This window comes from Peptoniphilus grossensis ph5 (genome assembly GCF_000311825.1).
Lineage (GTDB): Bacteria > Bacillota > Clostridia > Tissierellales > Peptoniphilaceae > Peptoniphilus_A > Peptoniphilus_A hominis.
This window is the reverse complement of the sequence record NZ_HE978566.1, coordinates 364054-421724: the sequence shown is the minus strand read 5'-3', so window position 1 is coordinate 421724 and position 57671 is coordinate 364054. Positions and strand designations below refer to the sequence as shown.

Genomic DNA, 57671 nt, shown 5'->3' with positions numbered 1-57671 from the left:
CTAACTGGATCTCTTTCTGAAAATCCTAAACTTATGTAGGCTCCAGATTTTTTAGATGCCTCTATTAGTTTTTGAAATTCTTCATCACCTGGAACTAGGGATGCATTTTAATAGCGCAGCCAGTCTTTTCGTCCACCTTCACTTCTCTTCCCCATGCTAAATTCAAAATTCATGCCAATGGGATATCCTGGAATGAAAAGTTCAGGAAAGACAATTAAGTCTGGACTTTTCTTGCTTGCTTCATCTATATATTTTAGAGCCTTGTCCAAAGATGCCTTTTTATCAAACATCACTGGCTCAGCTTGCACCAAGGCGACCCTACAAATTTTTTCAATATCTTTCATAACCTTCTCCAATTTTTAATTTACCTATAATTTTATAATTTTAAAGCTTTTTTTCAAATAAAATTAGATTTACTCCCTCAAGTCCATTAAAAATGCAAGAGAGACAATCAATTTCATCAAAAGCTAGACTTTTGTATAAGGAGCGTGCAGGTTTATTTCTTTCATTTGTATCCATTCGTAAATACTTACAACCATTTTCTCTAGCGTAGTTTTCATAAAAATCTACAAATCTCTTTCCGTAACCCATGCCACTTTTATCAGGATCAATTACAAGGGTATGAAGGACCATGACTTCTGAATCTTTGGCAGCAAATTTCCATTTTGCCTTTGCGTAGACATCAACTTGCTCTTTATTAATTATTCCAGCACCCACAAAAGCTCCATCATCTTCTATAACAAACATATCTTTTCTTTTAAGAGCTGCCTCAGCTGTTTCTCGCCTCGGATAAATTCCTCGCTCCCAGCCAGTAGTAACTTCGCCTTCTTCTTCTTTTAATAATATTTTATTGTATATGCTTTCAATTGCGTCTAGGTCCCTTGCCTCTGCTTTTCTTATTATCATATAATTCACCTAATTTTAAATTAATTTTTCAGTTCCTTTAAGAATTTTTTATATCTTAAATTAATTATATATTAATTGCAGCAAAAAATCTCCTTAGTTTCTTATAAATCTAAAAATTATTTTAGTGATTTAAAATTAAAAAATTTTTAAGTGTGAAATATTGACTCTAAGTTTTTTTTGACAAGTTTTAATAATTCTTCTGTCAATTTATAAATTTCCTCGCCTAAAATTAAGCCGTGAGGATATTTAAAACTGTCATTCCAAATATAATTAAAGGTTTTACTATCAATCTGTGAGATTTTACCTATTTGAATTGCATAAATTTCTACGTCTTCCTTCACTAATTTTTTCACAATTTCTTTTGTTGCTCCAGGAAAAGTGGAAGCACCATCAGTTATTTCAAAAATTATCTTATATTCTTTTTTAGATTTTATTCTTCTTTTTTGCTCAGGGCTTATACTTTTATAGATTTCTCTAAGACAGGCTCCGTCATCTGTTGTCCCATCACTTGCATCAACTTTGACAATGGAAGAAATTATTTTACTTTTTTCTAAATCATTGGTATCGTCAAAATCCTTAATTTTATAATGACTTTTCCCAAAGAACCAAGACTCTGTTAAAACTTCAATTTTTTGGTTAGTCTTTCCCGCTTCAATTTGCAAGTACCTATTAAAATCTTGGATAGATAAAAGACTAACTGCCAGAGTTTTTCTCATGGCTTCTATTTTTTCTTTATTCATAGATCCAGAATTGTCTATTAGGAATGAAATTTCAATTTTTTCTGGCAACAGTTTATTTTGAGATTCTAAAAAATATTTGTCAAAAATCTTAAGTTTTTTGTAATTTCCCTTTTGCTCTGCTTCCACAAATTCTGGAAAATTATATATTAAATCCTTGACATTTAACTTACCCTTAGGCTGTCTATTTCTCTTTACATTTATTTCTTTTTTTGCTGAACCAATTAACTTTTTCCAAAACTTACGCATCTCTTCTCTCTGTGTTTTTGTTTTGTTTAGATAAAAATTATATAGATCAATTTCATCTTCACTTATTCCATAGGACTTTAAATCAGATTCATCAAATTCATCAAGTGAAGATATATTTTTAGGTTCTTGATTTATAAGTTCTTTTAAACTTTCTTCTACATCTTCCCTACTAGACTCAAGTTTACTTCCTTGAGATTCATCTCGATTTTCTTCAAAGAACTTTTCTCCATCATTTTCGCCATCGCTAGACCTAGTTGTCATGGAATCAATTTCTTCTAACCAAAATTTTTTAAAACTTGGATATATAAAAGCTTTTATTAGAGGATCTCTTTCTACTATTCCTTGATCCTCATTTATTTCTTTTATAAGTTCCTTTTTTAAAAATTCATAAATTGATTTAGATAAGACACTTGAATCAAATTTTTCTAATATTTTAGATTTGAAATTTTCATCGTCCTTGTAGAGACTATAGAATAAAAAACTTTTGGAAAATCCATGATGGTTTAGGTCGGAAAATAATTCTTCCTTATCTTTTGTCTCTTTCATATAATTTAAGATTTTTCCCTTTTCTTCTTCATCTCTATACTGAGGACAAGATTCAAGAACTCTTAAAAACCTTGTATATTTATCAATTTCAAATAAAAAATCTAAAATTTCTTTTTTTACATACTCTCTCAAGTATTTTTTCTCGATTTTATTGTCTTCTTCTAAAAGTTCATTAACTTTTTTATAAATATAAAAAGTCATTTGGTCTATTTCATTTTTCCAAGCTTTTTCTCTTTCTAAATATAGAATCGCATTTTTCTTCCAATCTGGATAAAGGGCTAATTCATAATAGATATGCCACATCACTTCACTATTATCTAGATCTTCTTCAATAAAGACTGATAAGGGTAGATAAAGTACTCCTTCCTTAGGCTTAAAAGAGAATTTTTCTAGTTTTTCTAATCCAATGTACCTAAGTCCTGGTTCTCTTGTAAAGGTAGAGAGAGATTGCTTTTGTTTTTCTATAAAACTTTTGAGATTTTCTTGGGATTCTTTTTTTAATTTTCCTTCATCTAAGGATTCCTTATTAATTCCAAACATTTATCTCCCTCCCTTTAGAATAATTCTAGATTATATAATTTTTTTATTGAATCCAAGTGGTCTATTTTAATATTTAAAAAATTACCATAAATATCAAGACACAAATAGGATGATGAATCTTTAGCTATTACATTTACAATAAAAAGGTCAGGTTTCGTTAGATCCTCATTTAACTCCCATTCTCCCATTTTTTCTTCAAGGACATATACAAGTCCGTCTTCACTTAAGAAGATACTAGTTCCATTCTTGCTTTTTATTTCAAAAAGCTTTCCCGCAATTTTTTCACTCTTTAATTTTATAATTTTATTTTTTTTGAAATTAAAGAGAGCAAAGTTTCCATCATTTCCTAAACAAGCACAATATTCTTTTTGAAGATTGAAATTTTCTAAAATCCATAATTTATTAAGAGGACCCTCAAAGATTTTTATCTTTTCCTTCACGCTAATATGATCTGTTTTGTATTCTCCTTCTAAGAGGAAGCCCTCTCTAGTTCCTATTAAAAATTTGTAGTCTCCTATTTCCACTAAAGAAGATATTTCACCCTCTTCTATGGAAATTTCATTCGCAATAATAATATTAAAGTCAGAATAGTCTTTATTAAATTCCAGAACTGCAAGACCACTTCCCAATTTCTGTAATAAAAATTTGTTTTTTTCAATTTGTATTACATTTTCTAAGCCTTTAAAAGATTTTTTTAATTTATATATCTTTAAGCTATTATTATTCTCAAAAACACTGTCAATATCTTCATAGCTTAAGATATAAATTCCCCCACTTATGGAAAAAGCTAAAATTTTATTATCATTAATTTTTTTCATATAAATAATAAGGTCTTCAAAATTTTTAACAGCTTGACTTAATTCTATTCTTTCAACGCCTTCATCAAGTATCCTAGCAAAATGAAGTTTTTGGTTTATATAGGAAAATAAAAATATGTCTTCATCAATTTTTAAAAAAGATTTTAAATAAGATTCAGAATTAAAAGAACCTTCTAGCTTTATGGGAGTGATTTCAATCTTACTTTTATAAATATTGTCACTATAAGACCTATAATAGGACAGTAATTCTTTCTCCATTTTCTCTTGCTTTTTTTCGAGCTCGAATAATTCGTCTTCGAAATCGTCACTTACTTTCTTGCCTTTTAGTAAACTATTATTTAATTCTTCTCTTAACTTTATTAAATTTTCCTCAAATTCTTTTGTATTAATAGAGAACTTCATTTTCCTTCTTTTCCTAAGTCTATTAAATAATCTAAGAGAAATTTAGAGTGTTCTAACTTATTTAATCTTTTATTTAAATCTTCATACTCTTCAATAGAAATATTATCTTTATCCTTGATATCTTTAATAAAATCTTTAAAATAAGCTGGTGATTTTTCCCTTTTTGGTTGAGGACCAAATAAAATCCTGATTAAGTCAAGGTATGATAAAGACTCAGTTTCCCCTCTTGTATATTCATAAGACCTAGTTCTTATCTCATCATATTCTAAAGTTAATTTTCCAAGATTTTGGTTTTTAATTGTCCATCCTTCAGATTCTTTAAAGAAACCAAATCGCACAGCTTGAGATAGGATATAGGCTTGATCTTGTGGACTTGTTATGGAACTAATGAATCCATCCCATAAGGCCAGACTCAAGTCTTTTTCTTCTCCAAGATTCCAATTATCTAAAACTCTTAAAATATTTCTAAGTGATAAAACTGATTCTTTAAGTTCAGGAATATCTTCTGATGAGTTTTCGCCTTCTTGGGATATTAGTTTTCCCATAAATACTTCTTGTATCACTCTTGAAAGTTGTGAGAGTCTAAATATTTCTTCTAAGGTCCTTCTAGGAGTTGGGAGATGGAGGTTTCCATTGTTATCTGCAAGTCTCACAAGTAATATTCTAAATAATTCATTTTTCTTATTATCACTTTGATTTTTTAAGGAACCAATAGTATTCTGATTTACATAATTATATTCTATTGTTTGGAAACGAGATTTAAAAGCTGGATTTAGTTCATTTGTTCCTTCATAACTTACAGATTCAGTTGATAGGTTTCCTGTTCCTATGAGACCAAATCCTTTTTTTATTTTCACTGGACCAATACCTGTAACATAGGCCTTAGATCCAATTTTACTTTGAAGGATGTCATTAAGACCAATTAAGTTTTGCATGGCAATAGTGTTAAGTTCATCTATAATAACAGGTCTCCCTTTTTTAACTGCCAACAAAATTTCTCTTTCAATCTTCTTAACTACAGTTCCGTAAGTTGTGTTTCTAGCTATAAAAATATCAGAAATACTATCCCAAAGTTTAGACTTAATAAGATCTTGTTTTTCAGAATCTAGATTTTCTAAATCTCTACCATGAGCTTTAGTCCAGCTAAAGTATTGGTCAACAACTTCATCAATTAGTTCCAAATTACTTTCACTTGAAGAAGCTTTCTCAAGAGAAAGTGTCTTTTCAACAAACATATCTTCATAAGTTAAGTTGTAGTATCCAGAAATAAAGTATGGATAGATTGCCTCTACTTCTTCACGATTACCTTCTCTTAAAAGATTTTTATAGTGCTTAAGTTTATCTTTTCTTAGTTCTTTAAATTTTTCGATAGCCTCTTCTTCATTAGCATTAGTATTTTTTAAAAACCAATTTTCTAAATCTTCTTCTAATTCTTTTTGAATAATATTGCCTAGTGTAAATTCAATAGCTGCTTCTCTTGCTATTTGAGTCTTACCACTACCTAGATGACCAATTATATATACAGGGGTGCCTTGCTTTAAAGAACTTATAATTTTTTTCTTTGCGTCAAGCACATACTTAACCTCTACAAGACCCTTGTTGTAACCAGTCTCAATATCTTCCATTAGTTGTCTATGATAATAAAACTCCCAGGCATCAGGTGATGAGTTTATAATCTCTTTTAATTTTCTCTCATATTCTTTTATTTTATTTATCCTGTATCTAGTGGCTGGTGTGCTTCCGAAAAAATTACTATTATATAATTCCTTACTCTTATTTCTCTCCAATTCCAAGAAAAACTTTTCATATTCAATTAAGTTTTCAAGTTCTTCTATTATTTTCCTTTGTTTATTTCTCTCTTCTTTTAAAAAATCTTGGTATTTCTTTATTAAATTATTTTCCTGTCTAATAATATCTGATTTTTCTTCATATTTTCTAAAGTTTTTTAAAAATTCTCCTGATTCTACTTTAGAAAATTCTTCTTCAGTCCCATCTTCCCTTAAGATATCTTCGTATAATCTTTGTATTTCTTCTAAAGTAGGTATAGCTTGCTTATCCAAGTTGTTATTCTTCATGAGAATCCTCCCTAATATTCAAGTTAAAAAAAGGGCGATTTTTAAACCGCCCCAAATTTTTAACTTTTTATGATCTATTATTAATAATTAGATTATATTAAATTCTTTTAACATTTCTTCAATTTCTGTGCCCTCTATGTGCTTAGCAAGCTTAATTTTTTGTAGTGGGCTAAGTGGAAGTTCAGGTTTTTTGCCATCTAATAGAGAATTCATTCCATTTAGAAGATATCTTATGTCATATCTTGAAGCATAAACTTCTGGCACAGCTTTTTCTACGCCACATAGTACATAAACTGCTTCCATAGCTGTTCTTCCAGAATATTCTGTTGTAAATACTGTATCTCTTCCTGGATCGTCAAGAGTTTCTGCAAATTGTCCTAAGAAGGCAAAGTTTACTCCACCCTTTGGAACAACTAGTGGTCTATCGCCAAATTTTCTAGGCATAAATTGAGCCGTAATGTAAGGCATCATAACTGGTACAGCTGTACAAGTTTCTGCAAGTGCATCAATTTCATTTACAGGAACTCCAATATGATATAACCATTCTTTTGTAATTTCTTTTCCTGTACAATCTCTCATTTTCTTTTTGATGTAGTCGCCTTCAACATCTGTGAATAAACCGTAAAGCCATACAGCTATATCATTTTTAGGTTGTTCTGGATATTGTCCTTGTCTATTTATTGTCCAAGATATTAACCAGCTTGAATCAAGGCAAGTTACTAGACCGCCAGTAACTGTTTTTCCAGTATAAGGACTTCTCTTTGTAATTTTTTCAATGTATTTTGGAACAGAATCATCATGGCAAGTTATTGTACATGATTCCCAATTACTCTTTTCTACATCAGAGCAAAATACTTCAGGATTACCAAAGTCATCTGATTTTTTAGCAATGTTTTTCCACATTTCCCAGCAACCAGTTTGTTCATCTGAAAGTTCTGCTGGAGTATTGTCATCACCATAACTAGAATTTTCTGTCATAGAACCATTTGTGATGAATAATAAATCATTTTCTGTTAAGTCAATAGACTTATCATTGCCATCTTTATCCTCAGCTATTATTTTTGTAGCAACCTTTCTGTTTTCAGATATATCAAAATCTACATCTGTTACTTTAATATTGTATTGGAAATTACATCCATGGTCTTCAAGATACTTAACCATTGGCTTAACAAGTGAATTGTATTGGTCGAATCTTGTATATCTTGCTGCTGATAGGTCAGTAAATCCATCTACATGGTGGATGAAACGATTTAAATATAGTTTCATTTCTAAGGCAGAGTGCCAATTTTCAAAGGCAAACATTGTTCGCCAATAAGTCCAGAAGTCTGAGTTTAAAAGTCCTTCAGAAAAAACTTCTTCTATTGTTTTATTATCTAATTCTTCATCTTTTGTTACGCAAAGATCGGCAATTTCTTTAACCTGGTCTTGAGTTAAATTAAAATTACCATCATCATATTTTTCACCTTGCTTGTGAGTAATACGGCAGTTGCTAAAGTTTGGATCATCATAATTTGTGTAATAATAAGAATCCAACACACTCATTTCTGGATCTTCAATACTTGGAATTGAGCTCCAAATATCCCATAGACATTCAAAGTGAGCTCCTGTTTCTCTACCACCACGGGCAACATATCCTCTAGTTTCCATGCATTTACCATCTAAAGAACCTCCGGCTATATCTAATTGTTCTAAGAAAGTAATTTTTTTACCTTCCATGTGAGCATCTCTAATTAAAAAACATGCTGCAGTAAGTGAAGCAACTCCTGTTCCAATTAAATAAGCAGATTTTTCTTCAATTCCTTCAGGCTTTCTTGTCTTAACTAATCTTTGAAAATCCCCATTAGTTAATTTAAGTCTCTTATCACGAGTTTTAAGTTCCATAATATCCTCCTTTAATAGTTCTTTATCTTTCCTTCTATGTTCATTAAAACATTATTAAGATAAAGCATCATCTACCAAAAGAGCTTACTTGGGTAACTTTTACTCAATGTCAAAATTTTGGGTAAAATTATCTAATTTTTCACTTCTCTTTAAAGATAATAAAATATTGCCATCCATTAGTTCTCCAAGTCTACGGGTTATGGCTTTTGGATCATTTTTCATTCCTGTTGCAACCCATTTAATAAGGGCGGAACTTAAAGCACATTGATAAAAATAAGCAATAAGTTTCATATCAATGTCTTTGGCTTTAGTAATTTGTCCAAGCCTTTTTACATAATTTCTCATAATTTCACCGGAAATAGAAAAAATATATTTTTCAAGGTCAATTCTATAATCAGACTCATAAATGTGCTTTACCATTTTCTTATTATCTAAAATAAATTTAGCCGCTAAAATAAAACTTTCCTCCCAGGATAAAGTCTCGTTAAACTCTTCAATTACTATATCCAGTTCCTCATCAAAGATTTCTTTTACCAACTCTGTCAAATTATCATAGTGATAATAAAAAGTTTTTCTCTCAATGTTACATGCCTTAGCTAATTCTGTAACAGTAATATTATGTAACTTCTTTTTATTTAAAAGCTTAATAAATTCTTTTCGTATCAAATCTTTAGTATAATTTTTCGCCATATAAGACTCCTTCCTGAAATATAGTTCTTTGTTATATATTTTCCCAATTTATGGAATATTAAAATAGAGAAAGAGAGAAATAAATTTATAAATTTTACACTTTTATATTTAAAATAAAATTTCCACTAAAATAATAACTAATAAAATTCAAACTTATAGTTTTTTCTATTAAAGTATACTATAATCTCTCTTATAAGGAGAAGCTTATGAAGGAAAGAAGAAAACTTAAATTTATTTTATATGCATTTTCACTTTTGCTTATTATAGGCACTGTGGGATATATGCTTTTATTAGATGTAGACTTTGTTGATGCTTTTTATATGACTGTCATAACTATATCCACCGTTGGTTTTGGAGAAGTTGGCACAACAAGTAATGGGTCTGAAATATTTTCAATATGTATGATTTTTTTAGGTGTAGGTATAGTTGGATATGCCTTTACAACAATTGTAGCTATGTTTGTTGAAGGCAAAGTTTCTGATTTATGGAAGGGAAACAAAATGGAAAGAAAAATTTCAGCTTTAAGTGATCACTATATAATATGTGGCTCTGGAGAATTGGCAGAAGTAATTATAAATAAATTTATAGATGAAAATTTAAATTTTGTTGTCATAACTGACAATCGTGAAGACCTTGATGACTATAGTCATCATAATATTTTAGTTGTTGAAGGTCATTCCACTGAAGAAAATGTATTAAAACACGCTGGAGTTGAAAAAGCTAAAGGTCTTATTGCAGCTCTTGATACAGAAGTTGATAACATTGTAACTGTTCTTACAGCAAGAAATCTAAATGAAAAAATTTATATTATAGCAAATGCCATCACTAAATCAGGAAGTGAAAAACTATTAAAAGTTGGTGCAAATAAAACTTTGTCTGCTGTAGAAATATCAGGCAATAGGATGGCATCACTGATGATAAAGCCAAATATAATTTCTTTTTTAGATGTGGTTACAAGAATGGGCGATGTGGAATTAGACTTAGAAGAAGTAATTGTCAAAAAGGGTTCTTACCTAGAAAATAAAACACTAATTGAGGCAGAAATTCCTAGGAAAACTGGTCTTACTGTCCTTGCAATTAAAAAGATTGATGATGGAAAACTCCTTTTTAATCCCCCAGTAGATTACACCTTTAAAATTGGAGATGTACTAATTATTCTTGGACGAGAGGAACAAGTAGACAAGCTAAGAAACTTAGGAGATGAAATGAAATAAAGTAAACTTTTTTGATTGCTTAAAATATAAATATTTTTTTCAATATTTAGGGGGGAAGATTTTTTGAATAGTGAAAGTAATTTGAAAGGTTTGTTTTTTGCATCCTTTGGTGCTATTAGTTGGGGTATTTCAGGTGTCTGCGGACAATATCTTTTTATGAATTATGATATTGATTCATCTTGGGTAACGGCAATTAGAATGGTCTTATCAGGAATTTTACTATTAATTTTAGGGGCCTTTAAAGAAAAGGATAAGGTCTTAAAAATTTGGACTGTCCCAAAGGACCTAGCCTGGCTCTTTGCCTTTGCTATTTTAGGACTTTTATTGTGCCAGTACGCCTTTATCAGCGCCATAAAATATTCAGATTCTGCAACGGCAACAGTCTTGCAAAGTCTTAATGTTGTCATAATGATTGTATTTATGTCCATAGTTACAAAAACTAAGATGAGATTTTCTCAAATTTTGGCAGTCTTCTTGGCTGTCTTTGGAACCTACTTAATTTCCACTGGAGGAAATCCAGAAAATATGAATATTTCAAAAGCTGGACTTATTTATGGCTTGCTCTCAGCAGTTGGTGTTATAACCTATACACTTTTTTCCAGGCCAATTATAGCTTCTTGGGGGAATATTATCGTAACTGGTTGGGGCATGCTTCTAGGAGGTCTCCTCATATCTATCTTGACCAAGGCTTGGATCTTACCCAAGAATCTTGACTTCATAGCTTGGCTAATGATTGCCATAATAATTGTTATTGGAACAGCTCTCGGCTTTTCAGTTTTTCTTGAAGGCGTAAAACATATTGGGCCAGTTAAGGCAACCCTAATAGGTTGCTTGGAACCAGCTTCTGCTACCCTACTTGCTTCTATATTTTTGGGAATGAGATTTTCTTTAGTAGAATTAGCAGGCTTTTTCTGCATTATCTTAACAGTTTTCCTTTCAGTAAAGGACAAGCCTAGAGAAAATAAAGCCTAATCGTAAAAATAATTACTCAAATAATAATTATAATTAATTTTAAACTATGCTTTCTAAGTTTCGGCATACAAAAGGCACCTACTTCTGTAAGTGCCTTTTTGTTTCTCCTATTTTTTTAATGTTTATACTCTTTATTAACTTGTTCTCACAAGTTATTGCATCAAAACTATTAACCCTTCCCAATTATAGACTTCATTATTTCAAACATTCTTGGTGAATAAATATTTTCTTGTGCTAGGCTCTTCCAATCAAGGATGTCTTCTGCGTCAGTCACTCCCTCTGGAAGAATCAAGCTGCCGTCCTTCAAACTAATAGAAGGTGAAAATTCTATTACATCGTCTCTGTACCTTATGGTGATCTTTCCATTTGGAGCGATATCACTAATGTTTTGACAGACAAAAGTTGTTCCTGCACAAGCATTAAAATCTAACAATTCATTTGGCACTTCTTTTAACTTTCCATCTTGAGAAATTTCCAATTCCTTTAAAGAAACAGATGCATTCCTGTACTTAGGAATGATTAGATAGCACTCCTCTCCATTTAGATAAGGCATGTCGCCACCCTCGCTTTGTTTCATGGAAACAAGCATATTAGGGTCATCAAAATTTAAAAATATAGTTGTCCATGCACTTAGTTTTTCAAGAGTAGCAGATAAACTTTCTTCATCAAAGGCAGCGCCAAGGTGGATTATAAAAGCCTTGTGGTTTTTGTCCTTGGGGTCTATGCCAAGCTTTCTCGCCATTTTCAAATACTCAGCAGAAATTGGATCCCTATTAAATCTGTCTGCCTTAAGCTCTAAAGTTACTGGGCAAGGGACCATGTTTACAATTGGATACTGACTAAAGAGGAAGTGAGCTTTACCAACTTCGTCTATATAAATTTTATTTTCATTACTTTCGAAATTGTCCCACACTTCCTTGAAAATCAAACCAGTAGAGTTGTTTTGATTATAGATAAAGGTATAGTCAAGGACGTCATTGTTGTAGTTCATAGTAGTCCAATCTTGCTCTTCTCTCAAGCTATCTTCAATAATGCCCAAAATCTCATCCTTTTCCACGCCAAAATTTTTCATCAGTTCATAGTCGTCGATAAATTTTCCATCAGGTAGAGAAAAGTTATAGGCAAAATAGCCTGGAGGATCATCATACAAAGTATCGTAAATCTCAATCATTAGGCTTAATACATGGTCGTCTTGGTAAACTGAAAATGAAGAATATATTCCAGTTTCGTCCTCCTCCATCTTTCCCTTGCCAGACTGGTAAATTTTTCTTAAATTATCTGCAATTTCGTCAATCTCTTGGTTGGCCTTCTTTGCATCCCTAGAGTCCAAAAGTATCCTTGGCAAATGAAGACCAAATTCATCCCTCTTTGCAGATCCTTTGCTCTTTTCATCAATGAAGTCATTCCAGATTTCCCTGTCCTCAACATAGGAAGACATGGAACCAATAATTGCCCCCTTAACGGGCTTTAAATCCTCTTTACCCTTAGAAGAAGTCTTCTTAGAATCTTCTCTCACTTCATTTTTCTTATTATCAGCCTTAGCCTCACTTGCCTTACTTGTATTTTCCCTTGGTCCCTCTGCCGAAGTCTCCCCCTTCTGACACCCAGCAAGGAGGGCAAGAGCCACTATCATAATAATAAAAATTTTAAAATTTCTTTTCATAATATCCCTCACATAAATAATAAGTATCCTTTAATTTAATTATAATAAAGCAGAAAAGTTTCTGCGTTTTATAGACCAGCTCCATGACTTTATGTAAATAAAATAGTCTATATAATCTTAACCCTTTGGAAGTCCAATTTTAAATTCGTCGTGCAAAAGTCTTGTAGTCATGGCAGCTATTTCAGCTCTGGATACCTTTTGCATTGGACTAAAGTTCATATTGACATCGCCAACTGCAACTCCAGACCTGTATAAAAGCAAGATTTCTTCTACATAAGGTGTGCTTTCCTTGACATCAGAAATGTCTGTGAGAGGCACATCGGGATTTATGAAGCCCTTCTTATAAAAGTTGTCGCAGCGACCAAGCATGCCAGCAACCTCGCACCTCTTAGCTGCCCTATTCCAGTCCTCAGCCTTTTCAAGACTAATTTTTCCAGAATCAACCTTGTCGTTAGTATAGATGCCATTTTCGTAGCAGTAGCGCACATAAGGCATGTACCAAGCCTCGCCCTTCACTTGCTTGAAATCAGAACTTGCCACCATTAGCTTGGAGTGGACCTTGGCAGAGATGCAAGCAAGCTCTGCCATAGTCACCTTGCCAAGGGGATCAAAGGTCGTCTTTGACTTGCCCTTCATTATCTTGTCGAAGTTTGCTATGTAGACATACCTTAGGTACCAGGACTCAGCCTTGAGGTCCTTGAAGCCAAGATAATCAATAAGCTCCTGATCAGTTATATCGCCAAGGATAAAGTCGCCTGGGTTTTCGTATGTGTCGTTAAACTCTGGATACTGGACATTGCCCACAAGTTCTGTGGCAAAGACCCCAGAAGATAGAATAAAAATCATCATTATCACAGCCAAAGTCCCGGCAAAAGTTTTTCTCATAAATTTCATATTACAACCTCCTTGAAATTAATTTTTAGTCAAAGTTTATTCTTGTAAAATAATTTTATATCAAGTCGACCTTTAGCACATCACCCTTTTGGGTGATTTTTATATAAATTTAAAAAATTTTTAGGAAATTAGGGATAAAAAAACACCTTCAAGTTAGATGTTAAAATTAATATTAAATTGTGGAAAATTTGATTTTAAATGCCACAATAGTTCTCTATTTAAAATTTTTTTATATATTTTATTTAAAAGAAGGTCTATTATCTTTTTATTTGCTATTCATAAAACAAAAGAGTAGCATATAAGTTAGGAAGACTAAAATTCTTGTGCTTGATCCTAATTTTGAATGATCCAAGGAGCTATCCATGAATAAAAATAAATTTTTTCATATAAACTATTATGGGCTCATTAAAATAGGAATTATGCTATTTTTAATTAGCCCCCTTAACTCTCTTTTAGCTATGTTTTTTCAGGGTCCTGCTTATCAGTGGCCTTTTCGAATTTTCTTTATTTTACTTTCAATAATAGGCTTAATAGGAGGATTTCTTCTCTTTTGGTACTTGCTTTTCTCCACTTTATTCTACTTTTTGAAAAAAGATAGAGAAAAAGCAAGAGCCCACTTAGTCCACTTTTTAGCCTTAGCCTTCTTGCCCCTTATCCCAATTTTATTAAGTCTAATTTTTGAATTGAGCCAAGCTGGATTAAATTCTCTCCCTAAAATAGGAGACCTTTTTTTATCCAGTTGGAGGAAAAGCCTACACAGAATTTTTGCCTTTTCTTTTGGGAGAGCTTAAAAAAATCCTCAGCAACCCATCCTATATTATTCCTTACGATTAATCTTTAAGATAATAATTTAAAATAAGCAGAGGATAAAACTTGTTGTTCCCTTTTAACTTAAAATTAAGTTTAAAAAATTTACTAAAATTTCCTAAGAAATTGCGAAAAAATAGCAGCTACAAATGTAGCTGTTATTTTAAATTAATTGCTTTTTCTTCTAATCCAAGGTATTACCCTATTTACTTCCTTTAAATATATTTCATATTCTTTTCCAAATTCATTTTTTAACCATTTTTCTTCTGTGTTTTTCATTAGTATTGTTAAGAAAATCCAGAAAATAAAGGGCAGTATTAATAAAATATAGTTTGCTGTAAGTAATAATATGCCTGTGAATATAAATATAAAGGCTGAATAAACAGGATTCCTTATGATACTATAGACCCCACTTGTAATCAACTTCTTCTCTTTAACACTCTTGTTAATTTTCTCCACTATAACTGCTTGGACCCATAAATATATGCCTAAAAGGATTGAGAGTATTCCCCCTATAAAAAAAATTATTTTCCCCTCTCCCAATTCTCCTCGATATAGGTATCCTTTGAGATGAAGGTATATCCCCCCTATTGTAAGTATTAAACAAGTTATGACATATATGGGTCCAACTCCAAAAGCAGGCATTTTAAATTCTTGTGATTTCATTCTCTATCACCTGTGATAAAATAATCGCAAAAATCTGCTCCCTTTGCTATGGTTCCTTTTCTGTGAAGGACTCCATGTTGAAGGCTAATCATCACTTCGTCAAGCTCACAAAATAGGGGCATCAGTTCAAAGACGCCAAGTTTCTTGGTGTAGGTACATATTGGACAACGAGTAATTCTATAATAGCAAGCACCCTCATAGGGTTCTCCCACAAAATCAACCTTAAAGGATGTTGGATAGAGCTTTTCTTTTTCTGGTGTGTACCACTTATAATACTTGAGAATATTTTTCTTATTGGCTTCTTTTCCCCTCTTAGTATTGAGATCAAACAAGGAAAAAAACCATTTGACAGAATAAAGAGAGCGGCGCATCATTTCCTGAATGATCTCTGGCGGAATCTTCTTCTCACTTGCTATATAGGGAGCGACAAAGGCAAGGGCGAACATTTCATTGTATGCCATGGGATTATCCTTGCCAATATCATCTGCTTCTTCTATTAATTCTCGATAAGTTATTTTGCTCCTTCTAATAATTTCTGAAGCATATGCTTTATCATACTTTTCTATAAGAACTTTTTTCATTTGCCCTTTAAATAATAAGAAATAAAAACTCTTATATTTCATCTTACATACCCCATCAATTTTCTAAAATTTTTTATACTAATTTTTATATAATTTTATTATTTTCTCCCAATTAGAAGAGTTGAGCCAGAAAGCCCTAGCAAGGTAGCTTCTTTGTGACTCATAAAAAGACCCTTTGTTGTATCAATTAATCGCACATCTTGGTAGCCATCTTTTTTAAGCTTTTTGATAAACTCATTCATATCTCCGTATCTTGACTTATTCATCAAATCGTGAATAACAAAAACTCCACCTTTTTTAAGTACACGAAATGTTTCCAATAAAAGTTTTTGTTTGTTTTGCCCCGTTATATTGTGATAAACATAGTTGCTTGTCACTGCATCAAAACTTTCATCTTCAAAAGGAAGATTCACTGCATTTCCTTCTTCAAATCTTACATTTTCTACTCCCTCTAATTTTGCATTATTTTTACAGAGTTCTTTAGAAAATTCACTTTTATATGAACCACTCCATATGTCACAGCCCACCATAGTCGCCTTTGGATTTTTCTTTGCACAAGCTATGGAAAGTGCGCCGCTACCACAGCCAACGTCAAGTCCTAAGCCTCCATCAGGAATTATTACATAAGATGCAGTCCTTTCTATAATTATTTTTGCAAGTTTTCTTTTTCCATTGTAATCAAAAGTCCTATGTAGTAATCCCATCCAGCTTGCAAAGAAAATAAGTATCAGACTTGCAAGGCCAAGGATAAGGGCACAAATAAGACGAGTTCTTCCACTAAATACAAAATCACTGACACCCAAGGCTATAAAAAGAATAAAAACCACAAGACTTGCAAATATTAAATTCCTTAACAAGCTTTCGGGAACCCAGTTTTTGTAGTCAGCTTTTGTTTTGTTATCATCAATTAAATTTATTTGTTTCATAAAATTTTCTCCTGTAAATAATAAATTTTATAAAAATTCTCTTTCTCTTCTAAAACAATAATTTTAATTTCTGTCTAAATAAGCTTATAAATTCACATTGTTATATTGTATCAATAAAGTTAAGTAGTAAATGAAATATATTAGGTTAAACCAGCCTCCGCGAATGATCATATGTAGTCCCTTTGGCAATCTCTCAGCAAGAGGAGTAAAAATTAAAAGAAATATTGGTGTAAATAAGGCTTGCCAGATTGGAAATACTATTAATCCAAATAAAATTATCAATGCTAGGGCTATGTTTGCTAAAGCCAAAATTCCAAAAACTATTTTTGCTTGAAATTTTAAAAATTTTAAAAATTCGTCAAAAGCTCCCTTGTTTTCGTGCCTTGATAAAAGACCTAGATAGGCACATTGAATGTGATAAGTGCCTCCTAGTATCATGCCAAAAATATTTATTAAAAATACAAACCAAGCGACATTTAAATACTTTTCTTGTGTTGCCAAAACAATATGATAAAATCCAATACAATATATAAAGGCACATATTGGACCTAAAAGACCACCAAGGTATAATCTTTTTATGCTGACATTTTTCATTATGCCAATAATATTATTTATAGTATCCTGTCCATCGTAATCATTAGAATCATAATATAAAATCATATCTCCTAAAAACATCAAGAATGAACCCAAGAGACCTATTAATATACTTTTGTATAAAGTCACAGTTAAACACCTTCTTTCTCTTAGATGAAATCAATTATAAGTTTGATTTACCATTAATTTTTGATAAATTATTTTGCTCTTTTCATTATTTCTATGGTGTAGTCATATTCGTATTTTCCAGCAAAAACTTTTCATAGGATGCTTAAATAAATTGAAATAAAAACTGTGATTTTCATATTTTATGCCTTGCCTTTTTTTATCTTATTTTTTTGCAATAACTACCATTTGTTTTTTTCTGTCTAAATGATATTGGCAGGAAAAACCTAATTCTCTAAGCATTTTTGTCAAGTCATTGGGTTTGTAAATTTCAAAATTTATCATCTTCAACAGTTTTTTTACATCTCTTCTTTCCTTAGAGGAGACTTCGTTGCAAATTAAAAACTGTCCCTCTTTTTTTAAGACGCGATAAATTTCTTTAAAACATTTTTCTATGTCATTCCAAAAGTAAATAGTTTCAAAAGCTGTGACAATATCTATGGATTCTTCTTCAAAAGGAAGGTTCTTTACATCTCCTACCAATATTTTACATTTTCCAGTATCTATGGCTTTTTTATTTATTTCACTTGCCATTTTTACACTTGTAATTGAGTGATCAAGCCCATAAACCTTATCAGCTTTAGTCAAAAAATATTCTATGTTCCGTCCACCACCGCAGCCCAAATCTAAAACAGTATAATCTTTATCAATATTTATGTAAGACCTTCCCCACTTGGCTAGTTTTTCATGGCCTTTATTCATGCTCTTTAACATAAATCTGCCGCCAAAGTTGTCTTTTGGATCTCTAAAATTTTCAAAAAAACTCTTAAACATTTACTCCTCCCGTTGATACTAATTATCAGCTGTATTATATCACCTTTCCTCTTTTTAAATTTAAGATTTTTACAAGAGAAGAATATATTTAAAAAATATAAGCTTTAAATTTCTTAACAATTTAGTTTGCAAAAAAAAATAATGACTTCTAAGATTTTTTAAAATCCCAAAAGCCATTAGCCTTTATTATGTTTATTTGACGTCAATGCAATAGGCTCTAAATTAATAGACTGCTCACTAAGTATGTAAAAACTAATTCTGTTTGCCTGTTCCTTGCTTTCATTGGAATAAGGAGATGCATCCTTAAAAATAACAGATAAACAAAATTAGGAGTTGTTATTTAATTATGAACATGCAAAACCCAACTACAACAAGTATGATTCCAATCATAAACTCTACTAAACCAACCTTTTTAGAATAGGTTTCTGATTTTCTTCCAGATTTATAATCCGATTCAAAGCCATTAATCAAATTATATTTTTCTTTAAAATAAATAAAATAACCAAATGTAGTAAAAGCGACTCCCACTACTAAAAGTATTATCATTAGTAAAATCATTAAACACCTCTATTAAAATTTCGTATGCAAACAAATATTTTTATAATTTCTCAAAGAGCAAATTGTAGTTTACTAACTTTTTAAATTCCCTTTTTTTCTCCACATATTTAAAATTTCGACTAATCTAAAAAATCTATACCAAGTTCCAATATTTGACTAATTCCAATCTTTATAATCTTTGCTTTGAGAAAGTTCTATTTCTAAATATTTTATTTTTGTATTCTCTTTTATTTCATTAAAGTAAATACGTACGTAGAAAAGTGATGTATCTTTGCCCCAATATTTCTCTGAAATTATATCCATATTTGTTTTGTTAATTATTGGTTTTAATTTTTCAATAATCTCATTTCTAATTTCATTAGTTAGTTTCTCTTCTGAGTTGATTTCTATAAAAAGACTTGGTCTAGAAAAATACATATCTATCTCAGAAACATTATAGTTCTCCAATACTTCTTGTCTAAATTCATCTAATTGATGAAATTTTACACGCTTTGGACTTGTAACAGAAAAGTAATCAAATGCAAAATACATGGCAATTATTGAAATAATCGTTATTATTAATTTTATTGCTTTTTTCATTTTATCATAAGGCCTCACATTCTTATTTCTACTGCTAAGTTAATTAAAAGTTATTCTCAATCTAACTCCAAATTTTTGCAATCAATAGAACCATACGATGTGCAAGTTAAAGTCCACTATCTATTGAAATTCGTCATACTTTAAGCGACTTTAAATATTCTTTTTCTTTCGGTGTAATACGCCTACTTTCACGTGCTTTCTGTATTGCCTTATTGTGTGTCCACCTACCTAAGCGCTGATCTTCCATGTATTTTATGGTCGCATCCCACTCTTTTGCCAAAGCAGTTGCAAAGAACCAGGCAATCATCATTCTAACATAATAGTCTTCGCTATTACCAGAAAGAGCTATCTCCAAATACTCAGGCTTAAAATCATCATCAAGAAAGTGAGACATCAAGGTCTCAATGCCAAATCGACAAGTATAGGTCTTTTCTGATGCGGACCATTCTTTAATTTTTTCCAAAAGTGCTTCTTTATTCTTCTTGAAAATCCTGGGAGACATAATATCGCAAACAGCCCAATTATCTACATAAGGCAGAAAATCATCAACTGCCACAATACAGGCATCATAGTCTTTAATTTCAGAGATTATGAGTCCGTGAAGCATATTTTCATCATAGTATTTATGTGGTAAATCCTTAAGAAATTTAGATGTTTCTGGCTCTTCAGCAACTTTTTTAGCAAGCTTTCTCAGGTCAGGAACTCTTACTCCTATAAAAAGGTCTCTCGGTATATTTGGTGTCAATTTCGCCTGAAAATCAGCGTATGAAATATCCTGCAATTCCAATAATTCTTCTTTGATATTCACTTCTTTCACTCTCCATAAAATTCTAATTTGACGCTATACCAACAATATTTATCATAAATACTACAGTCTCTGACCTAGCTTTCACCAGGCAATGCTTCCTATCCACTGACATTTCTTTAGATAAGCCTGACACGAGAGCTTTCTTTTAACATCAATTTGTAGATTTCATAACTCTTATAATTTCTTTAGTTTATTTAAAAGTTTTGCTATTTTAAATCTGTAAGCGAAGCTTATTCCCCTACTATTTTATTTCCCATACCATTGTCACTGTATCTGCTAAGTCTATGTCACCTGGTTCTATATCAATGTCATAGGATGGTTCCAAGACATATGATTTTCTCACTTCAAACCTATCAACTGGATATGTCCTTATATCTATTTCACCCCAAGAATAATCTATAGATTGCACTTCTCCCAAGCTAACTCCTGTACATCTTCACTTTCCTTAATAGCCCAATCAAAAATATCTGTAGTTTTTTCAACAACTATCTCCTTCATGAGCTCTTTATGGATCTAAACTATAAGCTTTGGATTTCCAAAAGTGAAGATTTAATATTCTATTTTTAATTGTTAAAAACAGCTTTTCTTAGAATTATATTAGTCTATAATTGGCACAGCTATTTTTTGATCGGCTCCTCTTTCTAAATGAATTGGACTTGTTTGGAAGAAAAGTTTTTTTGACTTATTATTCGTTGCATTAAAAGTGGTGTCAATATAATAAGTCTCATCACCTATGATTACATAGTTCCAACGATGTTTCATGACATTACTACTGATGCATCCTACCTTTAAACCTACTGCCTCTCCTAAAATTAGAAAAAGTTGAGAAAAAGCAACGCACGTTCCCTTGTGACTTATAGCAGCAGCAAGAGCAGACCTGGATCTATGCTCTTTATCATAGCTAATATTCTCGGTAATGAAGGTGTTAAGAAATTCAGCCTTTTCTAAATCTGTTAAGCCTTCATCTAGCTTCCCCTTTATCTTTTCTTCCAGCTCCATTAAATCTTTAAAATCTTCTTTTTCTGCAAAAAATTGGACCAATAAGTCACATTCATAATAGTCGCCTTCAGATCTTATATCCTCAACCCGAACAACTAAAAGATTATTTAAGGTTGAACTACCTGGGATTATAAACTCTTTATCTATTCCATGCCTTCCCTTAGTTTGTTCTAAAAAATTTTTTAATTCTTCATTAATTTTTATAGTTATCCTCTTATAAGCTTCCTTATCTTTAGCTTCATAGAAAACTTTTTTGACAATCGACCCCAGTTCTTCTTTACTTGTTAAAATCTTACATTTTACCATTGTACTTTCACTTTTTCTATACTAGTCTTCTTAGCTGGTATAAGATATAAACTTCTTTTAGAATCTTTAATGTAGGTAATTCTTACACCATTCCAAAATACTTAAATGCATCTTCTATTGTTTTTTTCTTAAATTCTATTTCTCTTTATTCATCGTCACCTATTTCAAAATCTAAGTGGACCCCTGGATTTAGTTTAGACAAGATGGCTATAGCCTCAGCCGTCTAATCTTGCCAATCGAATCACCCTGGCGGGCGCTTCTCTTGGAGATTCTTGGCATGATCAAGACCTAACATGATGAGCGAAAGCGAATCAATCTAGGTCTGATGCTACCATTTGCCCAAACCTTTGATTTGGCGCAAATGTCTGCTGACCTACCTCTATCGCTACTTCGATTCTCTGTGCGAATCTCGTACCAATAGGGTTAGGGCTTCAACGTGGTTTGAATGGTCGTTACTTATAAAACTAAAGAAATTTTCAAAAGCCGTGTATGTGGGAATATGTCCACTAATTGCTTAATTATAACTCTCTAGCAGATAGGCATTATAGCTATTAAAAATAGTTATTGCTTTATTCAAAAATCAACTTCTATTTTCATTCAAACTAATTTCATTTTTCTTAATTCTAAGGCTTAAATCCTTAATATTTTTTTCTATTTTAGATATAATTTTCCTAAAAAACTCATCATCTTGACCTGTTGGATCTTCTAAATTCCAGTCCTCTGTATATTGATTTTCTACAATCGGACAGACTACATCACATCCCATAGTAATGGATATATCAATATCTGACAGTTCAGAAATCAGCTTTGAATATTGAGTTTTCTCCATATCAATATTATATATATCTTTCATTAATCTGACAGCATCTTGATTTATTTGTTTTTTTATTTGTGTTCCAGCTGAATAGGAATCAAAGACATCTGAAGCATATTTTTTCCCTAAGGCTTCTGCAATTTGGCTCCTACAGCTATTATGCACACATATAAATGCAACTTTTGGCTTTCTCATTTTAATTTACACCATTCTCTTCTAATAATTCTTTCACTTCATCCTTGTTTAAAACTTTGCCATAGGATACAACTTTGCCCTTTACAACTAATGCCGGAGTAGACATAACTCCATAACTTGCGATTTGAGAAAAATCTGTAATGTGGTCTATATTTTCTTCAACATTAAGTTCAGCGAGGGCTTCCCTGGCTGATTTTTCTAAAGCAAGGCATTTCGAGCAGCCAGAACCTAGTATCTTTATGCCCTTCTCTTTCTTCTTTTCTTCTGCTTTTTCTATATTCTCTGGCGAGAAATTTACATCACAGCAACTTGTTTCTTTAACTTCCTTCTTATTAACAGGTTCACAATTGCCTCCACAAGTACAATCTTTATCTCTTTTTTCTTTCTTACCAAATAATCTCATTTTTTTCCTCCTTAATCCACACGATTGTTTTCACAAGAGCATATATTTTTTTACTTTCTACTTAATACTTTCATTTTAGTTGCCCATTAAATTAAAATAGGGCTAAAAATATTAAATAAATATCCTACAACAATTATCCCAAAAGTACAAATTCCTATGAATAGAAATAAAAGCTTAGGTTTAACTGCTTTTTTTAACATAATCAATGATGGTAGGCTTAGCGTTGTTACTGCCATCATAAAAGATAGGACAGTTCCAAGTTGAGCTCCTTTTGACAATAGAGCTTCTGCTATTGGTATACTTCCAAAAATATCAGCATACATTGGTACTCCGACAATAGTTGCCAAAACTACTCCAAATGGATTCTTGCTGCCTAAGATATTTTCTACCCAAGTTTGAGGAATCCAATTGTGTATCAATGACCCTATACCCACACCTACTAAAATATAAGGAAAAACTTTTTTGAAAGTGTCACTAACTTGAGTTTTCGAAAAATCAACTCTGTCTTTTAATGTTAAGCTTGGAGAGCTAATATCAACTTGACTTGCATTTTTTATAAAATCTTCTACATATCTTTCCATATGCATTTTTTCGATGAGGCTACCACCGATTACAGCAATAATTAGCCCGAAGATTACATATGCTAGAGCTATTTTGGCTCCAAAGATGCTCATAAGTAAAATAAGACTACCCAAATCAACCATTGGAGATGATATTAAAAATGAAAAACTCACTCCAATAGGCAAGCCGGCACTTGTAAAGCCCATGAATATAGGGATTGAAGAGCATGAACAAAAAGGTGTTACGGTGCCTAGTAAAGCAGATATAATGTTTGCCCCTAATCCATCAAAACGTCCCAGAATTTTTTTACTTCTTTCAGGTGGGAAATAGCTTTGTATATAAGAAATTATAAAAATTAACACGCAAAGTAAGATTGTAATCTTTATAACATCATAGATGAAAAATTGTAAGCTTCCTCCAAGTTTTGAAGTCATATCAAGGCCAAGATTTGTTAATACTTCTCCTATCAATTCATTGAGCCATTTCATACCGAGAATTTGATCTTGAATAAAACTCCACATCTCTAACCTCCCTAAACTTAAGATTCATAATTTTCTAAAAACCAGTGTTTTGTATTATTAGCAATATTTACTAAGAATAACATAACTGGTACTTCAGTAAGAACACCTACAGTGCAAGCTAATGCAACTGGTGAATCTATCCCAAATATTGCTATTGCAACAGCTACAGATAATTCAAAGAAATTTGAAGCTCCAATCATGCCTGCTGGCGCAGCTATTTCAAAGGGTAAAGCTACTTTTTTGCTTAAGGCATAGGCTATAGTAAAAATTAGGAATGTTTGAAGGGTAAGTGGAATAGCTATCAATAAAATATGAAATGGGTTTTCTAAAATTACATTTGCTTGTGAAGAAAATATAATTATTAGAGTCAATAGTAGTCCAACTGTTGTCATTCCATCAAATTTACTTAAAAATTGTTTTTCAAAATAATCCTTTCCTCTTTTATCAATTACTCTTTTCCTTGTGATGACACCTCCTAATAATGGAATAGCAACAAATAAAAACACACTAGCAAATAATGTGCTATATGGTACTACAACATTAGATATACCTAATAAAAACTTCACTATAGGAACAAAAGCAAGTAAAATGATTAAATCATTTGTGGCTACTTGAACCACAGTGTAAGCAGGGTCACCCTTTGTAAGAGTCGACCACACAAAAACCATAGCAGTGCATGGCGCAGCTCCCAACAAAACAGCCCCCGCTAAATAATCATTGGCCAAATCATTAGGAATGATATTTTTAAATATAATAAAGAAAAACAAATAAGCTATTCCAAACATAGTAAATGGTTTTATTAGCCAATTAACAGCCCATGTTACAAATAAGCCCTTTGGATTTTCTCTAACTCTTTTAATACTTTGAAAATCTACTTTCATCATCATTGGATAAATCATAATCCAAATTAATATTGCTATCGGCACAGATATACCTGCAATTTGCATTTTACCTAGAGCAGATGGGATTATAGGTATATATTTTCCTATAAGTACCCCTACAATCATGCAAAATAATACCCATAAAGTTAGGTATTTTTGAAATACATTAATCCCTTTATTCTTATTTTTTTCCATAGTTCTTCTACCCCTATTCTTATTTTTTCCATAGTTCTTCTAGCTCTTTCAGTATAGATACATTCAAATGTTTCTATGTGTGGTTCAGAAAAATTTACTTAGTCCTAGTGTGACAAATACATTCCTCTCCGCTATCAAATATTTCCTTTAAGTCGGATTGCATATCCTTCAGAATCTTCTTATTGGCAATGTAATATATGTTTTTTCCTTCTCTACGACTGATAACTAAATTAGCATCCTCTAATCTTTTCATATCATTAGACAGTGTTGGTTGTGTTATATCGAACTTCTCTAATATCTCACATGCACAAAATTCATTACAAGATAACATATCTATAATTTCTAATCGTTTTGGATCACTTAAAACCTTTAATTTTTTTGATATCTCTATATATTTATTCTTCATGTAAACCTCCTTGGTCTTTTCATATAAAATTATACAAATCATATAGAAAGTTGTCAATGTGTTTTTCCTTTACCTCTTAAAATAATTTTTATTGTTTCCTTTTCACCATCTCAACTTATTTATATCTATAAACATGTATTATCGCTGTGCATTATACCTAAATTTATTTTGTAAACTTTTTTCTCTACTCTTTCTAATATTATCATCATAAAGTAGCATTTAAAGCAAAAAATTAGGCTTTTAAGATTTATTCTAAAATCCTAAAAGCCATTGATTTCAAAAGTCTTATAACCCATCATCTTATTTTCTTGACATCAATACTACAGTCTCAGCCGTCGAATCATGCCATTCGAAGCACCCTTATTAGTCGCTTTTCTTGGAGATTCTTGGCATGATCAAGACCTAACATGATGAGCGAAATCGAATCAATGTAGGTCTGATGCAACCATTTGCCCAAATCTTTGATTTGGCACAAATGTCTGCTGACCTCCCTCTATCGCTACTTCGATTCTCTGTGCGAATCTCGTACCAATAGGGTTAGGGCTTCAACGTGGCTTGAGAGGATAGAATGAATGTCATTTGAGTGTGTCCGTTCTCGGGAACATATCCACTGCGTTTTTGGGGCTATCGGTAGACGGGAACATATCAATACACCTCATGGATTATTATTTTAGAATGGATTTTAAGTAATCTAATAAATCTGATTTAGTTAGAGGCTCTGCATGACTTAAAATACAATACTTACAGTCGAAACTTTCTATCAAATTTGTTAATGACATTAATTTTTCTTTATCCATATACCCATCATCGTAGAAATCCTCGCTTGTTGAATCTCCCAAGAACAATATTTTTTCCTCAGGAATATAGATAAGCACCGTATCTTCCGAATGGGGTGAAACCGTATGAAAAATCATTGCGGTTATTCCACCGAGATTAAGGGTAAGCTCTTTTTCAAATTGGATATCCGATAGAACGGCAATAATTCTTTTATTATCTACATATTCTCTAGCTAGGCACTCATCATCATTTATCAAAAATTTTATATATGCACTGTCAGATAGTTTGGCTCTTTCCTGTTTCAAAAACTCGTTGGTTTTATGGTGTGCAATGGACAATCCGTGAATTTTATGCATTCCAAAGGTATGGTCCCAGTGCCAATGAGTGATGACAGTAAAATCTGGCTTCTTTAGGTCCTCGATTTCTAGGGATTTATAAAATTCATCAACATGGTCTGCTGAATTTCCTGCATCAATGGCAAGTGCAATTTTATCTCCATTTAAGTATGCCAACATAGGCCTATCAGTTTCTGGTTGATGTGGATAATAAAAGACCCTGCTAGTTATCTTTTTCAGTTCCATTTGCCATCCCACCTTTCTGGTAATAAATCTTTCAGCAACACTTCTTCCATTTCAGGTAATACAATTTGGGTCTCTATATTTTGATTATCTATCTGTGCAATAAACTCTCTGCACCTTCCACATGGTGGAAGTATACTCCCATCTTCAAATACAGCGATAATCCTTTTGATTGCAGTTTCATTGTTCTTTACCATTTCAGCAATAGCTGACTGTTCAGCGCATAAGCCAATAGAACAGGGCAAGTCAATGCATATTCCTGTAAAGATGTTACCGCTATTTGTCTCCAACGCGCACGCAACATGCCCTGAAGTTCCAAAGTTCCGTAACTTTTTATGATTAATTATACTGAAAGCAATTTGATATAATTCTTGTTTATTCATTTTCTTCTCCAATATTATTTAGCTTAATAATACGTTATTCTTTTTTCAAAACACTAAGTTATTCAGTTCACCATCAAGAACTTTTATAGTTTCATTTCTTTCCTTATCCTCTTGATTGTCATATAAAAGTTGTTCAATAAACTCCCATATATCTTCTAGTTTACGTCTAATATGATAGAATAACAAAGCATCCGTATTGATTAAAAAATCTTTGTGTAATTTCAGGTATATGTTCATAAATACATCATAATATGGCTTATCAACAAAAAACATGAGATCAGCTTTTACTGGAGCCAATTTCAAGCCTTCCCAGTCAATTAGAACTAACTGCTCATCCCGTTGCATCAAGTTCCAATTATGAATATCTGTATGGCATAGGGCCATTTTAGGATTACTTCGTCTTAGAATCTCCGACAGTCCTTCAACTCTGTCAATAGATTGTTCAAGGGGTTTTATGTGTGCCCCAAGCATGCATTTTAAGTCCATGGGAAGACTGGCGCATTCTTTACGCAATACTTGTTTTAGCTGTTTCAGAAATGGCAAGCTAAAATCTTCCCTAATTAGTTGCACATATACCTACTATATCAATAAATTTTGAGTTATCATTGACTATATTAGTTGCTATTATCAGAATAGTCGTCGATAACTATATTTTCGTGCAAATATGCAAATAAGTAAAATGATAGTTATGTTATATCATAATAATTGAAAATAATAGAATGCATTTTTCAATGTAATAAGATTAAGCGTTCTCTTAAAGTTAGAGAACGCTTAATTATTTTTAATTTATTGAAATAATTTGTAACTATTGAAAACAGACAAAAATTGTTCATTGGATAATTTATCAAGATCAGTAACATTCGCATGCTTCAGCACCTGTCTTAATTGATTTTTAGTAAAAAGAACATGATATTCCCTGTTTACCCATTTATAAACGAAAAATCTATACTTTTTGTAGTCCTTCTTTAAAATAAATGGTTTATGCCTTTCAAGTACAATCAATACAGAATCTACATTAGGCTTAGGGTGAAAATATGCTCGTGGCACTTTTTTAAGAATTTTTATATCCATTTCCACCATTAACAGCAAACCTAAAGCTCGTTGGGTATTTTGCAACCTTTTAGCAAATCCCCTCTCTACAATAAGGTAGCTATATTTCGCTTGACTATCAAAAGCAATCTTTTTTACAATATCAGTACTAATATTGTAGGGAATATTACCAAATATTTTATAGTCTGTATTTTTAGGAAAGCTAAACTTCAAAATATCCTCATGAATAACTTTTATATTCTGAAAAGGTTCAACTGCTTTTTTCGTGGCATGACATAAACCTTCATCAATCTCTATAGCATTCACCCGTTGACTCATTTCCACAAGTTCCTTGGTAAAATGTCCTTTTCCTGACCCAATTTCTATTATTTTATCTTGTTTATTGATATTCGTATATTTTAATATTTCCTTTACATGCTTTTTAGATGTAATGAAATTTTGCGTATTTTTCGGGTTTTTCTGTTTCATTATAAACTTCTCCTTGCCGGTTATAATGAACTAATCTTAAGAGCTCATTATAACCAATTATTTTTGGTTTGGTTGATAATGAAATCTCTCAATAACAAATATAGAAAACATACCCATACCTTTACCTCCTTTAATTTTTTTCATTATAAATGAGATAAAGTAATATCTACTACTGCAATACATGTACACATATTTAACTCCTCCTTATGCAACTGATTATATCACTTTTAATTTCTCTATTCAATAAAGTTCTGTGCTAATCTACCTCACCCTATGGATTTTTAATCCCGAAACATCAAATGTCATCTGTCAAATGCCCTATTTAAAAGGGTCAAAAAACGGTATTTTTTAGCCTGTTTTTGACCCAATTTTCGTACTCAAACCACTACATGTTGTGGTTGACTCCTATTATTCCTTGTCCAAACCACAATACGTCATCAGAATTGCTGCTTCAACGTGAGCTGTGTTTGGGAAGAGATTTACTAAGGCTACTTTTTCCACCCTATATACTTCTTTTAAGGATTTTAAATCTCTTGCTTGGGTAGCTGGGTTACAGGAGATATAGACAAGCCTTTCTACTGGGTTTTCCTTTAAGAAGTTTACTAATTTTTCGTCAAGTCCCTTTCGCGGTGGGTCTACTATTATTTTATTTGGAGAAATTTTTTCTTCTTGCCAAAGTTTTTCTATGACTTCTTCTGCCGCTCCCTTTACAAATCTTGCATTGATACTATTATTTTCTGCATTTATTCTTGCGTCATCGACGGCACTATCTACTATTTCAATTCCTATTACTTGAGCTCCACTTTTGGCTACAGATAGTGATATTGAGCCAACTCCACAATATAAGTCATAAATTTTATCTTCTGACTTGGGCTCTAAGTACTCAATTGCTTTTTGATATAATTTTTCTGTCGCCAACCTATTTATTTGGAAAAAGGATTCTGGTGAAATTTTATAATTTATGTCCAATAATTTTTCTTCGATTGTATCCTCGCCATAAATTTTTTCAAATTCTCGTGAATAGTGAAACTTGTCCCCAGCATTGTAATTTAAATAAATTGATTTTACTCCTGCTTCAATTAAATCAGGAAGGACATCCCTTATTTCCACTTCTCCATCTCTTGTTACAAGGATTAAAAGGACTTCGCCCATATAATTTGTTCTAATGCCAATTCGCTTTAGGTCCTTTAGTTTTTTGTATCGCCACATTATTTGTAAGACTTCATTGGCCTTATCTCTTTGCATTAGGCAGTTTTTTATGGCAACTATATCCTTAGAATTTTTGCCATAAAGTCCAATTAATCCATCTCTCACTTGGAACTGCATATTATTTCTGTAATGAGTTTTTTCTGGCGAGTCAAGAACTTCCTCTACTTTTATGTCAAGGCCTGCAATTTTTTCTAAATTCTTATTTGTGTCATCTTCCTTCCACTTTAACTCCATGTCATCAGAATAATTTAGGAAGTCGCAACCTCCGCAATCTTTAAAATAAGGACAGGGGCTCTTCACTCTGTCCTTAGATTTTTTTATTATATTAATAATTTTTCCCTTGCAGAAATTTTTCTTTTTCTTGGTAATTAAAAATTCTACTTGGTCTCCAATAACTCCACCATCTAAAAATACTGGCAGTCCATCAACTTTTGCCATGCCAAACCCCTTGAAGTCAAAGTCAATTATTTCTCTTGTAAATTTATTTTCTTCCATGTCTCAACTCGATTTTTGTATCGTAAATATTAATGCTTCTATTTTTGTAGAGGTGTCCCACTGCTCTCTTGTAGGCTTTTTTGCTAAGTCCAGTCAAATCCTTTATGATTTCTGGATCGGACTTGTCGCCAATTTCAAGAACGCCACCATTGTCTTCAAGTAGTTCTAAAATTAAGTCAGCATCGGCATCTATTTGCTTATAGGCCTTTTCTCTTAAAGTCAAAGTTATAAATCCAGTTTGCAAAATTCTTTGGACTCTAGCTTCAACTTCGTCGCCAATTTTATAAATTCCCTTGATTTCTTCAGCAGGAATCATTCCATCATACTTGTTATCAATGGCAACAAAGGCACCAGGTCTCCCCATGCTATAAATTGTTCCCTTGACTATGTCATTGACCTTGTACTTGTCATTTACTAAAAGTTTGTCCTTTATATTCATGGTAAGGGCAAGCCTGTCGCTCTTGTCGTGGTAGAGGTACAAAAGATATTCTTCACCTACAGTAAGCCTTCCGTAACTTTCTTTGAAGGGTAAGAAAATATCCTTGCCAATGCCATTGTCCACAAAGTAACCAATCTTTGCCTTGTCAACAATCTTTAATTTTTTTAAGTCACCAACTTGTGCATAGGGTCTCTTTAAAGTTGCTTCAAATTCTTCGTGAATATTGTAGACAAAGGCTTCAACTTCGTCGCCAACCTTTAAATCCTCTCCCTCGCCCTTTGCAAGTAGGACCCTATTATTTTCTTCATCTGCCAAAAAAATCTTCTTGCCATTTTTTGATTCTACTCTTAATTTTTGTATTTTTCCTAATTCCATGCCTTCTCCTCTATTATTTCTTTTCCAATTTCCGTAGTCTTTTCGTATAAATCGTCTATTATCCCATAATCTATATTTTTCAAAACATCTATGCCGTAATAAATAAAGGCAGGATGTTTTAATAAATTCAAAAATATTTCGTAAGCCCTTCTAACTTCTTGAAGATTGTAGTACTTTGTAAGGAGCATGCCAAATTTTACACATTCTTCCACTTGTGAATCTCGCATAAGTAAAATTGAAAGGCCAACTAATTTTGACTCGTCAAATTCAATTTTTTGTAGCAAAAAAGTGAGAAAATTTCTCTCTGCCTCCACTGCCCTGTGGTCCTTAAAAAAATCTTCAAACTCATCTATGGCTTGGCTATCTCGCAAATAATAATCATCCACAGCCTTATTTATCTCTCTTGTCTTAATATGATTTAATTTTATTTCGCCCTTAGCAAGAGAAAGTTCATAGCTCCCATCAGATAAATGAAAATCTTTTAGATCCTTTAATTTTTCTAAATAAAAATTATTTTCCCAAAGAATTTTATAAATTGACTTTTTCTTTTTAAATCTCTTAAATATCTTCATGTCTCTATTTTATCACAAGAGCCTGGTTTTTTATATTAGCAAAAAAATAAGAGCCTAAGCTCTTATTAATCCTCGTCCTTATCTTTGTCATTGGATGTTCCTGTTCCCGTTCCCACTACAACAACTTTGTCCTTGGGAAGGTAATAGGATTTTGAAATTTCTTTTTTATCTACAACTTCGCCATTTTTTATTATTTCTTTATAAGTCTTATAGGAGTAACCCCTTGCTCCACTTTCTTTCACAGTTGATTCTCCTTCAGGCAAATCATCTGAATAAATTGTGTTAACACCAGGACTAACTGTACCTAGAAGTTCTGGCACAATTTTTATTTCATAGTCTCTGTCGCTGCCATGACCCAAAACTTTGAAATTTAATTTTTCTCCATTTGCTTCAGCCAAGATCAAAATTGGATTATTAGTATTATTTTTAAATTTTAAATCCTTGTAGCCTCTGGCAACAGCTGCATCTGTTCCAAGGTCCACATAATGAATAGGTCTTGAGTGATTGTGTCTTTCTGTAATTTCCAAGTCAGATAAAACTAGCGAATTATAGAGAGTTGTGGAAACTTGACAAATTCCTCCGCCAATTCCATTTTCATATTCTCCGCCCACAATAACTGTTGCATTTTTAAAGCCAGTTTTTTCTGAAATTTCTCCCACAACATCATTAAAGGAAATTTCATCGCCTGGATTTAACTTCATGTTGTTAAACTTTGATGCGGCAAGTCTTATGTTTTCTTTGCGATTTTTAATTGAAGATGAATAGTCTGTCTCAAAGTCTCCTAATTTTTTGTCGATTCCTTCATAGTAATTGGAATAAATTTTTGGCTCAGTCTTATAAACTGGAAGTTCGATTTTTTCCTCGTGCAAAATATCTAAATTGATTAATTCCTTTGCCTCATTCATATCCATATATCTTCCAATTTCTGAATCTTTTATAGTTACACTGCCGTCAGGATTTATAAGAGGATAAGCATCTAGGGGCTTTTTATAAATTTTACTTCCTATATTTAAAATTACTTCTTCCCTTTTAGAATTATTTATGTCTGGCCTTGCTACAAAATTCTTTTTAAAAATATATCCCTTGATTATGTCAATATAGTTGTAAAATAAATTGTCAGATCTGCCATAGCTATAGGCATTATTCACTGCTTCTTCCAAGTTTAACTTATAGCCAAAGTCCCTTAAGGGCACTGGCACAGTAATATCTTCATAGGTAAAATTAACTACCTTATTTTTTATCATCTCATCTGTAATGGTCTTTACTTCCTTTAGAGCGTCTTCCTTTGATAAGCTTGACACATCTATGCCCTCAATTTTTACACCTCTGTGCATATAGGGATTGGTGTATTCTTCAGTAAAATACATTACAGAAATAAAAATCAGCATCAAAATAAGTGCAAGGGTAATTAAAATTTTTTTATTAATATTTAAAATTTTATTGCCTAAATTTTCCATAAGATTAAACCTCATAATATCTGCAAATTTTATTAATAGTGCAGCTTTCGCACTTGGGATTTCTCGCAGTGCAGCATCTTCTTCCGTGAAAAATAAATAAATGATGAGCCTTTGTCCACCTGCTCTTGTCGATTTTATTTTCAAGGGCTCTTTCTGTATCTGCAACATTTTTTTCGTGGACGAAACCAATTCTATTGCTAACTCTAAAGACATGGGTGTCAACGGCAATGGCAGGCACTCCAAAGGCAGTAGACGCCACTACATTGGCTGTCTTTTTGCCAACTCCAGGAAGTTTTAATAATTCAGAAATTGTGTTTGGGACTTCGCCATCATAATCTTCCAAGATTACACAAGAGCTTGTTTTAATATTTTTTGCCTTATTTCTAAAAAGACCGCATTCCTTAATTAGTCCCTCTAATTTTTTTATATCCATTTCAGCAAAGTCTTCTGGCTTGTTGTAATTTTTAAACATTTCGCTTGTAACCTTGTTGACTCTAACATCTGTGCATTGGGCAGATAAAATTGTCGCCACTAAAAGTTCAAATGGGCTCTCATGCTCAAGTTCGCAGTGGGCATCTGGGTAAGTTTCCTCTAGTATATCCAGGCATAAATCTGCCTCCTCATGAGTTAAAATATCCTTCATATTCTCCTCTATAAAATTTCTTTTTCTATATTCACAATTTCAATTTCGCTGTAAGTGTTAAAAAATTGTATTACTCTTTCTAGGGTCTCATCTACAACTTTTTTGTCATTGGAAACTGTGGCAAAACAAATAAGACTCCTCTGCCACTTGTCATTTTCGCCAACTTCAGCAATTGATATATTAAATCTATTTTTTGACTTCTCGATAATACTTTTTACGACGGATCTCTTTGACTTCAATGAGTTTGCATCGTAAATAAATATTTCGCAAGTGCATATTCCTATTATCATATTTAAAATTATAACATAAGAAAGCCTATAATGTAGCCTTCCTTATAAAATTATTAAAGTTCAAATATTTTATAAAAATCTATGTAAAACACAAAAAATGCACCTCAATGGGTGCACCTCTTAAATAAATTTTTTAAAGTTTAAATTTTCTTTTATTTTAAAATTTCTCTTAATTCTTTATTATTTTTTTGTCTTATTTTATTTATTTCTCTTCTAGCTTCGTAGCCTTCAATTATTTTTTTCTCTTCAAGGGTATCTCCAATAATTCCTGGGATTTTTCCTGGCTCAGTCCCCTTGCACTTAAAAGTCAAAAAGCAAAAGGCTGCTACTTCTGTTTCACCTGTCATTGGCGCTTCCTTGGTAAACTTGGTAAAAACTTCCACAGAAGAATTTCCCACTCCAGAAATAAATGTGCTTGCAGTTAAAAAGTCTCCTTGATTAATTGGCTTTAAGAAAGTCAAATTGTCGCAAGAAATTGTTGCAACCCTTCCCCTAGTGTGTCTTATGGCGCAAGTTCCAGAGTTGTGGTCAGCAATCTCAAAGAGCCTTGGTCCATACATGGTGCCGCCAGTGTTTAAGTCTGTTGGCATTACTCCATAGGTGAAGATGACCTTGGACTCAGAAACCTTTTTTGTCTTAGTATAGGTATTTTGCAACTTCAGCACCTAATCTCGCATTATTTTTTACAAGGGCAATATTTGCTTCAAGAGACTTGCCTTCAGTTACTTCAAGAACTTTTGAAAGCAAGAAAGGAGTTGTTTCTTTGCCGTGAATTCCCTTTTCTTCTGCTTCAACTAAAGCTTTTTCTATTGCAGTATTAATTTTTTCTTCATCCATTGAATCACTTTCAGGAATTGGATTTGTAAGAAGGATTCCACCTTGAAGTCCTAATTCCCATTGAGCCTTAGCTGCTTCTGCTGCTTCTTTTGGATTTTTAATATTGTAGTCAACCTTAAATTCGCTCTTTCTAGTAAAGAAGGCTGGCATATAATCTGTTTGATAGCCAAATACTGGCACGCCCTTAGTCTCAAGGTATTCAAGAGTAAGTCCAATGTCAAGAATTGACTTGCAACCTGCACAAACAATCATAATGTCATTTGCTGCTAATTCTTCAAGGTCTCTTGATATGTCAAAAGTTACTTCAGCATGTCTGTGAACGCCACCAAGTCCTCCAGTTACGAAGATTTTAATTCCAGCAAGTCTTGATGCAATAATTGTTGATGCAACTGTTGTAGCTCCATTTAGACCTTGAGAAACTATATAGGCAAAGTCTCTTCTTGATGCCTTGATGATGTCCTTTGATGTCGCCATAAATTCTAACTCTTCATCGGAAAGACCAATTTTAATTTTTCCGCCAATAATTGCAGTTGTCGCAGGAACAGCTCCATTTTCTCTAATAATTTCTTCGCAAGCCTTAGCTGTTTCAATATTTTGTGGATAAGGCATGCCATGAGAAATAATTGTAGATTCAAGGGCAACTACTGGTTTTCCCTCTTCCATTGCTTTTTTAACTTCGTCGCTATACTCAACATATTTTTTTAACATTTCATTACTAATCATAAAATCTCTCCCTTTAAATTATTTTCATTCATGTCCTTGGAACATGAGTCAGCACTTTTTAGTGCAATCCTTGCAGCAGCTTCAGCCGCCTTCATTCTCTTATCTATATCAAAATCGTTATAAAGACCATAGGCATAGCCAGCCATAAAGGCATCTCCTGCTCCACTGGCATTTACAACATCAACGGGCTCAGGCTTTCTCATCATCTTAAAATCTTTTTCAAAATAAAAGGCCCCCTTGCCTCCAGCAGTTATGACAAGACTTTCTAGGCCCTTTGCTATTAAGTCTTCTCCAAGTCTATCAATGTTTTCTGTTTCAAGACCACTTAGAGCCATGGCTTCATAAATATTTACCTTTAGGAAATAAATTTTATCCAATAAATTTCTTATTTTCATTACCTTTTTTGTGGAAACTCCGTCAATTAAAAACTTGCCCTTTAAATTTTTTTGGACATAGTCCAAAGTTTTTTCTTCAAGATTTGTATCCATTATTGTAAATTCTGCATTTTCAATAATTTTTTTGTTCCTGTCAACATAGTCCTCATCAATATTTTTTAGGAGATCCATGTCGGAAATTGCTACAAACATATCCTTGTCCTCATCTAAAATTGCAAGATAGTGAGGAGTTATTCCCTCAGCAAATAAAATTTTGGAAGTGTCTACATTAATCCTATTTAGCTCGGCTAAAATATTTTTGCCAGCATCATCCTTACCCAAAACGGATAGAAAAGTTGTGTTGACATCAAGCCTTGCCAAATTTTCGCAAATATTTCTTCCAACGCCGCCGCTAGAATATTCAATTTTCCCTGGATTTGAATCTCTGCCCCTTAAATTGTCAAAGGAGTAACCAGTGATGTCCATGTTGCAGCCACCAAGGACTGCCACATAGGAGTCTTCCCTAAGTATATATCCCCTACCTAAAATATATCCAGATGTCATCAAGTTGTTGATGTGGGTGGAGACACCAGACCTTGTTATCTTTAATTCATCAGCAATTTCTTGTTGCGAGATTCCAGGATTTTTCTTCAAAAGATTTATAATTTCTTTTTCTCTTGGAGTCAAAAAAATCACCTCTAATCATTTAATTACATTTTAATCAAATGATTAGAGGCTGTCAAGACTTTATAAAAATTTTTCTTGGTTTTCTTTTAACTTATCTTCTGCTCTAGCAACTCTATAGCAGGACCTGCAAAGCGGTTCGTACTCTTCCACTGCTCCCAGCTCAACTCTCTTGTCGCTCTTGATTTTTCTGTGAGACACCCAGGCATCAGTGCCACATCTCTTGCAAACGGCGTGATGCTTGTTTAGATAGTCCACCTTTGGCATTATTTCTTTTACTATTTCAAAAGGCTCTGCCATGTAGTCCATGTCGAGACCTGCCATGACAATGGTAATTCCCATCTCAAGAATTTTTTCCAAATCTTCAAGAACAAGGGCAGGCTCGTCCTTTAAAAATTGCACTTCGTCTATGCCAATAACTTCTGGAGAATTTTTCTCTACGAAATCTAAAATTTCTTCTACAGATTCAACTTCAACTGCCTTAAAAGAAATTTTATCGTGAGTTACAATTTCTTCTCTGGAATATCTCTTGTCAATCCTTGGCTTAAAGGCAACTGTCTTGTAATTTGCAATGGAAAATCTCTTTAGGTCCTTTTCAAGAGAGCTAGTCTTTCCAGAAAACATGGACCCAGTGTGTAAAATCATTCTTCCTTTATATTGATGCATAATTTTATCCTTGATAATCAGTTATAAGAGCTTCTTCAATTACAATGTCAAAGACAGGTTTATCCATAAAGCCAACCTTGGACTTAGCAATGTCATCCACTACATCCATTCCTTCAAAAACTTGCCCGAAAACAGTGTGCTTACCATCTAGCCAAAAAGCACCACCAACTTTTTCGTAGGCATCAACAATTTCATCTGGATAGCCTCTATCTTCGCCTGCATCTCTCATTTGAGATAAAATGTCCTCACTTAGTTTATCTCCTTGCACAATGAAAAATTGTGAGCCATTAGTATTTGGTCCGGCATTTGCCATGGAAAGTGCTCCCCTAAAGTTTCTGAAATTTAAATTAAATTCGTCTTTAAAGGGTTTCTTCCACTTACTTTCGCCGCCGCGACCAGTTCCAGATGGGTCTCCGCCTTGAATCATGAAGTTTTCAATGACTCTGTGGAAAATTATTCCGTCATAATATTTATCTTCAATTAGTGAAATGAAATTTTCAACAGCAAGAGGTGCTACTTCTTCAAATAATCTAATTTTTATATCGCCTTTATTAGTTTTTAATACTGCAATTTTTTCTCCTACTGCAGGTTTTTCAAATTGTTTTAACATTCTTTCTCCTTTCAAACATAGGTCTTCATATTTATTTTAAAGCCATCTGTCTTATTACGCAAATAATAATATATTAAAGTTAAAAATATTCCCTTTAGGACTGAGGACAAACTCATGGCAATCCAAATGCCATTAGCTGCAAAAATTGGCATTAAAATCAGGGCAAGAGGTATCCTAGATATGTTTAATATCATGGCGTTTATGGCAGGATATTTTGTGAGTCCAAGACCATTTAACATGCCAGTTGTGCCAATTTCAAGTGCCATAAAGTACTGGGAAATTGAAACGATTTTTAGATAATTAATTCCTTTTATTATTGCCTCTGGATCTCTTGGTATAAAAAGTGTAAATAAATTTTCGGCAAAGAAAAATAATAAAAGTGAAGTTGAAATTCCAATAATATTAATTATTTTCATTGCCTCTCTTCTGCCATGGTGGAGTCTCTCATATTTTTTTGCTCCAAAATTTTGACCAAAGAAGGCAGAAAAGGCCACAGAAAATCCGTCAGCAGTCATCCAAGATATGGACTCGATTTGTGAACCAATGGAGTAGACTGCAATATAAAGAGCTCCAAAGCTTGCAATATACTTGTTTAAAACCATGCCCACCATGGCATGAATCAAAGATTGCAGTGAGGCAGGAAATCCCAAGTCTAAAATTGATTTAAAATACTCCCTGTGAGGAATTTCAAAATAATTTGTTCTCACAAAAATTTCTCTTTCCTTATAGCCCACATAGATGTAGAGAAGTGTTGAAACCATTTGTGCAAATACAGTTGCAAGAGCAGCTCCCCTTATGCCAAGTTTTGGAAAAAAAGAAAGACCAAAAATCAAAAAGGGGTCCAATATTAAATTTATAAGAAGTGAAATTATTGATATTTTAAAGGGTGTTATGGAGTTTCCCTTGGCGAAAAATGCAGCAGAGAGAACTGGATTTAAAAAAGTAAAGATTAGGCCTGCACTTACAATTAAAAGATAGTCGGCTGCCATTTTGTGGACATCACTATCAAGATTATAAATTCCAATTATTTTATTTCTCATGGAAATATATAAAATAGTTAAAGTTAGGCAAAAAATTAAATTTAAAATAAATCCAGAGACCCAAACTTCCTTTGCACTGTCCCTATCTCCTCTTCCATATGATTGCGAAAGTCCAACAGAAATTCCAGTTTTTGCAATAAGAGTAATAGACTGGGCAATCCAAACTAGAAAGGAACAAGTCCCCACAGCAGCAACAGCTCCTGTGGAAAGTCTCCCAAGCCACATTAAATCAATTAAGGAGTATGCCATTTGCACAAAGGCAGTGCCCATTAGGGGAAGAGCCATCTTTAAGAGTGCAGAAAAAATATCTCCCTTTAATAAATTGACTTCCCTCACTTATCAACAGTCGCCTTGATCAGTAATTATTATTGGTCCGTCCTTTGTTATGGCAAGTTGGTGTTCATATTGGGCAGAAAGTGAACCGTCAGCCGTTCTTGCTGTCCAACCATTATCGTCAATTGTAAGCTCCTTCTTTCCCATGTTAATCATTGGCTCAATAGTAAATACCATGCCCTCTTGAAGTCTTAGTCCGCGACCAGCCTTTCCATAGTGAAGGACTTGTGGATCTTCATGCATCTCTTGACCAATTCCATGACCTACAAATTCTCTTACAACAGAATAACCATTTTCTTCTGCGTGTTTTTGAACTGCAGCTCCAATGTCTCCAAGTCTATTGCCTATTACTGCCTTTTCAATTCCCTTGTACATACATTCACGAGTCACACGCAAAAGTTTTTTTGCTTCCTCAGAAACTTCGCCCACTTCATAGGACCAGGCAGAGTCAGCTAGCCAGCCATCAACATTTACAACCATATCAACAGTAATTATGTCTCCATCTTTAAGGACATATTCTGATGGAAAACCGTGACAAATTTCATCATTTACTGATGCACAAATTGAATAAGGATATCCCTCATATCCCTTTTGCTCAGGATAAGCCCCTCTTTCCTTTAAATAATTTTCCACAAATCTATCAATTTCAATAGTTTTTACACCAGGTTTAATAAAATCTCTAAGCTTGTGATGCACATCAGATAAAACTTTTCCTGCAACTTGCATCTTTTTTATTTCGTCTTCTGTCTTAATAATAATCATTTTAACTCCTTTACAAGATGACACAAATCATCATCAGTCTTTGCCCATTCATAGGCATCCTTATTTATTTCTATAGCTAATTTTAATTCTTCCATGGCTCTATTATCCTCTCCTAAAAGAGAAAAGGAGCAAGCCTTATTATAATGTAGATTTACAGAATTTGGAAAATCCAAAAGTCCTCTATCTAAAATATTTATAGCAGATTTATAATCTTTTTCTTCAATATATACTGCTGACATATTTAAAAATAAAAAAGGATCTTCAAAATTTCCAATTGCCTCATAATAATAATCTAGTGCCAAGGAATTGTCACCCTTCTTTTTTGAAAGGACGCCCATATTGTATAGGGCTCTGCCATAATCTGGCTTTATCTCAAGAGATTTTTTTACAAATTTTTCTGCCAAAGCATTTTTATTTTCTATTTCATAAATTGAGCCTAAATCATTATAAGTTACAAAGTCATACTGGTCTATGGCAAGAACCTTTTTAAATTCTTCTATGGCAAGGTCCGTATCACCAATCTTGTCATAGGCATGAGCCAGATAATAATGAGCTCTGTCATAATCTTCATCAAGTTCAATTGCCCTTTTATAATTTTTTATTGAATAAGATATATCTCCCTTGGAAAAATCATTGGTGATGGCAAGACCATAGTAGGCCCCAGCCATTTTTCTTAGGCTCAAAATTTTTTCAAAATAAATTTTTGCCTCATTGTAATTTTCTTTTTTAAGATATATGTCAGATAACTCAAAATAGACAGAGATTTTTTCATCAAGATCTTCTTCTCTTGTAAACTTCAAAGATTTAAGTAACAAATCCTCTGCCTTGTCCCAGTCTTCTTCTAACAAAAACTCTTCTGCTAAAATTAAATAATTTTTAAATTTTAAGTCCATAAAAACCTCAATTCTTATTATATTATATAGTATTTTTTATAATTTCAAAGTCATGGAAATAATTTTTAAAAAAATATATAATGTATTGGGTGATTTATTGTAATGAGACGATTTTTATCCTTTAATGATTTTTTTCGTGAATATTTTTCTGGCAAAAGCGTAAAACTTTCTCTGGACGGCGGCTTTTCCTGCCCCAATAGAGATGGCACACTTTCAAATATTGGCTGCATCTTTTGCTCTGATGAGGGCAGCGGAGAATTTGCCGGCTCAAAAAATTTTTCCATAGCTAAGCAAATTAATTCTCAAAAAATATTTCTTGAGAAAAAATGGAAGGCAAAAAATTATATTGCCTACTTTCAAAATTTTACCAACACCTACGGCTCTCTCCAGTCTTTAAAAAATATTTACGATGAAGTCGTAGATAGAGATGACATAGTTGGAATTTCAATTGCAACTCGCTGCGACTGCTTAGATGATGAAAAAATAAAATATTTAAAGGACCTTTCCCACAAGAAGACACTTTGGCTTGAACTAGGCATGCAAAGTGTAAAGGAAGATACAATAAAACTTATAAATCGCGGTTACTCTCACCAAGTTTTTGATGAAACTGTAAATAAATTAAATGAAGAAAACTTACTATTTTTAATTCACGCAATTTTTGGACTTCCCTTTGAAGACCAAGAGGACTTTAAAAATACAATTAAATACATAAAAGAAGTTGCACCCTTTGGAATAAAATTTCACAACTTATATATTTTAAAGGACTCTCCAATACATGAACTCTACAATAATAAAAAATTTAAAATTTTATCAAGAGAAGAATATATTGACACAATCCTTTATACCCTTAAAAATATTGACGAGAAAACTGTAGTCCACAGAATAACTGGCGATCCACCAAAGAAAAAACTTTTTGAGCCTCTTTGGTGTGCCGACAAACTTTCTGTTATTTCTGAAATTGATAAAAAATTAAAGGAAAATGATAAAGATATTGTCACTGAAGAAAAAATAAAAGAAATTGCAGACTATTGGAAAAGTAAAGATATGGCTTTTTCTCAGAAGGCTTAAAAAATACTTATCTCTAGTGTATAATGTTATGTAATGCGAAAAATAGATTATAAAGGAGAAACATGAAAAATATTTCTAAAGATATAATAAAAAAATTAAATGTAAAATTTGTAATTCTCGGCTCTGACGAAAATGCCTATGGAATTGCCCGCATCTTAAATGACAATTACGACTTGATTTCCACAGTTTTTTGTCAAAAGGCCCTTCCTGCCACAGACAAGTCTCGCATTTTAGATAGAAGAATAATCGAAAATTTTTCTGATGACAAAGTTTTTGTATCTGAAATGGTAAAATTTGCTGAAGAAAATAAGGATGCAACTTTAATAACAATTCCTTGTGGCGACGAATATTCAAAACTTCTTTCCAACAACAAGGAAAAAATAAAAAAATATTACAAGTTCAACACGCCTTCCAGTGATTTAAACGCAAGACTTGAAAATAAAATTGACTTTTATAAATCTTGCCAAGAGCTGGGCATACCCTATCCAAAATTTGCCATTATAAATTCTTCAAAGGAAATTGAAGGACTTGATTTACAGTTTCCACTTATACTTAAACCTAACGACTCCATCTCTTATGTAAAATTGTCCTTCCCAAATAAGTACAAGGTCTACACAATTTACAGCTACGAAGAGCTAGAATCCGTTGTAAAAACTATTTACGACGACAATCACTACGAGGGCACAATGCTTGTGCAAGAATACATTCCTGGCCCTGCATCAAACCAAGCTTCCTTTAATGTTTACTGCGACAAGACTGGCAAGGTGCGAATGATGGTTTACGGACAAATTCTTCTTGCCGACCCACTTCCACTTAGAATTGGAAATAACGATGCAATTTATACGAAGTACATGCCAGAACTTTTTAAATTTTACAAAGAAAAACTTGAATCCATTGGCTACACTGGTTACTCAAATATAGATTTAAAATATGACGCAAGAGATAAGGCTTACAAGGCCTTTGAAATGAACTTGAGACTTCCACAAAGTCATTACTTCATGGCTGCTGGTGGCGTTAATGTATTAGACTTTTATATAAGAGACCTTTTAGATTTAGGTTTTGAAGAAGAAGTCTACTACCATAAAGAAACATCAAAAATTTGGATGAATGCCCATCCAAAACTTTTAAAAGAGTACACAAATGAAAAGTACCACAAGACCATTGATGAGCTTCTTAGAAATGGCTACGAATTTACAATTAACAACAAGAAGGACTTTAGCATTAGTCGAAAAATAACTTATCTAAAGAGAAAGTATGGCTCAATAAAACACTACAAGATGTACTATAAATTAGAAAAATAAAATATAGGAGCATTAAAAAAACCAGTTTTCACAGAACTGGTTTTTGCTATTTAATCTTAAATTGTAATCAATCTCTCGACTGAATTATAAAGGCTGAACCGTAATTTATAATTACTTTCGCCTTGTCGCCAAGCATAACATTACTCACAGCCCTACTTGGATTCATAGCATTTATTTCAAGGTCTTTCACTTCATAGTAAAGTCCCTCAGTTGTGAAGCTCATTTTATCGCCTGCATTTATTAGGGAAAAATATTTTTTGTCAGACCTTTCAAATTCATATTCGCCCTCTTCTACATAAATTACTTCATTGTATTCGTCAACGATTTTTGCCTTAACTCCCAACTTGTAAAGCATTTTTAGATTGTAAAGATTGGCAAGCTCGTGGTCAAGTCTTGTGCCCAAGGCTCCAAGTATTACAAGGTCCTTGTAGCCCTCTTCTAAGAGATAGTCAATGCAAAGGGCAGTGTCAGTTAAATCTTTTTTTGCAGGAAATTTTTTTATTTTAATGTCCTTGTCCTTTACATAGGAAAGAGTTTCATTACCAATGGAATCTAAGTCTCCAAGAAGAAGATCTGCCACAAGGTCATACTTTTTTAAAAGCCTTGCGCCTCCATCGGCTACTAAGATAAATCTGTCTCCATATTTTTCTAATAATTCCTTGGAAACTTGTCTCCCGCCAGAAATTAAAAGTGCTTTTTTCATAATAATTCCTTAAAGGCTTTAATATTTTCTCTCGTCTTATCTTTTTCAAATATTGCTGAACCTGCAACTAAAATATCTGCACCAGCTTCAAGGACTTCTCTTGCATTGTCAAGCTTTACGCCACCGTCAACTTCTATTAGTGTATTCAAATTTCTATCTTTAATTAATTTTTTTACCTCTCTAATTTTTCTAAGTGCAGATGGAATAAATTTTTGTCCTCCAAAGCCAGGATTGACGCTCATAATTAAAACTAAGTCAATATTTTCTATATTGTAGTCAAGAAGGTCAAGACCATCTCCAGGGTTTAGGGCAAGGCCTGCCTTTTTGCCATAAGATTTAATAAGAGAAAGAGTTCTATCAAGATGCTTTGTTGTACTTGGATGAATTGTAATTATATCTGAGCCAGCCTTTACAAATTCTTCAATAAAATTTTCTGGTCTTTCAATCATGAGGTGAGTGTCAAAGGGAATCTCAGTAAGAGGTCTAAGCCTTTTTACCACTCCTGGACCATAGGAAATATTTGGCACATAATTTCCATCCATAATGTCCAAGTGAATAAAGTCCACTTTTTCTTCATTCATAATTTTAAATTCTTTTTCTAAATTTGTGAAATCTGCTGAAAGTAATGAAGGTGAAATCATTAGTATTCTCCTTTTTCTTTTAATTCATTGAAAATGTACAAATAATTTTCATATCTTGACTTTTCTATTTGGCCCCTATCCACTGCATCCTTTACAGCGCACTTGGGCTCCTTTATGTGATTGCAATTGTTAAATTTGCAATTATTAAAATTTTTAAATTCTCGGAAATAATTTTTTAAATCTTCTTCCTCTATCTTTAAAGTAAGTGAAGAGAAGCCTGGAGTATCAAAAATATAAATATCCTCATTATAGAGTATTTCTGTGTGTCTAGTGGTGTGTTTACCGCGCTTAGTCTTTTCAGAAACCTTGCCCACTTCCACTTCTTTATTTAAAATTCTCGATGTGATAGTAGATTTTCCTGCCCCAGATACGCCGCAAAGGGCAACAGTCTTTCCATGAAGATAAGCTCTGAGAGACTCTATATTGTCATCCTTGTCTGAAATCACAAAGGTTTCAAAGCCAGAATTTTTATAAATCCTTGCAAGCTCTTCTGCACTTTCTTCGTCAAGGTCTGACTTGTTTATGACTATGGCAAGGTCAATGCCCTCATGCTCAGCCTGAATAATTGTCTTATCTATAATGACAAGATTATATTTGGGATTCAAAACCGGTATAACAATGAGAGCTAAGTCAACATTGCTCACCCTTGGTCTTGTGAGCATATTTTTTCTGGGATATACTTTTTCAATATATCCCAGAGTTTTTTCTTCGTATTTAAATTCTACATCATCACCAACAATAGGCTCAACTTTGCTGTGTCTAAAGTTTCCTCTAGCTCTTGTTTCAAAAACTTCGTCTCCAGACTTTATATAGTAAAAGCCACCTGTCAGTTTAATAATTTTTCCTATCATTATTTTATCTTCTCAGTCTTTACAAGATTGCCATCAACATAAATATTGTATTCGCCAGGACCAATTAATTCGACATTGCTGACTTCTCCGCCTTCTATATTGTAATTCCAAACTGAAGTTGCACTAATTTTATTTCCGTTTCCGTCTCTTACTCTTTCAGCAGAAACATTGTGAGTAGTGCCATCATCAGGAACCTTAACCTTGACATGATTTACTTTATTGTAATTATCTTCATTTTGATTTTCTTCATTGTCTTCGGTTTCTTCCTCTTCGTTAATTTTTGCTCCTTTTGAAATAAATAGAGTTACAGTTGAACCCTTATCTACGCTTTGATTTGGCTTTGGATCCATGTCATAAACTTGACCTTCGCCAACTTTGTTGCTAAATCCATTTTCAATTACAACTGTAAAGCCAAGGCTCTTTAATTGATTTACAACTATATCCTGATCCATGCCCTTGTAGTCGCTTAAAACAACTGGAGTTTTGTCAACGCCCTTAGATACTATAACCTTAACAGCTGTACCTCTCTTAACAGAATAGCCGCCATCAGGATTTGAATAAATTACTTTTCCTTCTTCAACATCTTCGTTAAACTCTTCTTCCACAGTTCCAAGTTTTAGAGAATTATCTTCAAGAGTTTTTTGTGCTTCCTCTGTAGTTAGTCCCTTTAATGGTGGAACTGGAACAGAATCAGGAAGCTCATTTATCTCAAGAGTAATAGTCGAACCCTTGTCTACTGAAGTGCCTTCTTCAGGCTTTTGACCAAGTACAAGACCGTCAGGTTCATCTTCATTTTCCACTGTATTTACATCGAGGACTAGCCCTTGGGCTTCTATTAATTCTTTTGCTTCCTCTCTAGTCTTGCCTATATAATTTTCAACGGCAATTTTTTCTACTACATCGCCATTTTTCATTCCCTTAATAGCTTTTGGCACTACATAAATAAGTAGGGCAATTATAACTATGGCAGAAAAGATTCCAAGTATGGCAGGAGCTGCAGATTTTTTCTTCTTTACAACCTTCTTAGGTTTTCTCGTGTCCATATCCATGTTGTTGGAATGATTTCTATTAGGTCTTCTATTGATATTTGGAGTTACGACAGTTCTGTCGTCTTCTTCATAATCTCTTTTAACAGAAAAAGTTTTTGCTCCAATTGTGTAGTCCTTTATATCCTTGATTAAATCAAATACATCTCTATATCTGTCATCTGGATCCTTTTCAGTCATCTTTAAAACCAAGGCGTCAACTGAAGGATCTATGCTCTTGATAAAATCAGATGGCTTTGGCATTTGTGACTGAACTTGCATAAGGGCAACAGAAACAGGATTGTCTGCATCAAAAGGAAGTCTGCCAGTTAGCATTTCAAAAAGCACGATACCTAGAGAATAAATGTCAGACCTATTGTCTACCTTGGCACCTCTAGCTTGCTCTGGTGAAAAATAGTGTACTGAACCCATGACAGCATTAGTTGCAGTGACAGTTGTATTGTCAGCAACTCTTGCAATTCCAAAATCTGTAACCTTAATTCTGTCGTCACGAGTAACCATTATATTTTGAGATTTAATGTCTCTGTGAACAATATGCTTTGAGTGAGCAACCTTTAAAGCCTCTGCAATTTGAATGCAGTAGTTTAGTGCCCTCTTTTCAGAAAGTCTGCCCTCATCATTTATTAAATCTTTAAGAGTTTTCCCATCAATGTATTCCATTACAATGTAGTGGACTTCTTTGTCTTCCACTTTTTCTGTTCCAACATCATAAATACTTACAATGTTTGGATGAGAAATGCTTGCAGCTGCAAGGGACTCTCTCTTAAATTTTCTAATAAAATTATTGTCTTCGTTGTATTCTAATTTTAAAACCTTAATGGCAACAATTCTATCAAGCTTCCTATCATGAGCCTTAAAAACATTGCCCATGCCGCCTGTGCCAATTTTTTCTAATATTTCATATCTATTTGCTAAAATTTTATTTATCATTGCCCACCTACTCATTAAATACTAAAATAAATGTAATATTATCCATGCCGCCATTTTTAAGGGCGAGATCCAAAAGTTTGTCTTTGGCAACTTCAGGAGTATTTTCTTTTATAATTTTGAAAATTTCTTCATCAGGAATCATATTAGTAAGTCCGTCTGAACAAAATAAAAATATGTCGTTATCTTCAATCTTTAAAGTGTTTACTGAGACATCTAAGTCAGCTGTGGTTCCCATGGCTTTTGTCAGCACATTTTTCTTTGGATGAACCTTTGCCTCTTCTTCAGTAATTTCGCCAATCTCCATCAAGTAATTTACAAAGGAATCATCTCTTGTGATTTGCTCCATCTCTTTATTTATCCTGTAAATTCTTGAATCGCCTACATTGGAATAAATTAAAACACTTCCTAAAATTATACCAGCAGAAACTGTGGTGCCCATGCCCCTATAATCTTCGTTTTCTTCAGAGCTTTTGAAGATTTCGCGGTTGGCATCTCTAATAGAAGAAGACAAGATTTCAATTGCATCTTCAATAGTCTTAACTTCCTTTGCCTTTTCAAAATCCGACGCAATAATTTCTGTTGCCATCTTTGATGCCCTTTCGCCGGCAAGATGTCCACCCATGCCATCAGCTAATATATATAAGTTTTTTGATTCATTTACAAAATAACAATCTTCGTTATTTTTTCTGTAGTTGCCTACATTTGTTGCTGATACTACTTTCATTTATTTCACCTCAACTTTGCGCCTTAGTTGTCCACATGAGGCGCTGATGTCCCTTCCAAGTTCTCTTCTTATAGTTACATTAAATCCTTTTTTCTCAAGTTTATCTTTAAATTCAATGATTTCAGACTTGGAAGGTCTTTTTTCATCAAATTCATCAATTGGATTTAAGGGTATTAAATTAATATGGCATTTCATATTTTTTGCGAAATTATAAAGCTCTTCAATATTTTTTTTGCCATCATTTTGATTTTTAATTAAAGTGTATTCAAAGGTAATTCTATTATTTGTCTTGTCACCATAATATTCTAGGGCTCTCTTTAAGTCAGCTAAATTAAATCTTCTGTTAATTGGCATAAGTGCCGACCTATCATTGTCATTAGTTTGGTGTAAACTTACAGCCAGATTTATGGGAATGTCTATATCTGCAAGTTCATAAATCTTATCTGCCACGCCGCAAGTGGAAATTGTAATATTCCTATAACTTGTATTGTGTCCCTTTTCATCATGGAGTAACTTTATAAATCTAATAACCTCAGAAAAATTATCTAGGGGCTCGCCACTTCCCATTAAAATAAAATTTGAAACCTTAATATTTAAAGCCTTCTCTATTTCATAGACCTGACCCAACATTTCTGCTGCACTTAAGTTTCTCAAGAGACCAGACTTTGTTGACGCACAAAAATCACAGCCCATTCGACATCCAACTTGTGTTGAGATGCACTGAGAATAGCCATGCTTGTAGTCCATGAGGACGCCCTCTATTAAATTTTCGTCCTTTAACTTAAATAGAAATTTTTTTGTCTCATCTAATTTTGAATCAAAAGTCTTAAAAATTTCTACCTTATTTATTTCCTCATCTTTAATTATGGAGATTGCTTTATCTGAAAGATTTGAATTTTCAATATCATATCTCTTCTTGTCGTGAAAAAATGTAAAAAGTTGAGAGCCTCTAAAAGCTTTCTCACCCTTATTTACAAAAAAATCACGCAGCTCATCTTCATACATAGAATTTAATTCCATTAAACCACCTATTCATCTAAACATTATACCATTAGATATGGGCAAATAGAAATAGAATTCAAAATTTAATCAAATAAAAAGACTGCGAAAGCTCACAGTCAATTTTTTTCCATAAGAGTAATAGAAAATCCATCACTTCCATCTGTTGATGGGAATAATTTTAATACTTCTCTATTTCTTAATTTCTTTATTTTGAAATTTTTATTATTTTCTAAAAATTTATTTACTACATCTTCGTTTTCAATTTTTGAAAGAGAGCAAGTTGAATATAAAAGTTCTCCCCCATCTTTTACATAATCCTTTGCCTTATCTAATATTTCAAGTTGAATTTCAGCAAGTGACTTTATATCTTCTAGGTCCTTATTCCATTTTATGTCAGGTTTTTTTCTGTAAAGTCCAGTTCCTGAACAAGGAGCGTCAACTAAGACATAGTCAAACTTATCTATAAAGTCTTTATTTAAAACTCTTGCATCATTTACCCTTGTCTCAATATTTTTTACACCAAGTCTCTTTGCATTTTCTTGGATTAGCTTTATCTTGCCCTGAGATTTGTCGCAAGCAATAATTTCACCAGTGTTATTCATAAGTTCTGCTAGATGAGTGGTCTTTCCGCCTGGTGCTGCGCATAAATCTAATAGGCTGCTATTTTCCCTTGGATTTAAAAAGCTTGCCACTAAAATTGAGCCCAGGTCTTGCACATAAAAATGTCCCTCATCAAAATATTTTGTGTCAATTACTCCCTTGGGATTTAAAATATTTAGGGCATTGTCATAAACTGTCTCCTCTATTTCAAAACCCAGTTCTTTTAGATTACTCATCAAGTCGCTTTTACTTGTCTTTAAAGTATTCACCCTAATGGTAAAGGGTGGCATTTCGTTATTAGCCTTTAAAAGTTTTTTTGTAAATTCTTCACCGTAATTATTATAAAAATACTCTGTATAAAATTTTGGATGAGAATAAAAAGTTGAGAGATTGTCAATACTGTCCTCAATCTTTACTTGTGGAGCATCCTTTTTGGAAATGCTTCTAAGAATTCCATTGGTAAAGGAAATTGATCCTCTGTTGCCGTAAATTTTTGCAAGATTAACTGATTCATCTACAATTGAATAATCTGGCACCTTGTCCAAAAAATACATTTGGTAAATTGCCATCTCTAAAATACTTAGAATAATTTTGTGAATTCTTTTTATTTTAACTCTTGAATTTATTTTTATTACATAATCCAGGTAAGTCCTATTGCGAATTACGCCTGTAGTGATTTCTTTTATAAAATTGTAATCTCTCTCATCAATATTAGATTTTTTTAAAATTTCAAGACTTTCTTCTAAAAATGCCCCCTTGTAGAGGACATCGTTAATAATCTGTAGTGCTTTTTCTCTTGGGTTTTTCATTAATCTCTTCTTCCAAAAATGCTAAGTAATCTCAAAAATTGTCCAATTGCAACTATTGTTGATGCCACATAAGTAAGTGCTGCTGCGTTTAAAACTTCTTTGGTGCCTGTTAAGTCTTCATCACTAATAATTCCATTGGCAAGTTCTATTTTTGCTCTATTTGAGGCATTAAACTCAACTGGGAGGGTAACAATTTGAAATAAAACTGCAAAGAAAAATAGTGCAATGCCAAGTTTTGTAAAAAATACTGAGAAGAAAAATCCAAGTATTATTAAAAAGAAGGAAAGTTGAGTTCCTAAATTTGCAAGGGGAACTAGGGCAGCCCTAACTTTTAGTGGCACGTATTCCACTGAATCTTGAATTGCATGACCAACTTCATGAGCAGCAATAGAAACTGATGCAATGGAATTTTTGTAATAGACATCGCGAGATAAATTTAAAGTTTTATCTCTTGGGTCATAGTGATCTGAAAGATTTCCATCAACTAAATTTATTTTTACATAATTTAATCCATTTCTATCTAAAATTTCTCTTGCAACTTCTGCCCCACTTAAATTAGTGGAAGAGCCTATTTTCTTGTATTTTTCGTAGGCTGAACTTATCTTTGCCTGTGCATAAAATGCGAGAATTAGACCTGGAAGTATATAAATAAAATAAGTGTAATCAAAACCGTAATAATATGGATACATTATTTCCCTCCTATGACATAATTTTCTTCAAATTTATTTCCACGAAGAAAATCATCAATTCCCATGGCGCGCTTACCTGGTGCTTGAATTTCTTTTACAGAAATGGCGCCATCTAATGTTTTAATAATAAGTTCCTTATCAGATTTTATAATTGTTCCAACTTTTTTATCTGATGAATTTTCAAGGGCTTCTGCAACAAAAATTTTATAAAGCTTGTCCTCATAGGAAAATTTTGCCCCGTAATGTGGGCTAAGTCCCCTAATTTTATTTACAAGGTTTTTTGACTTGTCATTGAAATTTAAGAGCAAGTCATCCTTTAAAATTTTATCTGCATAAGTTTTTTTGCCTTCATCTTGGGGAGTAAAATTTACTCTATCTTCTTCCACTTCTCTTATAAATTCTTCTAAGAGATCAGCCCCCATAAGAGAAAGTTTATCTTCAAGCTCTCCGGCATTCATGTCTTTTATGTCAATTTCCTTTACAGCAGAAACTGCACCAGAATCAAGTCCTTCTTCCACTCTCATGAGGCTCACGCCAGTTTTTTCTTTGCCTTCCATTATTGCCCTATTAATTGGGGCAGCTCCTCTTAATTCTGGAAGTAGTGATGCGTGAACATTAACAATATATTTTTTTGGAAGGTCAAGAATTTCCCTCTTTAAAATTTGTCCATAGGCAACGACAACAATTATGTCTGCCTGGACTTCTCTAAGTCTTTCTATGGACTCCTCAGAATTTACATCATGAGGCTGATAAACTTCAAGACCAAGTTCTTCAGCCTTAACTTTTACTGGAGTCTTTGTGAATTTTTTGCCCCTTCCCTTTCTCTTATCTTCTTGAGAAACTACAAGGGCAACTTGACCTAATTTATGGAGCCTTTCTAAAATAGGAACGGAAAATTCTGGAGTCCCCATAAAGATAAATTTCATCACTATTCACTCTCCGCTTCATACATTTCAATTGCCTTGTCTGTGTATAAAATTCCATCTAAGTGATCAACTTCGTGTTGAATAATTCTCGCCAAAAAGTCTTCAGCTTCCATGATTTTTTCTTCGCCAGCTAAGTCATTGTATCTAACTTTTATATCTTTGGCTCTCTTAACAGTTCCCTGTTTCCCAGGAACAGATAGGCAGCCTTCCATAGACACTTCTTCCCCTTCTTTTTCAAAAATTTCGGGGTTAATCATGTAAAACCTCTTGCCCTTTTCTCCCTCTCTATTATCTACTACAATAAGCCTCTTCAAAATTCCAACTTGAGGTGCAGCAAGACCAACGCCATAAGCCACATCCATAGTTTCAAACATGTCGTCAATTAAAAGTTTTAATCTATCGTTGAAATTTGTTACCTGCTTTGATTGTTTTCTGAGTATTGGATCTCCATCCTCTCTAATTTTTCTTGTTGCCATTTAATCACCTAAAATCTATATTTAAAAATACTTTATTATCTTCTTCTATCTTGCTATTAATAATTACCCTTTTAAGACCATATATTAACAAAGCTAAATCTTTTGGCTTCACTTTTACTGAAAATTTGGTCCTATTTACATTTTTTATCTTTGGCAACTTAATAAATTTTGTCACCATTAAATCTAAATTTTTTATGTCCATGGACATTTGCCTTAAAATTTTTCCTGCCCAGGCTTCAGTCAAACTTTCATCATAGGAAGAAAATTCAAGCTCAATTAACTTTGTGTAGGGTGGGTATAAAAATAATTTTCTCTCTTCAATTTCATAATTATAAAAATCTTCATAATCTCCGCTGGCAGAATATTTTATAATTTCAGAGTCAGGACTATAGGTTTGAATAATAACCTCGCCCTTTTTTGATGCCCTACCGGCTCTACCAGAGACTTGGGTTATAAGTTGGAAGGTCCTTTCCTTGGCCTTGTAGTCAGAAATATATAGGGACATATCTGCTGCCACAATGCCAACTAGAGTTACATTTTCAAAGTCAAAGCCCTTGGAGACCATTTGCGTTCCAATAATTACATCAGCTTCCCTATTTTTTACAATTTCGTAAAATTTATCATAGGAATCCTTCTTTGTCGTTGTATCCCTATCCATGCGAAGAACTCTCGCCTCTGGAAATAATTTTTTTACTTCCTCTTCAACCTTTTGCGTGCCAACTCCAAATTGCTTGATAAATTTTGAGCCGCAACTTGGGCAAGTTTTTGGAAGTGGCTTTGTACTTCCGCAGTAGTGACAGATGAGCCTATTCTTTGCTTTGTGGTAAGTCATTGATATGTCACATTCATGGCACTTAATGACTTCCCCACAAGACCTGCAGGAGATAAAATTTGAAAAACCGCGACGATTTAAAAATAAAATTATCTGTTCCTTCTTTTTTAGCTTTTCTTCCATTGCATTTTTCAAGTCTCTGCTAAAAATAGAAATATTTCCCCTTATTAGCTCGTCTCTCATGTCAATAATTTTTGTATCTGGAAGAAAAGCTCCCTTTTTTGCCCTATTTTTCAACTCACATAGATTATAAAATTCTTTCTTGGCATAAAAATAGGATTCAATGGAAGGAGTTGCAGAACCAAGGACAACTTTGCCTCTCTTTTTCATTCTATTTATGGCAACTTCAATAGTGTCGTACTTTAAGTTGTCGTGAAATTCATAGGATGAGTCGTGAGATTCGTCTACTATAATCATTTTTAAATTTTTAAAGGGAACAAAAACTGCACTTCTTACGCCTACCACAATTTTTACTTCGCCATTTAAAACTTTTCTGTACTCGTCATATCTCTCTCCCGAAGAAAGTTTTGAGTGAATTATTGCAACCCTGTCGCCAAACTTACCCTTAAACCTCTCAATCATTTGTGGAGTGAGACCAATTTCTGGCACAAGGACAATAACCTCTCCGCCCTCTTCTATGACCTTTGATGCAAGATTTAGATAAACCTCAGTCTTGCCGCTACCAGTAAGCCCATGAAGAAGAGAAACAACTTTATCTGTCTTTAAAATGCTAGCAAGAGCCCTTTGTTGTTCCTCATTTAAAGCTAATTTCTCTCTTGCAAAATTCTTTTCCACTGGTTCTCTTTTAACTTCTTTTTTGTATTCACAAATTAAATCTTTTTTTATTAGAGTTTTTATTGGCGAATAGGAAATTCCAAGAAGAGACATGGTTTCAACACGAGAGACATCTTTTTTCTCTTTGATAAAATTAAAAAGCTGGGCTTGCTTCTCGCTTAAATTCTCCAAATTTTTTGGATCAAATTTTTCTGAAAGCTTAAGATAATTTACAAGCTTTGGTTTAAGAAGAACAAGTGAATCATACTTATATTTTACAAAGCCCTTTGCCCTTAATTTTTTTATTATTTTCTTTTCATCTTCATTTAAGTCTTCAAAATACTTATTTAAGTCAATGGAATTTAATTCTTCAAGCTCTTTTCCCTGAGGATATTTTTCAACAATAATTTTCTTTTTAATTTTTTGCAAATTTCCTGGCGGCAAAATTGGCGCAAAGGCCCTTGAGTAACCAATTAAATATCTATCTTTCATCCAAAGACCAAGTTCAATTAAGTCCTCTGAAATAATTGGCTCATCATCAAGTACTGAATGAATTTCCTTTAGCTTGTCTAAATGTTCACCAGAATAATTTGCATGCAAAAAAAGGACGATACCAACTCGGTAAGACTTGCCAAAATTCACAAGAACACGCATACCTGGTTTAACATCATCTTTTACTATGTATGTATAGAGTTTATCGATTTTTTGAAAATTATTTTCTATAAAAATATCTGCAAACATTCTTCACCTACAAAAGAGCTAGATTTCTCTAGCTCATAAGTTTTTTTACCCTATCTAAAATTTCCTTGGCAAGTTCTTGTTTACTCATAATCTCTAAATCATCAGTGTTGTTTTTGCTGATAATGGAAACTATATTTGTGTCAGCCCCAAAACCTGCACCCTTTTTCTTAATATTATTAACAACAATCATGTCAAAATTCTTTTTTACAAGTTTTTCTTTGGCGTACTCGTAAATATTTGTGGACTCAGCTGCAAATCCCACTATAATTTGATTTTTCTTCATGCTTCCATAGTGAGCGGCAATGTCTGGATTCTTTTCCATTTCGATTAAATTCATTTGACTGTCATTGCCCTTTTTAATCTTTTCTTCGCTGTAAGATTTAGGTCTATAGTCACTTGGTGCCGCAGCTTTAATTAGCACATGGCAGTCATCAAAATACTTTCCAACAGCTTCAAACATGTCTCTTGTAGTTTTAACTCTAACAAAGTTATCAACCTTTGGAATGTCAATTTTTGTTGGGCCAGAAATAAGAGTGACCTTGGCTCCTCTCTTCTTTGCATTATCTGCCAAGGCATAGCCCATTTTACCTGATGAATAGTTTGAAATAAATCTAACTGGATCAAGGGGTTCCACAGTTGGACCTGCCGTTATAACCACATGCTTGCCCTCCAAGTCCTTTTCCATTAGCGCCCTATCTATTTCGTCAACAATTTCACCTGGCTCAAGCATTTTTCCACTGCCATAGTCATTGCAAGCCAAAAGATCTTCTTTGGTATCTAAAATAATAACTCCCCTATCTCTTAGAGTCTGCATATTTTTTTGATTGGCTTCAGAATTTAGCATGACAGTATTCATGCCAGGCGCAAGCATTACCTTTGAACGAGATGCCATTAAAACTGTTGTTAACATATCGTCAGCAATACCATTTGCAAACTTGCCAATTAAATTTGCGCTTGCTGGTGCAATTACTATTATATCAGCCCACTTGGCAAGAGAAATATGTTCCACATCCATGTTAAATAATTGATTGAACATTTCTACGTGGACTATGTTATTTGACATAGTCTGAAAAGTTAGAGGTGTGACAAATTCTGTCGCATTTTTTGTCATTACAACCTTAACTTCTGCTCCTAATTTTCTTAGCAAACTGCAAATCCCTGGAGATTTATAGGCTGCAATTCCACCTGTAACTCCAAGAAGAATTTTTTTACCCTTTAACATTTTATTCCTCTTCTAGGTCCTCTGTGTTTAATTCTTCTATTTTTTCTTGCTTAATTTTAGCAATTAATTCTTCTTTTTCTGCTGCAATTTTCTTTTCATATTGAGAATCAGATAACTTTTCGCCAAATTTAATCTTTCCAGCCATTATTTCTTCTAGGGCAACTGTAACTGGCTTTTCACTATCTGTATCAATAAGTTTTGGATTCCCGTCAATTAATTTTCTTGCTCTCTTGGAAACTAGAATTGCAAGTTCATATCTAGAATTTGCAACTTCACTTAAATCTTTAAAAGATGGTATAATCATTTATTTCTCTCCTCTTCTGCTTGAACTTCCTTTTTGATGTTTTTATGTCTTTTAACTCTTAATTTTTCTGCTGCTATAATAGTTTCTATGTCCTTAACGGCATTATCTATTACATCATTTATAACAAAGTAGTCATATTCACCAACAAAGTCAAGTTCCCTAAAGGCATTTCTATACCTTGTTTCTATTTCATCTTCAGTTTCTGTATCCCTCTTAACAAGACGAGATTTAAGTTCATCCATAGTTGGAGGAATTAAAAATATGAAGACTGCTTCTTTGTATTTCTTTTTTACTTGTAAAGCTCCTTGCACATCAATTTCAAGAAGTACAATTTCCCCTTTTTCAATTTCATCAAAGACAAATTGTTTTGGTGTTCCATAATAATTTGTGTGAACAAAGGCATGTTCCAAAAGCTCATCATTTTCTACCATTTTTTCGAATTCTTCTCTTGTGGCAAAAAAGTAATTCTCACCATTAACTTCACCTGGTCTAGGTGTTCTTGTAGTTACGGAAGTAGAAAAAATTATATCGTCGTTGTTTTTCATGAGAGCCTCACTGACAGTTCCCTTTCCAGAACCTGAAGGACCTGATAAAACTAATAAAAATCCGCCGTCCAAATTATCACCATCCTATTTATTATTCAACATTTTGCGCTTGCTCACGCAACTTTTCAATTTCAGATTTAAGGAGTACAACCTTGCTTGTAATTTCAATATCATTTGATTTAGAACCAATTGTATTGGATTCCCTATTCATCTCTTGGATGAGAAAATCTAACTTTCTGCCTATGGCTCCCTCTGACTTTATTATATCATTAAAATTATCTATATGTATTTTCAATCTAGTAATTTCTTCGTCAATGGAAAGCTTGTCTATCATAATTGCAATTTCAGTTAAAATTCTATCTTCATCTATCTCACTAGAGTCCAAGTATTCACTAACTCTTTCTCTAAGTCTCTCTTCATTTTCTTTAAGAGTAATTGGAGCTCTATTTTCAATAAAATCAGTGATATTTTTTATCTCCTCTAATTTTACTAGAAAATCTTCC

At 32.9% G+C, this 57671-nt stretch carries 62 protein-coding genes and 1 pseudogene (1 of these 63 running past the window's edge); 5 read left to right on the top strand and 58 right to left on the bottom strand.

Annotated features, from left to right (window positions below; translation table 11 throughout):
- The 7 genes and pseudogenes from HGPG_RS01940 to HGPG_RS01910 all read right to left on the bottom strand — a co-directional run.
- Positions 1-344 (bottom strand): annotated as a pseudogene (locus tag HGPG_RS01940) (carbon-nitrogen hydrolase family protein) (it extends 577 nt beyond the left edge of the window).
- Positions 345-384: 40 nt separating this feature from the next.
- Entirely contained in the window at positions 385-906 is a 522-nt protein-coding gene (locus HGPG_RS01935) for a GNAT family N-acetyltransferase (protein ID WP_019124368.1), read from the bottom strand.
- A 146-nt stretch (positions 907-1052) separates the two neighbouring features.
- The gene (locus tag HGPG_RS01930) at positions 1053-2978 is read right to left on the bottom strand and encodes a vWA domain-containing protein (RefSeq protein ID WP_019124367.1); all 1926 of its coding nucleotides are present in this window, start codon (positions 2976-2978) and stop codon (positions 1053-1055) included.
- Positions 2979-2992: 14 nt separating this feature from the next.
- Positions 2993-4198: a hypothetical protein gene (locus HGPG_RS01925; RefSeq protein WP_019124366.1), complete on the bottom strand. Its 1206-nt coding sequence runs from the start codon at positions 4196-4198 to the stop codon at positions 2993-2995.
- A complete protein-coding gene (locus HGPG_RS01920; RefSeq protein WP_019124365.1) occupies positions 4195-6273 on the bottom strand; it encodes a P-loop NTPase family protein in 2079 nt (692 codons plus the stop codon). The genes HGPG_RS01925 and HGPG_RS01920 overlap by 4 nt, the downstream gene beginning before the upstream one ends.
- Before the next feature lie 87 nt (positions 6274-6360).
- Positions 6361-8154, bottom strand: coding sequence for an oleate hydratase (locus tag HGPG_RS01915; RefSeq protein ID WP_019124364.1), 1794 nt, complete (start codon positions 8152-8154; stop codon positions 6361-6363).
- A 99-nt stretch (positions 8155-8253) separates the two neighbouring features.
- Positions 8254-8844, bottom strand: coding sequence for a TetR-like C-terminal domain-containing protein (locus HGPG_RS01910; RefSeq protein ID WP_019124363.1), 591 nt, complete (start codon positions 8842-8844; stop codon positions 8254-8256).
- Positions 8845-9050: 206 nt separating this feature from the next.
- Here HGPG_RS01910 and HGPG_RS01905 point away from each other — a divergent pair, with 206 nt between their 5' ends.
- Positions 9051-10058: a potassium channel family protein gene (locus HGPG_RS01905; protein ID WP_019124362.1), complete on the top strand. Its 1008-nt coding sequence runs from the start codon at positions 9051-9053 to the stop codon at positions 10056-10058.
- 63 nt (positions 10059-10121) lie between these two features.
- On the top strand, positions 10122-11030 hold the full coding sequence (locus HGPG_RS01900) for a DMT family transporter (RefSeq protein ID WP_019124361.1): 909 nt from the start codon (positions 10122-10124) through the stop codon (positions 11028-11030).
- 169 nt (positions 11031-11199) lie between these two features.
- On the opposite strand, the gene HGPG_RS01895 is transcribed toward HGPG_RS01900, so the two are convergent.
- Together HGPG_RS01895 and HGPG_RS01890 are read right to left on the bottom strand one after the other, a co-directional pair.
- On the bottom strand, positions 11200-12693 hold the full coding sequence (locus HGPG_RS01895) for a hypothetical protein (protein WP_019124360.1): 1494 nt from the start codon (positions 12691-12693) through the stop codon (positions 11200-11202).
- A 117-nt stretch (positions 12694-12810) separates the two neighbouring features.
- The gene (locus HGPG_RS01890) at positions 12811-13587 is read right to left on the bottom strand and encodes an S-layer homology domain-containing protein (RefSeq protein WP_019124359.1); all 777 of its coding nucleotides are present in this window, start codon (positions 13585-13587) and stop codon (positions 12811-12813) included.
- A 362-nt stretch (positions 13588-13949) separates the two neighbouring features.
- Here HGPG_RS01890 and HGPG_RS01885 point away from each other — a divergent pair, with 362 nt between their 5' ends.
- Positions 13950-14378: a hypothetical protein gene (locus tag HGPG_RS01885; protein ID WP_019124358.1), complete on the top strand. Its 429-nt coding sequence runs from the start codon at positions 13950-13952 to the stop codon at positions 14376-14378.
- Between the two features lie 184 nt (positions 14379-14562).
- Here the strand turns inward: HGPG_RS01885 and HGPG_RS01880 are convergent, their stop codons facing one another.
- From HGPG_RS01880 to HGPG_RS01725, 34 genes are all read right to left on the bottom strand, one after another.
- The gene (locus HGPG_RS01880; RefSeq protein ID WP_019124357.1) at positions 14563-15060 is read right to left on the bottom strand and encodes a methyltransferase family protein; all 498 of its coding nucleotides are present in this window, start codon (positions 15058-15060) and stop codon (positions 14563-14565) included.
- Positions 15057-15683: an L-2-amino-thiazoline-4-carboxylic acid hydrolase gene (locus HGPG_RS01875; protein WP_019124356.1), complete on the bottom strand. Its 627-nt coding sequence runs from the start codon at positions 15681-15683 to the stop codon at positions 15057-15059. The genes HGPG_RS01880 and HGPG_RS01875 overlap by 4 nt, the downstream gene beginning before the upstream one ends.
- Positions 15684-15739: 56 nt before the next feature.
- The gene (locus HGPG_RS01870; RefSeq protein WP_019124355.1) at positions 15740-16567 is read right to left on the bottom strand and encodes a class I SAM-dependent methyltransferase; all 828 of its coding nucleotides are present in this window, start codon (positions 16565-16567) and stop codon (positions 15740-15742) included.
- A gap of 84 nt (positions 16568-16651) precedes the next feature.
- Entirely contained in the window at positions 16652-17290 is a 639-nt protein-coding gene (locus HGPG_RS01865) for a DUF6796 family protein (RefSeq protein WP_036731205.1), read from the bottom strand.
- Positions 17291-17491: 201 nt separating this feature from the next.
- On the bottom strand, positions 17492-18100 hold the full coding sequence (locus HGPG_RS01860; protein ID WP_019124353.1) for a class I SAM-dependent methyltransferase: 609 nt from the start codon (positions 18098-18100) through the stop codon (positions 17492-17494).
- A 336-nt stretch (positions 18101-18436) separates the two neighbouring features.
- Positions 18437-18658, bottom strand: a complete 222-nt coding sequence (locus tag HGPG_RS01855; protein WP_019124352.1) for a hypothetical protein — start codon at positions 18656-18658, stop codon at positions 18437-18439.
- A 156-nt stretch (positions 18659-18814) separates the two neighbouring features.
- A complete protein-coding gene (locus tag HGPG_RS01850; protein WP_019124351.1) occupies positions 18815-19237 on the bottom strand; it encodes a hypothetical protein in 423 nt (140 codons plus the stop codon).
- 133 nt (positions 19238-19370) lie between these two features.
- A complete protein-coding gene (locus HGPG_RS01845; RefSeq protein WP_019124350.1) occupies positions 19371-20045 on the bottom strand; it encodes a DNA alkylation repair protein in 675 nt (224 codons plus the stop codon).
- A gap of 241 nt (positions 20046-20286) precedes the next feature.
- Positions 20287-20463: an SIMPL domain-containing protein gene (locus tag HGPG_RS10205; RefSeq protein WP_019124349.1), complete on the bottom strand. Its 177-nt coding sequence runs from the start codon at positions 20461-20463 to the stop codon at positions 20287-20289.
- Positions 20464-20642: 179 nt separating this feature from the next.
- On the bottom strand, positions 20643-21350 hold the full coding sequence (locus HGPG_RS01840; protein ID WP_019124348.1) for a transglutaminase domain-containing protein: 708 nt from the start codon (positions 21348-21350) through the stop codon (positions 20643-20645).
- A 580-nt stretch (positions 21351-21930) separates the two neighbouring features.
- A complete protein-coding gene (locus HGPG_RS01835) occupies positions 21931-22359 on the bottom strand; it encodes an arsenate reductase ArsC (protein ID WP_019124347.1) in 429 nt (142 codons plus the stop codon).
- Position 22360: 1 nt separating this feature from the next.
- Entirely contained in the window at positions 22361-22762 is a 402-nt protein-coding gene (locus HGPG_RS01830; protein ID WP_019124346.1) for a thioredoxin family protein, read from the bottom strand.
- A gap of 86 nt (positions 22763-22848) precedes the next feature.
- Entirely contained in the window at positions 22849-23844 is a 996-nt protein-coding gene (locus HGPG_RS01825) for a permease (protein ID WP_019124345.1), read from the bottom strand.
- 17 nt (positions 23845-23861) lie between these two features.
- Positions 23862-24920 carry an ACR3 family arsenite efflux transporter gene (gene arsB / locus HGPG_RS01820; RefSeq protein ID WP_019124344.1) on the bottom strand — a complete coding sequence of 353 codons (1059 nt, stop codon included), beginning with the start codon at positions 24918-24920 and terminating at the stop codon, positions 23862-23864.
- A 94-nt stretch (positions 24921-25014) separates the two neighbouring features.
- Positions 25015-25326 carry an ArsR/SmtB family transcription factor gene (locus HGPG_RS01815; protein ID WP_019124343.1) on the bottom strand — a complete coding sequence of 104 codons (312 nt, stop codon included), beginning with the start codon at positions 25324-25326 and terminating at the stop codon, positions 25015-25017.
- 665 nt (positions 25327-25991) lie between these two features.
- Positions 25992-26684: an MBL fold metallo-hydrolase gene (locus HGPG_RS01810; RefSeq protein WP_019124342.1), complete on the bottom strand. Its 693-nt coding sequence runs from the start codon at positions 26682-26684 to the stop codon at positions 25992-25994.
- Positions 26675-27064, bottom strand: a complete 390-nt coding sequence (locus HGPG_RS01805; protein ID WP_001041171.1) for a cytidine deaminase family protein — start codon at positions 27062-27064, stop codon at positions 26675-26677. The genes HGPG_RS01810 and HGPG_RS01805 overlap by 10 nt, the downstream gene beginning before the upstream one ends.
- Before the next feature lie 45 nt (positions 27065-27109).
- Positions 27110-27634 carry a phosphotransferase gene (locus HGPG_RS01800; protein ID WP_019124341.1) on the bottom strand — a complete coding sequence of 175 codons (525 nt, stop codon included), beginning with the start codon at positions 27632-27634 and terminating at the stop codon, positions 27110-27112.
- Positions 27635-27850: 216 nt separating this feature from the next.
- On the bottom strand, positions 27851-28582 hold the full coding sequence (gene erm(A), locus HGPG_RS01795; RefSeq protein ID WP_000810833.1) for a 23S rRNA (adenine(2058)-N(6))-methyltransferase Erm(A): 732 nt from the start codon (positions 28580-28582) through the stop codon (positions 27851-27853).
- Positions 28583-28639: 57 nt separating this feature from the next.
- Positions 28640-28699 carry an erythromycin resistance leader peptide gene (locus tag HGPG_RS10665; protein ID WP_146743586.1) on the bottom strand — a complete coding sequence of 20 codons (60 nt, stop codon included), beginning with the start codon at positions 28697-28699 and terminating at the stop codon, positions 28640-28642.
- 291 nt (positions 28700-28990) lie between these two features.
- Positions 28991-30286: a 23S rRNA (uracil(1939)-C(5))-methyltransferase RlmD gene (rlmD, locus tag HGPG_RS01790; RefSeq protein ID WP_019124340.1), complete on the bottom strand. Its 1296-nt coding sequence runs from the start codon at positions 30284-30286 to the stop codon at positions 28991-28993.
- Positions 30273-31100, bottom strand: coding sequence for a CvfB family protein (locus HGPG_RS01785; protein ID WP_019124339.1), 828 nt, complete (start codon positions 31098-31100; stop codon positions 30273-30275). Before HGPG_RS01785 ends, rlmD begins: the two co-directional genes overlap by 14 nt.
- Entirely contained in the window at positions 31091-31672 is a 582-nt protein-coding gene (locus HGPG_RS01780; protein WP_019124338.1) for a hypothetical protein, read from the bottom strand. Before HGPG_RS01780 ends, HGPG_RS01785 begins: the two co-directional genes overlap by 10 nt.
- Positions 31673-31737: 65 nt before the next feature.
- Positions 31738-33129 carry a VanW family protein gene (locus tag HGPG_RS01775; protein ID WP_019124337.1) on the bottom strand — a complete coding sequence of 464 codons (1392 nt, stop codon included), beginning with the start codon at positions 33127-33129 and terminating at the stop codon, positions 31738-31740.
- A 4-nt stretch (positions 33130-33133) separates the two neighbouring features.
- A complete protein-coding gene (gene nth / locus HGPG_RS01770) occupies positions 33134-33772 on the bottom strand; it encodes an endonuclease III (protein ID WP_019124336.1) in 639 nt (212 codons plus the stop codon).
- Between the two features lie 8 nt (positions 33773-33780).
- The gene (locus tag HGPG_RS01765) at positions 33781-34062 is read right to left on the bottom strand and encodes a DUF503 domain-containing protein (protein ID WP_036731194.1); all 282 of its coding nucleotides are present in this window, start codon (positions 34060-34062) and stop codon (positions 33781-33783) included.
- A gap of 152 nt (positions 34063-34214) precedes the next feature.
- Positions 34215-34727 carry an acyl-CoA thioesterase gene (locus tag HGPG_RS01760; protein ID WP_245543874.1) on the bottom strand — a complete coding sequence of 171 codons (513 nt, stop codon included), beginning with the start codon at positions 34725-34727 and terminating at the stop codon, positions 34215-34217.
- Positions 34699-35622 (bottom strand): pseudouridine-5'-phosphate glycosidase, encoded by a 924-nt coding sequence (locus HGPG_RS01755; RefSeq protein WP_019124333.1) that lies wholly within the window; start codon positions 35620-35622, stop codon positions 34699-34701. The genes HGPG_RS01760 and HGPG_RS01755 overlap by 29 nt, the downstream gene beginning before the upstream one ends.
- Positions 35619-36692: a carbohydrate kinase gene (locus HGPG_RS01750; RefSeq protein ID WP_245543873.1), complete on the bottom strand. Its 1074-nt coding sequence runs from the start codon at positions 36690-36692 to the stop codon at positions 35619-35621. Before HGPG_RS01750 ends, HGPG_RS01755 begins: the two co-directional genes overlap by 4 nt.
- A gap of 51 nt (positions 36693-36743) precedes the next feature.
- On the bottom strand, positions 36744-37346 hold the full coding sequence (locus tag HGPG_RS01745; RefSeq protein ID WP_019124331.1) for a thymidine kinase: 603 nt from the start codon (positions 37344-37346) through the stop codon (positions 36744-36746).
- Between the two features lie 4 nt (positions 37347-37350).
- Positions 37351-37956, bottom strand: a complete 606-nt coding sequence (locus HGPG_RS01740; RefSeq protein ID WP_019124330.1) for a peptidylprolyl isomerase — start codon at positions 37954-37956, stop codon at positions 37351-37353.
- A gap of 11 nt (positions 37957-37967) precedes the next feature.
- A complete protein-coding gene (locus tag HGPG_RS01735; RefSeq protein WP_019124329.1) occupies positions 37968-39332 on the bottom strand; it encodes an MATE family efflux transporter in 1365 nt (454 codons plus the stop codon).
- Between the two features lie 3 nt (positions 39333-39335).
- A complete protein-coding gene (gene map, locus HGPG_RS01730) occupies positions 39336-40091 on the bottom strand; it encodes a type I methionyl aminopeptidase (protein WP_019124328.1) in 756 nt (251 codons plus the stop codon).
- Positions 40088-40984, bottom strand: coding sequence for a tetratricopeptide repeat protein (locus HGPG_RS01725; protein WP_019124327.1), 897 nt, complete (start codon positions 40982-40984; stop codon positions 40088-40090). The genes map and HGPG_RS01725 overlap by 4 nt, the downstream gene beginning before the upstream one ends.
- Positions 40985-41086: 102 nt before the next feature.
- Between HGPG_RS01725 and mnmL the strand changes: the two genes are divergently transcribed.
- Complete coding sequence (mnmL, locus tag HGPG_RS01720) at positions 41087-42052, top strand: tRNA modification radical SAM protein MnmL/YtqA (protein ID WP_019124326.1); 966 nt, start codon at positions 41087-41089, stop codon at positions 42050-42052.
- A gap of 62 nt (positions 42053-42114) precedes the next feature.
- On the top strand, positions 42115-43353 hold the full coding sequence (locus tag HGPG_RS01715) for a carboxylate--amine ligase (protein ID WP_019124325.1): 1239 nt from the start codon (positions 42115-42117) through the stop codon (positions 43351-43353).
- Positions 43354-43420: 67 nt separating this feature from the next.
- On the opposite strand, the gene HGPG_RS01710 is transcribed toward HGPG_RS01715, so the two are convergent.
- From HGPG_RS01710 to HGPG_RS01640, 15 genes are all read right to left on the bottom strand, one after another.
- On the bottom strand, positions 43421-44056 hold the full coding sequence (locus HGPG_RS01710) for a thiamine diphosphokinase (protein WP_019124324.1): 636 nt from the start codon (positions 44054-44056) through the stop codon (positions 43421-43423).
- Positions 44053-44697: a ribulose-phosphate 3-epimerase gene (gene rpe / locus HGPG_RS01705; protein WP_019124323.1), complete on the bottom strand. Its 645-nt coding sequence runs from the start codon at positions 44695-44697 to the stop codon at positions 44053-44055. The genes HGPG_RS01710 and rpe overlap by 4 nt, the downstream gene beginning before the upstream one ends.
- Positions 44697-45548 carry a ribosome small subunit-dependent GTPase A gene (gene rsgA / locus HGPG_RS01700; protein WP_019124322.1) on the bottom strand — a complete coding sequence of 284 codons (852 nt, stop codon included), beginning with the start codon at positions 45546-45548 and terminating at the stop codon, positions 44697-44699. The genes rpe and rsgA overlap by 1 nt, the downstream gene beginning before the upstream one ends.
- Positions 45548-47524, bottom strand: coding sequence for a Stk1 family PASTA domain-containing Ser/Thr kinase (gene pknB, locus HGPG_RS01695; protein ID WP_019124321.1), 1977 nt, complete (start codon positions 47522-47524; stop codon positions 45548-45550). Before pknB ends, rsgA begins: the two co-directional genes overlap by 1 nt.
- A gap of 7 nt (positions 47525-47531) precedes the next feature.
- A complete protein-coding gene (locus tag HGPG_RS01690; RefSeq protein ID WP_019124320.1) occupies positions 47532-48248 on the bottom strand; it encodes a Stp1/IreP family PP2C-type Ser/Thr phosphatase in 717 nt (238 codons plus the stop codon).
- Positions 48249-49268 (bottom strand): dual-specificity RNA methyltransferase RlmN, encoded by a 1020-nt coding sequence (gene rlmN, locus HGPG_RS01685; protein WP_019124319.1) that lies wholly within the window; start codon positions 49266-49268, stop codon positions 48249-48251. It abuts the gene before it with no gap.
- 98 nt (positions 49269-49366) lie between these two features.
- Positions 49367-50659, bottom strand: a complete 1293-nt coding sequence (gene rsmB, locus HGPG_RS01680) for a 16S rRNA (cytosine(967)-C(5))-methyltransferase RsmB (RefSeq protein ID WP_019124318.1) — start codon at positions 50657-50659, stop codon at positions 49367-49369.
- Positions 50659-51351 carry a zinc metallopeptidase gene (locus tag HGPG_RS01675; protein WP_147629747.1) on the bottom strand — a complete coding sequence of 231 codons (693 nt, stop codon included), beginning with the start codon at positions 51349-51351 and terminating at the stop codon, positions 50659-50661. Before HGPG_RS01675 ends, rsmB begins: the two co-directional genes overlap by 1 nt.
- Positions 51348-52274, bottom strand: coding sequence for a methionyl-tRNA formyltransferase (gene fmt / locus HGPG_RS01670; protein ID WP_036731192.1), 927 nt, complete (start codon positions 52272-52274; stop codon positions 51348-51350). Before fmt ends, HGPG_RS01675 begins: the two co-directional genes overlap by 4 nt.
- A gap of 2 nt (positions 52275-52276) precedes the next feature.
- Entirely contained in the window at positions 52277-52750 is a 474-nt protein-coding gene (gene def / locus HGPG_RS01665; RefSeq protein WP_019124315.1) for a peptide deformylase, read from the bottom strand.
- A 4-nt stretch (positions 52751-52754) separates the two neighbouring features.
- The gene (gene priA, locus HGPG_RS01660) at positions 52755-55097 is read right to left on the bottom strand and encodes a primosomal protein N' (RefSeq protein WP_019124314.1); all 2343 of its coding nucleotides are present in this window, start codon (positions 55095-55097) and stop codon (positions 52755-52757) included.
- A 28-nt stretch (positions 55098-55125) separates the two neighbouring features.
- Complete coding sequence (coaBC, locus tag HGPG_RS01655) at positions 55126-56319, bottom strand: bifunctional phosphopantothenoylcysteine decarboxylase/phosphopantothenate--cysteine ligase CoaBC (RefSeq protein WP_019124313.1); 1194 nt, start codon at positions 56317-56319, stop codon at positions 55126-55128.
- Between the two features lies 1 nt (position 56320).
- Entirely contained in the window at positions 56321-56623 is a 303-nt protein-coding gene (gene rpoZ, locus HGPG_RS01650) for a DNA-directed RNA polymerase subunit omega (RefSeq protein WP_019124312.1), read from the bottom strand.
- A complete protein-coding gene (gmk, locus tag HGPG_RS01645; RefSeq protein ID WP_019124311.1) occupies positions 56620-57240 on the bottom strand; it encodes a guanylate kinase in 621 nt (206 codons plus the stop codon). Before gmk ends, rpoZ begins: the two co-directional genes overlap by 4 nt.
- A gap of 19 nt (positions 57241-57259) precedes the next feature.
- On the bottom strand, positions 57260-57671 hold a 412-nt coding region (locus HGPG_RS01640), incomplete at its 5' end, for an endoribonuclease YicC domain-containing protein (RefSeq protein ID WP_019124310.1).

Excerpts from the sequence above, each read along its gene's own strand:
- nth (WP_019124336.1), bottom strand. The coding sequence starts at position 33,772 with ATGAAGGATATTTTAACTCATGAGGAGGCAGATTTATGCCTGGATATA.
- def (WP_019124315.1), bottom strand. The coding sequence starts at position 52,750 with ATGGCAACAAGAAAAATTAGAGAGGATGGAGATCCAATACTCAGAAAA.
- HGPG_RS01860 (WP_019124353.1), bottom strand. The coding sequence starts at position 18,100 with ATGTTTAAGAGTTTTTTTGAAAATTTTAGAGATCCAAAAGACAACTTT.
- HGPG_RS01930 (WP_019124367.1), bottom strand. The coding sequence starts at position 2,978 with ATGTTTGGAATTAATAAGGAATCCTTAGATGAAGGAAAATTAAAAAAA.
- HGPG_RS01715 (WP_019124325.1), top strand. The coding sequence starts at position 42,115 with ATGAAAAATATTTCTAAAGATATAATAAAAAAATTAAATGTAAAATTT.
- rsmB (WP_019124318.1), bottom strand. The coding sequence starts at position 50,659 with ATGAAAAACCCAAGAGAAAAAGCACTACAGATTATTAACGATGTCCTC.
- HGPG_RS01725 (WP_019124327.1), bottom strand. The coding sequence starts at position 40,984 with ATGGACTTAAAATTTAAAAATTATTTAATTTTAGCAGAAGAGTTTTTG.
- HGPG_RS01855 (WP_019124352.1), bottom strand. The coding sequence starts at position 18,658 with ATGATTTTACTAATGATAATACTTTTAGTAGTGGGAGTCGCTTTTACT.
- HGPG_RS01740 (WP_019124330.1), bottom strand. The coding sequence starts at position 37,956 with ATGTTAAAACAATTTGAAAAACCTGCAGTAGGAGAAAAAATTGCAGTA.
- rsgA (WP_019124322.1), bottom strand. The coding sequence starts at position 45,548 with ATGATAGGAAAAATTATTAAACTGACAGGTGGCTTTTACTATATAAAG.
- HGPG_RS01805 (WP_001041171.1), bottom strand. The coding sequence starts at position 27,064 with ATGAATAAACAAGAATTATATCAAATTGCTTTCAGTATAATTAATCAT.
- rpoZ (WP_019124312.1), bottom strand. The coding sequence starts at position 56,623 with ATGATTATACCATCTTTTAAAGATTTAAGTGAAGTTGCAAATTCTAGA.
- HGPG_RS01910 (WP_019124363.1), bottom strand. The coding sequence starts at position 8,844 with ATGGCGAAAAATTATACTAAAGATTTGATACGAAAAGAATTTATTAAG.
- priA (WP_019124314.1), bottom strand. The coding sequence starts at position 55,097 with ATGTTTGCAGATATTTTTATAGAAAATAATTTTCAAAAAATCGATAAA.
- HGPG_RS01905 (WP_019124362.1), top strand. The coding sequence starts at position 9,051 with ATGAAGGAAAGAAGAAAACTTAAATTTATTTTATATGCATTTTCACTT.
- rlmN (WP_019124319.1), bottom strand. The coding sequence starts at position 49,268 with ATGGAATTAAATTCTATGTATGAAGATGAGCTGCGTGATTTTTTTGTA.
- HGPG_RS01745 (WP_019124331.1), bottom strand. The coding sequence starts at position 37,346 with ATGCATCAATATAAAGGAAGAATGATTTTACACACTGGGTCCATGTTT.
- HGPG_RS01810 (WP_019124342.1), bottom strand. The coding sequence starts at position 26,684 with ATGGAACTGAAAAAGATAACTAGCAGGGTCTTTTATTATCCACATCAA.
- HGPG_RS01925 (WP_019124366.1), bottom strand. The coding sequence starts at position 4,198 with ATGAAGTTCTCTATTAATACAAAAGAATTTGAGGAAAATTTAATAAAG.
- rlmD (WP_019124340.1), bottom strand. The coding sequence starts at position 30,286 with ATGGAAGAAAATAAATTTACAAGAGAAATAATTGACTTTGACTTCAAG.
- arsB (WP_019124344.1), bottom strand. The coding sequence starts at position 24,920 with ATGGAAAAAAATAAGAATAAAGGGATTAATGTATTTCAAAAATACCTA.
- HGPG_RS01755 (WP_019124333.1), bottom strand. The coding sequence starts at position 35,622 with ATGATTAGTAATGAAATGTTAAAAAAATATGTTGAGTATAGCGACGAA.
- HGPG_RS01825 (WP_019124345.1), bottom strand. The coding sequence starts at position 23,844 with ATGTGGAGTTTTATTCAAGATCAAATTCTCGGTATGAAATGGCTCAAT.
- HGPG_RS01830 (WP_019124346.1), bottom strand. The coding sequence starts at position 22,762 with ATGAGATTATTTGGTAAGAAAGAAAAAAGAGATAAAGATTGTACTTGT.
- HGPG_RS01690 (WP_019124320.1), bottom strand. The coding sequence starts at position 48,248 with ATGAAAGTAGTATCAGCAACAAATGTAGGCAACTACAGAAAAAATAAC.
- HGPG_RS01915 (WP_019124364.1), bottom strand. The coding sequence starts at position 8,154 with ATGGAACTTAAAACTCGTGATAAGAGACTTAAATTAACTAATGGGGAT.
- HGPG_RS01895 (WP_019124360.1), bottom strand. The coding sequence starts at position 12,693 with ATGAAAAGAAATTTTAAAATTTTTATTATTATGATAGTGGCTCTTGCC.
- map (WP_019124328.1), bottom strand. The coding sequence starts at position 40,091 with ATGATTATTATTAAGACAGAAGACGAAATAAAAAAGATGCAAGTTGCA.
- coaBC (WP_019124313.1), bottom strand. The coding sequence starts at position 56,319 with ATGTTAAAGGGTAAAAAAATTCTTCTTGGAGTTACAGGTGGAATTGCA.
- HGPG_RS01785 (WP_019124339.1), bottom strand. The coding sequence starts at position 31,100 with ATGGAATTAGGAAAAATACAAAAATTAAGAGTAGAATCAAAAAATGGC.
- HGPG_RS01935 (WP_019124368.1), bottom strand. The coding sequence starts at position 906 with ATGATAATAAGAAAAGCAGAGGCAAGGGACCTAGACGCAATTGAAAGC.
- HGPG_RS01850 (WP_019124351.1), bottom strand. The coding sequence starts at position 19,237 with ATGAAAAAAGCAATAAAATTAATAATAACGATTATTTCAATAATTGCC.
- HGPG_RS01870 (WP_019124355.1), bottom strand. The coding sequence starts at position 16,567 with ATGAAACAAATAAATTTAATTGATGATAACAAAACAAAAGCTGACTAC.
- HGPG_RS01840 (WP_019124348.1), bottom strand. The coding sequence starts at position 21,350 with ATGGTAAAATGTAAGATTTTAACAAGTAAAGAAGAACTGGGGTCGATT.
- HGPG_RS01835 (WP_019124347.1), bottom strand. The coding sequence starts at position 22,359 with ATGAGAAAGCCAAAAGTTGCATTTATATGTGTGCATAATAGCTGTAGG.
- HGPG_RS01780 (WP_019124338.1), bottom strand. The coding sequence starts at position 31,672 with ATGAAGATATTTAAGAGATTTAAAAAGAAAAAGTCAATTTATAAAATT.
- HGPG_RS01890 (WP_019124359.1), bottom strand. The coding sequence starts at position 13,587 with ATGAAATTTATGAGAAAAACTTTTGCCGGGACTTTGGCTGTGATAATG.
- HGPG_RS01765 (WP_036731194.1), bottom strand. The coding sequence starts at position 34,062 with ATGATAATAGGAATATGCACTTGCGAAATATTTATTTACGATGCAAAC.
- pknB (WP_019124321.1), bottom strand. The coding sequence starts at position 47,524 with ATGATAAATAAAATTTTAGCAAATAGATATGAAATATTAGAAAAAATT.
- mnmL (WP_019124326.1), top strand. The coding sequence starts at position 41,087 with ATGAGACGATTTTTATCCTTTAATGATTTTTTTCGTGAATATTTTTCT.
- HGPG_RS01880 (WP_019124357.1), bottom strand. The coding sequence starts at position 15,060 with ATGAAATCACAAGAATTTAAAATGCCTGCTTTTGGAGTTGGACCCATA.
- HGPG_RS01815 (WP_019124343.1), bottom strand. The coding sequence starts at position 25,326 with ATGAAGAATAAATATATAGAGATATCAAAAAAATTAAAGGTTTTAAGT.
- HGPG_RS01920 (WP_019124365.1), bottom strand. The coding sequence starts at position 6,273 with ATGAAGAATAACAACTTGGATAAGCAAGCTATACCTACTTTAGAAGAA.
- HGPG_RS01710 (WP_019124324.1), bottom strand. The coding sequence starts at position 44,056 with ATGAAAAAAGCACTTTTAATTTCTGGCGGGAGACAAGTTTCCAAGGAA.
- rpe (WP_019124323.1), bottom strand. The coding sequence starts at position 44,697 with ATGATTTCACCTTCATTACTTTCAGCAGATTTCACAAATTTAGAAAAA.
- HGPG_RS01885 (WP_019124358.1), top strand. The coding sequence starts at position 13,950 with ATGAATAAAAATAAATTTTTTCATATAAACTATTATGGGCTCATTAAA.
- fmt (WP_036731192.1), bottom strand. The coding sequence starts at position 52,274 with ATGAAATTTATCTTTATGGGGACTCCAGAATTTTCCGTTCCTATTTTA.
- HGPG_RS01775 (WP_019124337.1), bottom strand. The coding sequence starts at position 33,129 with ATGGAAAATTTAGGCAATAAAATTTTAAATATTAATAAAAAAATTTTA.
- HGPG_RS01875 (WP_019124356.1), bottom strand. The coding sequence starts at position 15,683 with ATGAAATATAAGAGTTTTTATTTCTTATTATTTAAAGGGCAAATGAAA.